We start from the raw sequence: 57,671 nt of genomic DNA on the forward strand, positions 1-57,671 counted from the left end.
CCTCAGGAAAAATGGGTTTCGAGATTGCTAAAGCAGCAGCAAATTTAGGAGCAGAAGTAATTTTAATTTCTGGTCCAACACATCAAACAGTAGCTAACAATTTAATAACTGTTATACCTGTTGTGAGTGCTCAAGACATGTACGACACTGCTCATAAGTATTTTAAATCTGTTGATATTGCTATTGCAGCAGCAGCAGTTGCAGACTATAAACCAAAACATGTAGCAACTCAAAAAATAAAAAAGGCAGAATCTACGTTATCCTTAGAATTAGAAAAAACAAAAGATGTCTTGGCGTCTTTAGGGCAAATTAAAGAACAACAATTTTTAGTTGGTTTTGCTTTAGAAACCAACAATGAACTGGAGAATGCAAAAAGCAAGCTTAAAAGAAAGAATTTAGATTTAATTGTTTTAAATTCGTTACAAGACAAAGGTGCAGGTTTTAAATCAGATACTAATAAAGTAACATTAATTGATAAAAACGAAACAATTAATACTTTTGAATTAAAATCTAAAACCGAAGTTGCTAAAGACATTTTAAACACTATAATATCAGCTTTAGATGCGTAATATTTTTATTCTTTTATTCTTAATTACTTGCAATGTTTCATTGTTTGCACAAGAGTTTAATGCCAATGTTGTTGTAAATGCACAACTAACAGGTAATGAAAATTTACAGCAATTTAAAACTCTAGAAAATCAGTTAAAAGAGTTTATCTCTAACACAAAGTGGACTAATAAAACATTTTTACCACAAGAGAGAATTAACTGTAATTTGGTTATAAATATTAACGAATATTCTGGTAATAATTACAGTGCAACATTACAAATACAATCGTCTAGACCAGTATTTGGATCTACGTATACAACACCTACATATAACATAAACGACAAAGATTTTTCTTTTGAGTATGTCGAGTTTCAAAATCTGATCTACAACCCAAATCAATACGTGTCTAATTTAATTTCTGTGCTATCATTTCATGTATACATGATTTTGGGGATGGATGCAGATTCTTTTCAGAAAAATGGAGGCGACATCTATTTTAAACAAGCACAAAATATTAGTAACTTTTCACAACAAACAGGTTATTCTGGTTGGAAGTTAGAAGATGGATTACAAAGTAGGTTTGCGTTAATAGATAATTTGATGTCTCCAACTTATAAAGAGTTTAGAGACGTAATGTACAATTACCATAGAAGAGGATTAGACCAAATGAGTACTAATTTAAAGGATGCAAAAAACGAAATAGTTTTAGCACTTTTAAATTTTAAAGAGATGAATAGAAGACGACCAAACTCTTATTTATCAAGAATATTTTTTGATGCAAAAGCAGAAGAAATTGAGCAAATATTTTCAAGTGGTCCAAGTGTAGATATTGTAGATTTGGTAGATACACTAAATAAAGTAGCGCCAATACATTCGTCTAAATGGCGAAACATTAAGTTTTAAAGCTTACGGCTTAGATTTAGTTTTCAACTTTATTATTTTCAAATTAAAATATGCTAACTGGATTATCCATAAAAAACTACGCATTAATAGATCAATTACAGGTCAATTTTAATGATGGATTTACTATTATTACTGGTGAAACTGGTGCAGGTAAATCTATTCTTTTAGGCGGTTTATCTCTAATTTTGGGAAAACGTGCCGATCTATCTAGTTTAAGAGATCCCGAAAAAAAATGCATTATAGAAGCAACTTTTGATATTTCAAACTATAATTTGAAATCTCTTTTTATAGCTGAAGATTTAGATTACGAAGCGCAAACTATTATACGAAGAGAAATTTTACCATCAGGAAAATCTAGAGCTTTTGTTAACGACTCTCCAGTAAAATTAAATAGTCTTCAATTGTTAGGAGAGAAATTGATAGATATACATTCTCAACACGAAACATTACAATTAACAGATGATAATTTTCAGTTTCAAGTAATTGATGCTTTAGCAGAAACGTCAGAAAACTTAGTGACTTATAAGGAGTATTTAAAAACTTATAAATCACTTCAAAAGGAGTTGAAACAACTACAACAATTTCAAGCAGAAGCTATAAAAGAACATGACTATAATTCATTTTTATTAAACGAATTGGTTTCGGCAAACCTAAAACCAGATGAGTTAGCAGAACTTGAAGAAGAATTTGAAGTGTTAAGTAACGTAGAGTCTATTCAAGAAAAATTAGAATCGGTAAACCAATTATTAAGTGAAGAGCAAATAGGCGTATTGACTAATTTAAGAGAAGTAAAAAACACGATGCAAAAATTGGCATTAATCTCTGCTAATTACAAAGATTTATCAGAACGTGTTAATAGTGCTTTAATAGAATTAGATGATGTAGCAACAGAAGTTGAAGGCTTTCAAACGGAATTAGACGTTAACCCAAAACGACTTGAAGAAGTCGAAGGTAAACTATCTGCTATTAACAATCTAATGCAAAAGCATATTGTGCAGACCATACCAGAGTTAATAGAAATTAGAGAACAATTAGCACAAAAGGTAGAAGCTACAGAAAATGTTGATAAAGACATTTCAAATAAAGAAAAAGAGATAAAAGCAGTGGTCAAGCAATTAGATAGTGAAGCTGCAATAATCACTAAAAAACGTAATGAAGCTATACCAAAATTAATTACTCAATTAGAAGATATTTTATCACAATTAGGTATGCCAAATGCCCAGTTTAAAATTACTTTAAACAAAAGCGAAATCTTTTTATTTAATGGTAAAGACGAATTAGATTTCTTATTTTCAGCAAATAAAGGCGGACAATTTAATACGCTTAAAAAAGCAGCTTCCGGTGGTGAATTGTCACGAATCATGTTGGCGATTAAATCAATACTTTCAAAATATATAAAACTACCAAGTATAATTTTTGATGAAATTGATACAGGTGTATCTGGAGAAATTTCAAATAAAATGGCAGAGATTATGTCACAAATGAGTCAAAAAATGCAGGTATTTAGTATAACCCATTTACCGCAAATCGCTGCAAAAGGTAACACTCATTTTAAAGTTTACAAGCAAGATATAGATAATGTAACTACATCTAATCTAGTTAAATTAGAGTATGATGAAAGAGTAGTAGAGTTAGCACAAATGCTTGGCGGAGCTGCTTTATCAGAATCTGCAATAGCTCATGCCAAACAATTATTAAATTAAAGTAACTTAAGTAATAGTTATTTTATAAATTTGAATTCTTAAAGACACAAGGTTAATAAAATTAAAAGAAACAACTAAAAATATGTCATTCAATTTATTAAAAGGAAAAAAAGGAATCATATTTGGAGCATTGGATCCAAATTCAATAGCTTGGAAAACAGCAGAAAGAGTACATGAAGAAGGCGGAGAGTTTGTTCTAACTAACGCACCAATAGCAATGCGTATGGGACAAATAGATGAGTTAGCAAGTAAAACAGGTTCTCATATTATACCTGCAGACGCAACATCTTTAGAAGACTTAGAAAACTTAGTAGAAAAATCTATGGAACTTTTAGGAGGAAAGATAGATTTTGTACTTCACTCTATAGGAATGTCTGTTAACGTACGTAAAGGTCGTGCTTACACAGATCAAAATTATGATTGGACACAAAAAGGAACAGATGTATCTGCAATGTCTTTTCATAAAACGATGCAAACATTATATAAGAAGGATGCAATGAACGAATGGGGAAGTATTGTAGCTTTAACTTACATGGCTGCACAACGCGTATTTCCAGATTATAATGATATGGCAGATAATAAAGCCTATTTAGAGAGTATAGCACGTAGCTTTGGTTATTTCTTTGGAAGAGATAAAAAAGTAAGAGTAAATACAATATCTCAATCCCCAACACCAACTACAGCAGGTCAAGGTGTAAAAGGATTTGATGGATTTATTTCTTATGCAGAAAAAATGTCGCCTTTAGGTAATGCAACAGCTATAGATTGTGCTAACTATACAATTACGTTGTTTAGTGACTTAACAAAAAGAGTAACCTTACAAAACTTATATAACGATGGAGGATTTAGTAATATGGGAGTAAGTGATGCGGTAATGGAAGCTTTTGTAGATAAAGAGCAATAAAAACCTTAAAAAAATATAAATACTTTAAACGTCTTACTTCGGTAAGACGTTTTTTTTGAATGAATATGCTGAAAATTTAAACAATTATCATTTCGTCCTTTTTATATGTTTTTTAACGATTTGTTTACCTAGTGTTAAAATCATTAACAATTAATTAATACTTTTAGAAAGTAAATTAAAATTTAACTAAACTTATAATTAATATGAAAAAAATTACTTTTTTATTATCTTTTTTTGCATTTGTCTTCAGCTCGCAGACTTTTGCTCAATATGGATGTAGTTCTGGAGTTGTTATAACCGATGGTTATACAGCTAACGGTATTACTACTCCTGGAACAGCAGGACCCGAAGATTGGAATACTAATCCTACTACTACTTGTGGAGGAACTAGTAATTCTTATTGGGATGATGATGTGTATTTATTTACTTATACTGCAGGAGCTACAGATGAAGAAATCTCAATGACTACTTTTTCAAGAAATTCTTGGAATGGTCTTGGGATATTTTCTACATGTACAGGTACAGCTCTTGATGGGTGTTTAGATACAGCAGGTGCAACTAGTTCAAATTCAACAAAAACAGTTACAGCAAATATTGCTGCTGGACAAACAGTTTATATAGCGGTTGGACAATGGGGAACACCTAATGATTTAGATTTTGATGTTACTGAATTTTCGGTAACACCTTTAGTAAACCCACCAAGTTGTACAACATTAAGTTCTCCTTTAAATGGAGCAACAGATGCTTCCACAAGTGGTGATATTTCATGGGATGCAGCAGCAGGTGCAGCAACTGATTATTTATTAGAAGTAGGTACAACTTCTGGTGGTTCAGAAGTGTTTTCAGGTCAAGTAGGTAATGTGACTACTTATAATGTAGGTGCTTTATCAGGTAATACTACATATTATGTTACAATTACACCAAGTAACTCAAATGGAGTTACAAGTGGGTGCACAGAAGAGTCTTTTACAACTTTTGAGCCTGTTGCTAATGATGAGTGTGCAAATGCTATAGCATTAACAGTTAATGAAGATTTATCTTGTACAGAAATAACTTCTGCAACTACACAATACTCAACAGCTTCGCCTCAACCTGATGATGCTACAGGAACACCAAATACTGATGTTTGGTTTACTTTTGTAGCAACTGCTACGAATAATAATATTGTTATATCAAATGTTGTAAATCAAGGAGGAGGAACATCTACTAGTACAGATATGGGTATGAGTGTTTTTGATGATGCTGCTGGTTGTAATATGACAGCTGCTAACGAAGTAGGAGAAAGCGATCCTAATACGTTACAATTATCAGGACTTACAATAGGTAATACTTATTATGTAAGAGTATATGGATGGCAATCTGGAATACAATACAACAATTTTGATATTTGTGTTGGTACTCCAGCAGCTCCACCAGCAAATGATGATTGTGCAGGAGCTATAGAAGTAACCACTTCAGAAGATGCTAACTGTTCAAACACAGTATCAGGTACAACAGAAAGTGCTACTACCAATAGTGCAAATGGATGTAGTACAACAGGTAGAGACGTATGGTATAGTTTTACAGCTGCAGAAGATGGATCATATACTATAACTGTAGATGAAACTTTTGATTCTGGATTTACTTCAACATACGTTTCAGCTTACGAAGGAGAATGTGGGTCATTAACCCAAGTAGGATCTTCAACTAGTTGTTTTAACACTGGTGATTTGGTAGTTTCTACAGTTGCAGGAGAAACTTATTATGTAAATGTAAGAAGTAGTTCTTCTTCAAATTATGTCGAATTTGATTTATGTATTTATTTAAATCCACCACCACCAGCTAATGATGATTGTGCAGGAGCAATTGCATTAACAATTCCAGTTGCGTCTACTTGTCCAGCAAATACAACAGCAACCACTACAAGTGCTACTGAAGGTATAAATGAATTAACATCTTGTGACGCATCAGGAAATTACGGTATTTGGTATACTTTTACTGCTCCAACAAGTGGTGCTATGGAATTTACTTCAGGGACAGGAAGTCCAGGTGTAACTATATATGAAGGAACAGATTGTGGTACATTAACAGAAGTATCAGGAACATGTTTAAATAATACTTCAGGATCAATAAGTGGTCTTACTCCGGGTAATGACTATTGGGCTATGGTTTGGACAGATACAGAACAAGCAACAGTTGAGTTTTGTTTATATTCATTACCATGTTCAGCTGCTGTAGCAACTACTTCTTTAGTAGAAAATTGTGCTAGTGATGAATTTTCTATAGATATAGATATTACAGATTTAGGAAGCTCATCTACATTAACTATAACTTATGATGATGGTTCTGGCGCTTTAACAACAACGACTTCAACAACTGGAGTTACTAATATTGGACCTTTCTCTAGTGGATCAACAGTATCTATTGTTTTAAATAATGAAAGTGATTCAGCTTGTGATGCTACTTTAACAGATGTTACATACACATGTCCTCCAGTTAATGATGATATTTCAAATGCAACACCTATAACTATAGGAGAAATGATTTGTGATGGTTCTACAAATAATGGAACTAATGTAGGAGCAACGAATTCTGGAGAAGGAGCAGGTACATGTTTTATAGGTGGAGCTGGCTCTGATGTGTGGTACACATTTACTTTATCTTCAGATTCAGATGTAACTGTCTCTACAGATTATTTAGGAGGTACTTTAGTAGATACGCAAATTGCTGTTTATTCAGGTATGTCTGGAGCTTTAGTAGAAGAAGGTTGTAGTCAAGATGATGGTGTTGAAACCTTATCTAATGGGTTCTCATGGAATTCTTTAATATCTGATTTAACACTTACAGCTGGTACTTATTATGTACAGGTTTCAGGTTATAGTGGAGCAGAAGGTACGTTCTGTTTATCAGTAGATGCAGTATCATTATCAACTCAAGATTTTGATAAAGAAGCAACATTTACATACTATCCAAACCCAGTAAACAATAACTTAACATTATCTGCTCAAAAAGAGATTAATAATGTGTCTGTTTACAATATGGTTGGTCAAGAGGTATTTAGAAATGTACCAAATGCTATGACAGAAGTTGTAGATATGTCTAGCTTACAAGCTGGTGCTTACTTTGTTAAAGTAACTATCGGTAATGCAACTAAGACAGTAAAAGTTATTAAAAACTAACTTTTAATATATATAATAAAAGAGCCACCTATTTAGGTGGCTTTTTTTATGGGTTTAACTTACTTTTGTTTTATGAAGTTAGATTTTTCATTTATAATTCCAGTTTATAATCGTCCAAATGAAATAGAAGAACTACTACAAAGTTTTTCTAAATTAAAAGGAGATATCCCTTTTGAAGTTGTTATTATTGAAGATGGTTCTACTTTAACCTCTAAAGAGGTAATTAGAAAGTATCAGTCAGTTTTAGATATTTCATATTTTTTTAAACCAAATTCTGGTCCTGGAGATTCAAGAAATTACGGGATGAAAAAAGCAAAAGGTAATTACTTTATTATATTAGATAGCGATTGCCTTTTACCATCAAATTACTTAATTGAAGTAAAAAAAAGTTTAGTAAAAGAATATGTAGATTGTTTTGGTGGTCCTGACGCTGCACATAAAAGTTTTACATCACTTCAAAAAGCAATAGATTTTAGTATGACTTCTGTAATTACTACAGGAGGAATTAGAGGAAATAAAAAATCTATAGACAAATTTCAGCCAAGAAGTTTTAATATGGGATTATCTAAAAAAGGGTTTTTGGATACTAACGGTTTTGGAAATATCCATCCTGGTGAAGATCCTGATTTATCCATTAGATTATGGAACTTGGGTTATAAAACCAAACTTATACCAGGAGCATTTGTCTATCATAAACGTCGTATATCTTGGTCTAAATTTTATAAACAAGTATATAAGTTTGGGTCGGTAAGACCAATTTTAAATTTATGGCATCCTTCAACAAAAAAAATTACCTATTGGTTTCCTAGTGTGTTTATTCTAGGTTTATTATTTTCAATAGTGTTAGCTATATTAAACGTTTATTTACCAATATTAGCTTATGTTTTATATTTTAGTGTTGCTTTTATTTTAGCTATTTTAAAAACAAAAAATTTAATGGTTGCTATTAAAAGTGTATTAGCAATTATAATTCAGTTTTTTGGTTATGGATATGGTTTTTTAAAGTCAACTATAATTTTATCTTTAAGTAGTAAAAAGCCAGAAAATTTATTTCCTAGTTTATTTTTTAAACCATAAATGAGTCCAATTAAAAATAAAATATCACAATTATTTAAAAGTAAAAAACTTAATGTTTTTGTGCTTTTTTTTATTATTTCTTTGACCATTTTAATATTATCTAAATTATCACAAAATTATCAAGGTACTTTGGTTTTTAAAGTAAAGCCTACAAATGCTAAAGAAACTCAGGTTATTTTAAACGATACATCTAATCAATTAAAAATTACTTTAGACACTTATGGTTTTAAATGGTTAAGGTATGCAATTAATAAACCAACAGTTGAAGTCGATTTAGAATCTGATGTAATTTTAAAAGATTCAACTTTAATTTGGACAGAAAAAAAAGGATTTTCAAATATTAGCAAGCAATTTGGTAAAAATGTCAAGGTTGTAAACGTAAATCCAGATAGTTTAATATTTAGATACGATGTTAACCAAATAAAAAAGATTCCTGTAAAAACAGATTTTAATATAACTTATGCGCAAGGTTTTAACACTTTAGATAACGTTAAAGTTTACCCAGATTCAATTAAAATAATTGGTCCAGCTAGTTTATTAAAAGATATAAATTATGTAAAAACTAAACATAAAGATTTTAAAGATTTAAAATCAAATGTCAATACACTAGTAGATTTGGTTGTAGATAGTATTAGTAATGATGTTAAAATAGAAGCTAATAAAGTTCAGTTTAAAATAGAAGTTTCAAAGTTTACCGAAGGTATTGTAACACTACCTATAACAATTGTTAATGTGCCAGATCATATAAAAATCAATTACTTTCCTAAACAATTAACAGTTAAATATGCTACAACAATCGATAATTTTAATTCAATTTCTGAAGAAGATTTTAAAATAGAATGTGATTACAAAAACTCAAAAAATAAATCATATTTAATACCCAAAATTGTTACTAAACCAAATAACATAAAAAATGTTAGGCAACAAGAGCAACAAATAGAATTTATCATAACTCAACAATGAAAACTTTAGTAGGATTAACTGGCGGAATAGGAAGTGGTAAAACCACAATAGCTAACTTTTTTAAAGAGTTAGGTGTGCCAATTTATATTGCAGATACAGAAGCAAAAGCGCTTATGAATCGGTCTAAAGTAATTAAAAGAAAATTAATAGCTCTGTTTGGTGATAATGCTTATCAAAACGGAAAATTAAATCGTGATTTTTTATCAAAACAAATCTTTAACAATAAAGATTTATTACAAAAAATGAATGCTATTGTCCATCCAAAAGTAGCTAGTCACTTTAAAAGATGGGTAAAAAAACAAGAAGCGCCTTATGTAATTAGTGAAGCAGCAATCCTTTTTGAAAACGGTAGCTATAAAAAATATGACTACATAATAACGGTTACAGCACCAGAAGAAGTTAGACTAAAAAGAGTCATGTCTAGAGATAGTGCATCAAAAGAAAAAGTAAAATCTGTGATGAATAACCAATGGAAAGATGAAGAAAAAATTAAGCTTTCAGATTATGTAATTCAAAATATAAATCTAGAAGAAGCTAAAGCCCAAGTACTACAAATACATCAAAATCTGTTACAAAAACTACAAAAAGACTAAATTTTAACATTTTTGTTAATGTAAGGTTAAAAGCAAGGAAGGGTAAATGTTAAAATCTTAATTTTGGGTGATGAACAAAAGAGTTTTTCTTGCTTTAGTTGTCTTAATGAGCCTGTCCTTGATAGGGATAATATTAGTGCAGGCTTACTATATCAACAATTCTCTTAGAAACACAGAAGAGCAATTTAATTTTAATGTAAAAAAAGCATTAAGTTATGTTTCTAAAACAATAGAAGATCAAGAGTATAATAAACATCTTTTTTGGGTTACAAAATCTATACAAGAAAGCGGAACAAAAGCAGATACAACTGCAATTTTAAACTTTTATGTAGAGCAAAAAAATAGAGATAATAACGAAACCCTAATTTACAGAAACGGTATTTTAGAAGAAAATTTTAAACTATCGTCTGCGCTCTTTGACATAGGTTTAGATAGTATAAACGTAAAAAGAATACTAAGCGAAAAAGAAACTAAAGTAGTAGATAATAATTTAGTTGAAGGTGGTACAAGCCTAACAGCACTTTTATCAGAAATTAGTACAAAAGAATATGCAGAAGTCTTCTCTAAAAACTCTTACGAAGAGTTTGCTTACAGAAGACCAATACACAAGCGCGTTACAGTAGACGAAATTAATAGACTTCTTAGTTTAAAACTATTAGAAGACGATATAGATATAGATTACGAATTTGCCATTTACAGTAACGAATTAGCAACAAAAGTAAAAACAGAAGATTTTGAAAAAAATGAAGGCGCTACCTTTAGTGTACCAATTTTTTTAAACAAAAATGATAAAAACAACTATAGACTACTAGTTAATTTCCCTGATCGTAAAGAGTTTATTCTTTCTTCAATTATGACTATGCTAATATTATCAATAGTATTTACATCGGTAATTATCTTAGCATACTCAAGTGCACTTTATCAATTAATTAAACAACGTCAAATCTCACAAATAAAAACAGACTTTATTAATAACATGACGCACGAATTTAAAACGCCAATAGCAACAATTAATTTGGCATTAGATTCTATAAAAAACCCTAAGATATTAGAAGATAAAGATAAAGTGTTACGTTATTTAGGAATGATACGTGAAGAAAACAAACGTATGCACGCACAAGTAGAAAACGTTTTAAGAATATCTAAACTTGAAAAAAATGAACTAAACATAAGTAAAGAACGAGTAGATCTGCATGAATTAGTCGAAGAAGCAATAATGCACGTAGAGCTAATAATTGAAGATAGAGGCGGAGAGATAACCGTTAATCTAAATGCAGACAAAACCTCTGTTTTAGCAAACGACTCTCACTTTACAAATGTATTAGTAAATATTCTGGATAATGCCATTAAGTATTCTCCAGAAGCACCAAAAATAATAGTAACAACAGAAGTTGTAGGTAATAATATTTTAGTGCACGTAAAAGACCACGGAAGTGGTATGAGCAAATCAGCACAAAAACGTGTGTTCGAAAAATTTTATAGAGAACATACAGGAGATATACATAATGTAAAAGGTCATGGGTTAGGATTAGCCTATGTAAAAAGAATAATAGAAGACCATCAAGGTCACATATCGGTAGAAAGTGAAAAAGACAAAGGAAGTACGTTTACAATCAAACTTCCGTTAATATCATAAAAACTATGGAAGAAGTACAAAAAAGAATACTATTAGTAGAAGACGATCCAAATTTTGGAACTGTCCTTAAAGATTATTTAACTATGAATGATTACGAAGTAACACATGCCAAAAACGGTATGGAAGGCTTCGAAAAATTTAAAAGAGGTGATTTTGATTTATGTATCTTAGACGTCATGATGCCTTATAAGGATGGTTTTACTTTAGCTAAAGAAATTAGAGAAAAAAACGAAGATATTCCTATTGTTTTCCTTACAGCAAAGGCTATGAAAGAAGACGTGCTTAAAGGATATAAAGTAGGAGCAGACGATTACTTAAATAAACCTTTTGATAGCGAAGTACTTTTAATGAAAATTAAAGCTATCATGCAACGTAAAGCAACAGACTCTTTAGCAGATAGTAAACAATTTGAATTTACTATTGGAGATTTTCATTTAAACTCTAAATTAAGATTTCTTACGTTTAAAGAAGACGAGCCAATTAAGCTATCGCCAAAAGAAAACGAATTACTACGTTTATTAGCATTACATGAGAATGATTTAATGCCTCGTGAACTTGCTTTAACAAAAATTTGGAGAGATGATAACTATTTTACATCTAGAAGTATGGATGTTTACATAGCTAAACTTAGAAAGTATTTAAAAGTAGATCCTAATGTTGAAATTTTAAATATTCACGGAGAAGGATTTAGATTAGTAGTTAATAAAGACTAGTTTTAGTTTAATTTACAATAAAAAAGGTCAGCTAATGATTAGCTGACTTTTTTTTTACTACATAGTATTTTTTATGGACTTTATAATTTTTTCTAAAGGAGCTAAATAGTCAAACCAAAGTGTGTCGTTGTTTCTTTTAAACCAGGTTAATTGTCGTTTAGCAAATCTTCGGCTATTTTTTTTAATTTCAGAAATAGCAAAGTCTAATGACCAAGTATTGTCTAAAGCGTTAAAGATTTCTTTGTAACCAACCGTATTTAATGCGTTTAAATGTTTATGTTCAATTAAAGATTTAACTTCATCAATTAAACCATTTTCAACCATAATATCAACACGTTTGTTAATACGATTGTAAATAACCTCTCTATCTGCTGTTAGACCAATTGTAATTGTTTTAAATGGTCTTTTATTTTTTTCTTTATTTAAAAACGAAGAATATGGTTTGTTTGTTCCTATACAAATTTCTAAAGCACGAATAACACGATGTGGATTATCAATAGCAATTGTATTATAAGCAACTATATCTAAATTTTTAAGCTGAAGCTGAAGCGCTTCCAAACCTTCCTTTTCAAGTGTATAATTAAGTTGTTTTCTAATTTTTGGATCTACATCAGGAAAATAATCTAATCCTTTTGTCACAGCATCTACATATAAACCTGAGCCGCCAACCATAATTACTATATCATGTTTTTGATGTAGCTCTTCAATTTTTTTTAGTGCTTCTTTTTCAAAAGTACCAACATTGTAATCTTCTGTAATGGATTTATGATGAATAAAATGATGTGGAGCAGCAGCTAATTCTTCTTCTGTTGGAGCAGCAGTACCAATACTCATTTCTTTAAAAAACTGTCTAGAATCTGCCGAAACTATTTCAGTCTTAAAATAATTTGCCAATTTTATGCTAAGCGCTGTTTTGCCAATTGCTGTAGGACCAACAACAGAAATTAAAAATTTTTTATTGTTCAAAATTAATGAAGGTTATTACCGCAGGTTTTACAAAAATTAGCATCGTTATCATGGTCTGTTTCAAGACAATTACTACAAGTTTGTGTGTTTGTTCTTATTTGTTTTACTGTTGGTTTTTTTACGGTTTGCGTGTCCTCTTTATAATTTTTAGAATATTCTACAGATACAATTCCTGTAGGAATAGCAATAACACCATAACCAATAATCATTATTATTGAAGAAATTAATTGTCCTAATGCAGTAGCAGGAGCAATATCGCCATAACCTACAGTTGTAAGTGTAACTATTGCCCAGTATACGCTTCTTGGTATGCTTGTAAAGCCGCTATCTTGACCACTTTCTACTATGTACATTACAGCGCCTAGAATAACACAAACTATAAGCACAAAAAATACAAATACAGCTATTTTTGCACGACTTGCTCTAAGCGCTTTAATTAGGTTATTAGACTCACCTACATATCGTGCTAGTTTTAAAATTCTAAATACACGCATTAATCGTAATGCTCTAAATGCTATTAACGAGTGTGACCCGAGTATAAAAAAGGATAAATATTTAGGAATTGTAGATAATAAATCTACGACTCCGTAAAAACTAAAAATATATTTTTTAGGCTGACTTACTACTGTTATACGTGCAATATATTCTATAGTAAAAAGTATGGTTATAACCCATTCTGCAGCATTTAAAAAATCGATATATTTTGCAGCAAACTCTTCTACACTTTCAAGCATAACCAAAATTATACTTGTAATTATTAGAAGTAGTAAAATAATGTCAAACAATTTTCCGGCAGGTGTATCTGCTTCATAAATAATTTCATGAAGTTTCTCTTTCCAGTTATTTTGTTTGTTAATATTTATCATTTAATTAACTCTTTTTTTCTAAAACTAATATTGAGTTAGATTGTAAATCTACTAAATTATCAAAAAATGACTTTAAGTCTTTATAAAATAAGTGATGATAACTTTTTTCATAAAAGTTAGCTTTAAAATAAAACTCAGCTAATCCATTATTTTCTTTTGATTTAAAAATTGAAAGAGCAGAACTTTGAGGTAACTGTTTTGTGTTTTCCTTAGAAATATCGTTGATTACAAAATCATCGCTAAAAAAGATTTTAATTCTATTTGTATACATATCTTCATAGCCAAAATCTACAGGATAAGATCTTTCTTGCAATTTTAATGGGTTTTCGGTGAAATTTTTAAAAATAAATGGGTCAAAATAAACTTTATTACCAATTACATTTACAGGTCCAGAAAAAGTTAAAGTTTCATTGACTTCTAAAGTAGCTTCATCAATTACTACATCAATATTTTCAAATGTAAAATCTGGAAATGCTTGTATATAGTAGTCTTTATACTTTTGATTGTTTTTATTAAATTCTCTTTTAATATCTAAAGCTTTATAGCCTAAACTTTGTATGCTTATTATTGCATTAAATGTATAGTCGTCGTTTATTGTTATATCAGACTTTTGATATATAGATGATTTTGTTTGAGGCTCTAAATCAATCCATTTACTACCATTATCAAAATCTATTTCTCGACCATAATCATTAAGACATTTAAACGGAATTTGACCAAAAACTAAATCTTTATCTGTAGCATCTAAAAAGTAATTTTTGCCTTCAATTTCTAATTTTATAATAAGGTAATTAAACTCTGAAATTACAGGAAAAAGTTTAGTTACTACACCATGATCTCTAGTACTTAATAATATAGGGTTTGCTTTTAAATCATGGGTGTTTAATAAATTATAAAGAAGAAGGTTAATTTCTGCTGTGTTGCCAGATTTTTCATCTATTACGTCTTTAACAGAGATATCTTTAAAAACACGATGTTTATGATTCCATGTGTAGTTGTTCTTAACATAATCATAAATCAATTTAGCTTTTTTTAATGATGAATTTTGTTTTGAAATTTCGTCTTCAGGAATTAACTTTTTAACTAAACTCGATTTTTTTAATTGTCTTCCAAAATCTTGATCAGTTTTTAATTCTCTATCAGCAGTCTCCCAGCTTTTAGTTATGTTATCTACTGTACCATCAAATTTGTTAATAGTTTTTAATTCGTATTCAATTCTAGAAAGGTAATTTGAAGCTGCACGCATATAACTTTCTTCCCTAAAAGCAGGAATATCAGTCATAATATATTTAGCTACAGTGCAATGAGCAGAACCGCCATTATTAACTTCAATACAATATTTGTCCAAACTCATATCATGAGTTTTTAGTTTTAAATCTCCCACTAATTTTATATTATAATCATAATTACCAGGAATACTAGTTATATATTCACTATACAATTTAGGGATGTCTTCTTGAAAATACCATGGTTGATATTTATAGATAAAAGGAGTTCTAAGCTCATATGTATATGTAATTACAGAACCTTCTTTAATATCTGGTAATGTAAATTTTACCAAAGTGTTGTTTTCATCAATTTTGTCTTCAAATATTTGAGAAGACTCTAGATTGATTCTTTTAATTTTTCCGTTAACAAGATTTGTTGTAGAGCCTTTAATTTTTTTTATTTTTTCTTTATTTCTATCAGAATTATATAGTCTTACACTTACATTTGAGTGTTTAAAACCTTCTCGATTCAAGATTTTTATTTTTTTCTTGTATTCAAAAACTAAATCAAATGTATCATCGTCTATGTAAGCGTTTCCAAACTCATATAAAACAATAGCATTTGCTGTGGTATCTTGCTCAAAAGTATTTTTTTTTAAATCTGATTTGGTAACATTAATGTTTTCTGAATTAAATTGAATTTGAGCAAATAGGAGGTTAGTAAATAAAAAGGTTAGAAAGGTTAGTAATGATAATTTCCTCATGGTAATTGAATGATTTTTAAACGCTTATTACGTCTTAAATAGCTTTGTATGATATGTTGTTGATCTCTATTATTTTCCATTGGTGTGATAATAGATTCTAAAATATCTAAATTATTAATTTGATAGTTTAAGCTGTAAAAGCCAAACCCTTTAAAAATGCCATTTTTAATTAAAATAGCGCTACGTTCGTCAACATCACGACCTCGATCTATAATCACCATATTTTGTTGGTCGTAACTATGTTTTTTTAATAATTGATTAACGCGATTATTGTAGTCTTCTGCAGATTCTTGTTGTATACAAGCACCTTCACATTTTTTTAATTCGTAGTTAAAACAGCTTGTGTTGGTTTTATAAATACCTGTAAGTTTTTGGCAAAGATTATAGTCTTCTATAGCTTTTTCTAAAAAGTGTTTACCACTTTGTCTATTACTAAACGTTGTAATATTAGCTTTGTCTTTATAGGCTTTATCAATGGTTAGATTTATATAACCTTTATGGTCTGTAAAGCTGTAAAGTGCATGCGTAAAAATATTACGTCTTAACGCTCTATTAAAAGCAGGTTTTGTTTTTTTAATTTCTTCACTTTCTTTTAAAAGCGCAACTAATTCACTACCTGTTTTTTCAAAAGTAACTGCAGCGACTAAACTTTGTATTTTTTTTGACTTTGGATTTGTGCCAGTAAAATGTTGATTAACGCGATTTTTTATGTTTTTACTTTTACCTATGTAAATAATTTCTCCGTCTGATTTATGAATGTAATACACGCCAGTTTCACTAGGTAAATCTTGAACTATATCTATTAACCTTGGTTCCATTTGAAATTTAGGCTCTTTTCTAACGGACTCTTGTATAATGTTTTTATTAGTGTCTTTATCTAATAACAACTGAAATAATTTAACCGTCGCTTTTGCATCTCCTGCTGCGCGATGCCTATCGCTTACTGGTATTCCTAAAGCGCGCACAAGTTTACCTAAACTATAGCTTTTTTGGTCTGGAATTAAATCTTTAGAAAGCTCTACAGTACATAAGGTTTCACGTTCGTAATCAAAACCTAATCGTTTAAATTCTGTACGAAGTATGCGATAATCAAATTTTGCATTGTGAGCTACTAATATGGTGTTTTCGGTAATTTCTACGATACGTTTAGCAACTTCATAAAACTTAGGTGCATTTTTAAGCATATTACTATTAATCCCAGTAAGATTAACCACGAAAGGTTGAATCTCTCTTTCGGGATTGACTAAACTTATAAATTGATCTACAACTTTATGCCCATCAAATTTATAAATAGCAATTTCGGTAATACCTTCTTCATTGTATTTACCGCCTGTAGTTTCTATGTCGACTATCGTATAAATAGAAATATATCTTTTAATTATTATAATTTCTTTCGCCAAAAATACTACTTCCAACTCTAACCATTGTACTACCGCATTCTATAGCTAATTTATAATCGCCACTCATGCCCATGCTAATAGTTTGCAAGTTGCAATTTGAAGTTTGTATTGTTTTTAAATCTTCAAAAGTAGATTTTAAGCGTAAAAACTCTTCTTTTATTTGGTCTTTATTATCTGTAAATGTTGCCATTCCCATAAGACCAACGATGTTTATGTTTTTTAATTCTGAAACGGTTTCAGAAAGCAATAATTCTTCAGCATCTTTAATGCGCATCCCAAACTTACTATCTTCTTCAGCAATTTTAATTTGAAGTAAACAATTAATTATTCTATCGTGTTTTAAGGCTTGTTTGTTTATTTCTTTTAGTAGTTTTAGACTGTCTACACCATGAATTAAATCTACAAACTCTGCCATATATTTTACCTTATTACGCTGTACATGACCAATCATATGCCACTTGATATCTTTTGGCATTTCTTGATACTTATCTGCCATTTCTTGGATTTTGTTTTCTCCAAAAATGCGTTGTCCAGCGTTGTAAGCTTCCATTAGATCACTTACAGGTTTTGTTTTAGATACAGCTACAAGCGTAACGTGATCTGGTAATGTTTGTTTTATAGTATCTAAGTTATGTTTTATGCTCATAGATTAAATTGAATTTAAAACTCATAAATAGTAACGCCACTTCTTAATTTAGGTTCTATATATGTGCTTTTTGGTGGCATGGTTAGATTTTGGTCTGCGATAAGTTTCATTTGCTCAATGGTTGCAGGAATCATACCAAAGCCGACTTCAAAAGCTTTACTATCTACCATACTTTTTAAATTTACAATGTCTTTTTTACCGCTTAAATATATAATGCGATTATCGTTTCTTAAATCTGTAATGCCTAAAATAGGTTGTAAGATGGTTTTGTATAGTATTTGCGCATCTAATTGATCTAATGCAGTATTAAAAATATAATTAGATTTTCTTAAATACAACGAATAAAACTCACCATCTAAATACATACTAAAATGATGTTGTTTAGAAGGTTGATAAGGCATAATACCTCTGTTTTCTATTCTAAACATCGTATCTAGTTGAATCAAAAACTCTTCTTTTGTTAATCCGTTTAGATCTTTTACCAAGCGGTTAAATTGATTAATTTTTAATTCTTCTTCACAGATTAAATAACTCATAAAATAATTATAAGTTTCGTTTCCTGTATGTTGTAGATTGTTAGATTTTAAATCTTCACAAAGTAATTTTGAAGACGAAGATCTATGATGTCCATCTGCAATATATAATGTTTTTATGTTGCTAAACGCATCGCTAATAGCGTTGATGTCTTCTGGATTATCAATTAACCAAAGGTAATGCGTATCGCGGTAAGTTGTAGTAAACTCAAACTCTGCACGTTCCTTTTGTTTTTCCTTAATAATCGCACTAATGGTATTATTTTTAGGATAGGTAAGTAGTACAGGCTCTGCATTAAACCCAACTGTTTTTAAGTAGTCTTTAAAAATAACTTCTCTAGACGCAATGGTATCTTCGTGTTTTTTTATAACGTTTTTGTTATAATCTTCAACACTTGCAGCAGCAACAATACCATTAAACTCTTGATTATCTCTATCTACAATTTTGTAAATGTAATAACAAGGCGATTGATCTTGAATAAAAATACCATCTTCTTTAAACTCTAAATACCTATTTTTTACAAGATTGTATCTAGCTTCTCCAGAAATTTCTTTATCATATTTATAACCTGGATTAACAATATGTAAAAAAGAAAACGGATTATAATCTAATCTTGCTTCACGTTCGGCTTGCGTATAGCTTTGGTACGATCTTGAAGCAACTAGACTTACTTTGTCTCTTGTTGGTCTTACAGCTTTAAATGGTAAAATTTTACTCATAAACAAAAACAAAATAAGGTAAATATCAACTTTAGTTGATTTTACCTTATTGTCTGATTATTATTTAATTAACTAAATTGTTTTGAAACGTTTTCGGCTTTTCTACTTTCTGAATAATCGTAAAAACCTTCACCAGATTTCACACCTAATTTACCAGCACGAACCATATTTACTAATAATGGGCAAGGTGCATATTTAGGGTTTTTAAATCCGTTGTACATCACTTCTAAGATGGATAAACATACATCAAGACCAATAAAATCTGCTAATTGTAATGGTCCCATTGGATGCGCCATACCTAACTTCATTACGGTATCAATTTCGGTAACACCAGCAACACCGTTGTATAACGTTTCAATAGACTCGTTAATCATTGGCATTAAAATACGATTGGCAACAAAACCTGGATAATCATTAACTTCTACAGGAACTTTACCTAAGGTTTTAGATAATTCCATAATCGTATTTGTAACCTCATCTGTCGTGTTGTAACCTCTAATAATTTCTACTAATTTCATGATTGGTACAGGATTCATAAAATGCATACCAATCACTTTGTCAGGTCTGTTGGTTACAGCAGCAATCTGTGTGATAGAAATAGAAGATGTGTTTGTAGCTAAGATGGTATCTTCTGGACAAACATCACTTAATTGCTTAAAGATTTTAAGTTTTAAGTCTACATTTTCGGTAGCTGCTTCTACAACTAAGCCTACATTTTTAACGCCATCTTCTGTTGTTGTAAACGTGGTAATGTTTGCTAAAGTTTCAGCTTTATCAGCTTCTGTAATTTTTTCTTTAGCGACCATGCGATCTAAATTTTTTGCAATGGTATCCATACCTCTTTTTAAAGAAGCATCGCTAATGTCTATTAAATTAACTTTAAATCCTGATTGGGCAAAGGTATGGGCAATACCGTTACCCATTGTTCCTGCGCCAATAACTGCTACATGTTTCATGTTTGTATGTTGAATTTTATTTCCGCGAAAGCGAAATTTTTAAATTATAAATTAGTTTAAAATTGATCGATAATCATTGTGGCTACACGCAAAGCTTCTGTACCATCGTGTAACGTTACAACTGGTGTTGTGTTAGTGTTTATGGCGTTGGCAAAACTTTCCAGCTCGTCTAAAATGGCGTTGTTAGCTGATATTTCTGGATTGTCAAAATAGATTTGCTTTTTAATACCTTCGGCATTTTGTAAAATCATATCAAAATCTCCAGGTTGTTCTGGTGCGTCTTTCATTTTTACGACTTCACATTTCTTTTCTAAAAAGTCTACCGAAATGTATGCATCACGCTGGAAAAAACGTGTTTTACGCATGTTTTTAAGTGAAATTCTGCTTGCTGTAATATTGGCTACGCAACCGTTAACAAACTCGATACGCGCGTTTGCAATATCTGGAGTGTCACTAATTACCGAAACGCCACTTGCAGACACGTTTTTAACTTTAGATTTTACAACGCTTAAAATAACGTCTATATCGTGAATCATTAAGTCTAAAACTACAGGTACGTCTGTACCACGCGGATTAAACTCGGCCAATCGATGTGCCTCAATAAACATTGGGCTATCTAATTGGTCTTTTACTGCTGTAAATGCAGGATTAAAACGCTCTACATGACCAACTTGACCTTTTACACCGTGTTCTGCAACCAAAGTTCTAATAGCTTCGGCTTCTTGCACAGTGTTAGTAATTGGTTTTTCAATAAAGATATGTTTGCCTTTTTTAATGGCTTGTCTAGCGCAGTCAAAGTGCGATAATGTTGGTGTAACAATATCTACAACATCTACAGCATCTATTAATTGTTCTATAGTTTCAAAATATTTGTAGCCAAATTCAGCTTCTACTTTTTTACCGTTTTCTTGGTCTGCATCGTAAAAACCTACTAATTCAAATTTTTCTGATTGTTTAAGTAGTCTTAAATGAATTTTTCCAAGGTGACCAGCACCTAATACACCAGCTTTAAGCATAGATTATTCTGTTTTTAACAAAAATAAGTTTTTTAAACAGTTTTTTAAATGAATTTGATAATTAAATCTTTGATTTAAGAAGAATTTATAAATTGAAAATTTTTATTTTGAGCTTTAAAATTTTAAAGTAATTTTAGCCTTCTAAACTAGCCCATATTTTGAAAGATACGTTTAAACATAAAGGATTAAGACAGAAACTAGTAGCAGTTTTAAAAGCAAAAGGTATTACTAATAACGATGTTTTAGATGCTATTGGTAAGATACCAAGACACTTATTTATGGATTCTAGTTTTTTGGATCATGCGTATCAAGATAAAGCGTTTCCTATTGCGGCAGATCAAACCATATCACAACCTTACACGGTAGCATTTCAAACCGAATTAATGCAAGTAAAACGTGGCGATAAAGTCTTAGAAATTGGTACAGGTAGCGGTTATCAAACTGCTGTGTTATGCGAGCTTGGCGCTAAAGTGTATAGTATAGAAAGACAACACGAATTATTTAAACTAACCAGTCGTTTTTTACCAAAAATAGGCTATCGTGCTAAAAAACTAATTTTTGGTGATGGCTATAAAGGATTAGTAGAAGAAGCACCTTTTGATAGTATTATTGTTACTGCTGGTGCGCCATTTGTACCAAAACCATTATTAGCGCAACTTAAAATTGATGGTCGTTTAGTAATACCTGTTGGAGATAACGTACAAACCATGACACTTTTTGTTAGAAAAGGGCAAACCGATTTTGAAAAAACTGAGTTTGGCGAGTTTAGATTTGTACCGCTTTTGGAGGATAAGAATTAGTGGTTTTTAATAGTTTTTTGGAATATTCGTAAGTAGGTTAGAACTAGCAATTAATTATACACGTTGTTGGCAAATCGTTTATCAGTTTTTAATTGTTCTTTCAGTTATGTTTTCGTCGAACTTGGTTTTGAGAGTTTCAATGTTAGAGTCGTTGAGTTTGCCATCAGTGTCAAATACTTTATTTTTAAATAGAAATTTTATGTAACTTTTCCATACTGAATATCCGGAAATTTCTACAATAACGTCTTGCTCTAAAAATTTATAAATAGTGTAATCATCATCTTGATAAGTGTATGTTCCGTTGTCAGCTTCTTTAATAAAAATTACTTCATCTCCACTTTCAATATTATAAATACTCAACCAGCCTTCAGACTTACTAGAATCGTAATTAAATACTTCTATATCATCCACTAGTATCTTTCCCTTTTTCAATTTTATTTTTTGAGCATAAGTAAAATTAGATGAGATTATTGCAATGAATAAAAATTTAATAAGATGTTTCATATTTGTTTTGTTTTAAATGTTTGCCAATGAAAAGAGAAAGCGAGTTTCCAATTCGCATTATTCAATATCAAACGAAGTTAGTTGATTTTTTGTTCAAAATCAAGTCTAGATTTACTAAGTATTAATCATTTAAAAACTAAACCCAAACAAAAAGGTATCATTAACCAATCCGCTTCCAGAATAAGCGCGCACGTAATCTACACGTAAAAACCTAACCTTTCCCCAACCTAGGTTACTTAAACCTATAGAAAACTCGTTGTAAGGCTTGTTTTCTTTAGTTAATGCAGCGTTATAACCTAAAACCAAATTGTAGTTTAGTTTATTTATTAAAGGGATTTTGTTTAAAATATAGCCTTTAAAGTTGTGCTCTGTGTGGATTTCGGCATAGTTGTTATTGGTGCTTAAATCGTAATACGGTAAGATTTTAAAACTGTTTATATAATTACCATCCATAACAATATTGGTTTGGTTACCGTTAAAGTGATGGTAATCTATAAACGCAATATTATCTGCATTATTAAATACGCCAGCTTTTAAATAGTAAGTTAAATCTCCTTTGTTGCTTAAGTTGACATTTTGATATAATTGTGCTTTAAACAAATCAAAATTGTAGTTGCTAATGCTGCTGCCAAATCCTTTTTCGTAACCTAAAAATAGCGTCGGAATTTTACTATTTGGTATGTTATATTTTCCGTTAGGATAACTTAAATAGTTTTGACCAAAATTAATACGCGTGTTTAAATTTAACTTATAAATATGATGGTTTGCAAAAGAAGGAATACCGTAAGCAGTAGGATCTACTGGATTATTGCTCGTGTATTCTCGGTCTGCTTTTGGGTACCAAGCTTGGTCTGTGGTATTAAAAAGCGATTTTCGGTTATTGTAACTTAAATTAGAGTAGAGGTGAAGCCCATTGACTAACTCTTGACTATAATTTGCTTGTACGTAACTACGGTCATAAAGCTTTAAATAATTTTTTTCAACCCATAAAGAATACGATGTATTTAATAACGGCAAACTAGTTAAACTAGGATTAAATTGCTCTACTTTACTACCACCAGAAAGCGATACAAATGCACGATTTTTATTGTTGAATCTATAGTTTATAGTTCCTGTACCACGTAATCTATCGTCTGCAAAACCATAATTAACATCAGATTTTATGTTGAAATATTTTTCGCTGTCTTTATAGCGTTTTGTATAATCTGCGGTTATTGTTCCGTTCCAACCTTGCACAGTATTAAATTGAATTGCTGAAATTGGAGATGAAATTGAAAAACGTTTCTTTTTAAACGAATTTTTATACGTGTAACCGCCTAAAATATCACCAAGTTTAAATTTGTTTTCTGCTTGATCTACCGAATCTAAGTAAGGTTGAGATTCTCTAACCAATTGTATGCTATCTTTTTTAATGTAGTCCTTAACTTCGGCATCTGTAAGTGGTACAGGTCGTTTTTCTTGCCAGTATAAGCTGTCTTTTTTGTTGGCGTTATCTTTAAATGAAAGAATCTCGCGCGAGAAATTGTTCTTGTCTAAATTAGGATTAAAATCATAGTCGCTGTACACTGCGGTAAAGCGTCCGCTACCATTAAAGCCCATAAAACCAAATGTAAAATCGAATATTTGAGAAATTTTTCCCCAAACGTTTTCGTCTTCAAAATATGAAAAGGACTGATTTATTGTGAACAAATCTACAGGTGCAATTTGCGCTTGTTGCCCAGTAATATTAAGTTCTAAACCAAATAAACTCCATTGGTCTTCTACAATATAAATGAAACCATCAAAGGTTTTGTCGTTTTTACGCTTTGGCAAAACTTCAATTTTATTAACTAAATGTCCTGAATCGTCATAAAATGTACCAACTAATTTGTAATTGTAATAATTAAAGGCAAAGTCTGCAATTGGAGAGACGATTTCGGTTTCAAGACTTATGGTGTTTTCGTAAAAATTAAAGTCGACATCTGTCGCGTTATTAAAACTAAATCCATTGCTGTTACCACTAACTTTAGAAGCAGTAATGGTTTCTTTTAAAGGTTTTGGCGATAATTTTTCTAGTTTAGAAATGGTTTCAGAAAGATAGATAATACCACTTCTGGTCGAGTCTAAGCTACCTTCAAGATCTCCAATTTCTTGTCCAAAAATCTTTTCTGGTGCATCTTTAAGTTGTAATAATCCTCTGGAATAAAAATCAGAAGTGTACGTATTGTATTTTTCTAGATTTTCTTTTCTTTTCGCAATAGTGTTTCTAATAATTTGAATAGCAGGATCTTCCTTTGCGTTTAAAACAACTTCATCTAAATTAATATCTTCTTCTTCTAAAACAGCGTCTAAGGTAAAAGGAAAACTATTGATGGTTACAGTCTTTTTTAGTGTTTTAAATCCTAAATATTGAAACACTACAGTGTGATTTCCTGTGTTTTTAATATCTAATTGGTAATAACCGTCGTTGTTTGTGGTTGTTCCTTTACGTGTGTTTTCAACAAAAATATTGACTACCGCAAGTGGTTTGTTTTCTTTGGATGTTACAGTTCCCACAACTTGTGCAGAAAGTTTAATACAAAACAATAAAAGTAATAGAAGTAAAGATTTTTTCATTATGTTGGTTTTATAGTATAGACGTCATTTTTACTTAAATGGTTGCCTATATAAAGCCAAACATAATTTTTTTTACTGAATTATATAATTATCAGAGACTTAAATTAATTATAAATTTTCTTGATACGATCTAGATTACGCTTGTTATCACGGTCTTTAATAGTTTCTCTTTTATCGTAAAGCTTTTTACCTTTAGCTAAGGCTATATCTAGCTTAGCAAGACCTCTTTCGTTAATAAATAAGCGTAGTGGTATGATAGTTAAACCAGACGTATTGACTTCTTTTTCTAACTTTTTAAGCTCACGTCTGTTAAGTAATAATTTACGTTCTGCTTTAGGTTTGTGGTTATAATAATTACCAAAAACATACTCTTGTATAGTCATATTGATTACAAATAATTCGCCACGATCATTAAACTCGCAAAAACTTTCGGCAATAGAAGCTTTACTGTCTCTAATGGATTTAATTTCGGTACCAGTTAGGACAATTCCAGCAGTGTATTTGTCTAAAATTTCATATTGAAATTTAGCCTTTTTATTAAGAATGTTTATTTTCTTTTGCATTAGGGCAAAGTTACTAATTATATTATTGAATGCTTAACAAATAATCTGTTTTAGATTGATTTTTTATGGTAACTATATAAAGGTTTCCATTAACAGAGTCGTTTATATTTTGATATTTTTCTTCATTTAAAACTTTATTGACAAACGAAGGAGTTGTATTGCTGTGTCCAACCACTAAAACGGTTTTTCCTTTAGTATTATTAATAAACTCTTTACTGTACAACTTATTAGGCTTATAAAATTGAATGGGAATTTTTTGTTTATTGGCAGTTGGCTGAGCTGTTTGTATAGTTCTGTTATAATTTGTTGAATATATTTTGTCAAATGTAATGTGCTTAAAAACGTCACTCCATTTTTTAGCTCTTTTGTGACCTTCAATAGTTAAATTAGGGTTTTTATTTGAAGGATTAGAACGATCTTTTTCTGCGTGTCTTATAAAGTAATAAGTAGTGGTTTTAACAACATCCTTTTCTTTTGATTCTGATGTTTGTTGACAAGAAAAAAAAGTTAATGTTATTAATAAGAATAAAAATTGTCTCATGTTTTATTTAGGCTAGTTCTAAAGCAATTTCAATCATTTCAGAAAAGGTAGTTTCGCGTTCTTCGCTAGTTGTTCTCTCACCTGTAACTAAAGAATCTGAAATGGTTAAGATTGTAAGCGCATTAACCTTGTGTTTTGCAGCAACAGTATATAAGCCTGCAGTTTCCATTTCAACACAAAGTAACCCGAATTTTGACCATTTTTTGTACGATTCAAAATCGTCTGCATAAAACTCGTCACTAGTAAAAATGTTTCCTGCTTTAATAGGAATATTTTTGGCTCTAGCTACATTAACAGCTTTTTCAAATAATTCAAAATTAGCTGTAGGGGCATAATCTGCGCCACCAAAACGCAATTCGTTTAAACCAGAATTAGAAGATGCCGCCATAGCAATAACAATGTCTCTAATTTTCACATGTTCTTGATAGGATCCAGCGCTACCAACTCTTATTAGGTTTTTAACGCCGTATTCTGTAATAAGCTCGTGTGCGTAAATAGAAATACTAGGTACGCCCATACCTGTTCCCATAACAGATATATTATTGCCTTTATAAGTGCCAGTGTAGCCAAACATGTTTCTTACACGGTTAAAGCAAACTGGGTTTTCAAGAAAAGTTTCTGCAATCCATTTAGCACGTAAAGGATCACCAGGAAGTAATATGGTTTCTGCTATTTCGCCTTTTTTGGCTTCTATATGTACGCTCATTTTTTAGTTAAAAGTATTTAAAGTGACTAAAGTGTCTAAAATATTTAGAGTTGTGATTAATAATTACCTTCTTCGGCTTTTTGACCAGTTACAATTGCAATTCCGTTAGAAGTGCCAATACGTTCTGCACCAGCTTCTATATAGGCTTTTGCGGTTTCGGTATCTCTAATTCCACCTGAAGCTTTAATTTTTACATTGCATTTTTGGGCAACACTTTTCATTATTTCGACGTCATGTATTGTTGCGCCACCAGTACCAAAACCGGTAGATGTTTTAATAAAATCTGCTCCAGAGTTAATGGCTAACTCACTAGCTTTTATAATTTCAATTTCTTCTAAATAACAAGTTTCTAAAATAACTTTTAGTATGTTATTGGGCATAACTTGTTTTACGGCTTCTATGTCTTGCCAAACGGCATCAAATTTTTTACTTTTTAAAAAACCAATGTTAAGTACCATATCAATTTCATCTGCGCCATCTTTTAGGGCTTGTTTGGTTTCTTCAACTTTTGCTTTTGTACTCATAGCGCCTAACGGAAAACCTATGACGCTACATACTTTAACATCTGAGTTGTTTAATTGGCTTTTAGCTAAACTAACATAGCAACTATTAACACAAACGGAGAAAAATTTGTGCTTTTTTGCTTCGTCGCATAGGTTAATAATATCTTGCTCTGTCGCTGTTGCTTTAAGAAGTGTGTGGTCTATATATGTGTTTAAAGAATTCATGTAAATAAATATTATGATATAAAGTTATAGAAATTTTACACAGAATAATAATCTAATGGATGTTGATTTTTAAGATGAAGTAAAAACTTTTGAAAAGCATGATAAAAGTCAGTTTTTAAGCTCTAAGACTGCTATAAATTTGTGTCAGTAACTAAAACAAATATTACGACATGAAAAAATTATTATTACCATTAGCATTAATTTTATTAATATCATTTAAAGTATCTGCTCAAGAAGATAACCAAGGATTAAAAGGTGCTTGGTGGGCATTAGGACAACTAGAGTTTAATGATGATGAAGCATCAGATACAAGTACTTTTGGAATTATGCCTGTAGTAGGAACATTTGTTTCTCCTTCTGTTACAGTTGGTTTAGGTGTAGGTTATAGTTCTGTAAAAGTAGCAGATGCAAATGCTGTAGATGCAGTAACAGTAATGCCTTTAGCAAGAAAATACTGGAATATTAATGAGAAATTTTACATTTTTGGTCAAGCAGATGTACCATTAACTTTTTATGATGGAGCAACTGGTTATGGTTTTAATTTAAGACCAGGTGTTGACTTTTTTGTATCTAACGTATTAACTTTAGAAGCAACTTTTGGACAGTTTGGTTATAATGCAATTTCTCCAGATGAAGGAGATGCAGTAGGAACAACGTCTTTAGGTTTCAATTCTATGGATGTAAATTTTGGTATCAAATTATTATTTTAAGAGTTAGTTAGTTTAACCAAAATTTTCGAAAAGCCACTTTGAAAAAAGTGGCTTTTTTAATTTTAAATAAAATAAAAAAAAAGCAACACTACACTTTTTCTGTAAGAAAAGTCTTGTGCTGCTTTTTCAACTAACCAACCAATTATGAAAACGGTCTAAACTTTATAATATTATATGTCTTTTTAGTATTAACAGAACTTTATGAAATTATAATTCGTCTTCAACTAAATCACCTTGATTTCTAAATACAAGTTCACCGTCAAACGCATCTAGTAAAATGATACTATCTGTATTTATTTTTCCAGCTAAAATCTCTTTACTTAATTGATTTAATACTTCTTTTTGTATTACTCGTTTTACTGGTCTTGCTCCATATTCTGGATTATAACCTTTTTCTGCTAAGTATTCTATCGCTTCTGGTGTAGCGTCAAAAGTTATTCCTTGCTTAGCAATCATTTTAGTTACACTTTTTAATTGTAATCCTACAATTTGTGTAATGTTGTCTTGTGTTAAAGGTGTAAACATTATTGTATCGTCAATACGGTTTAAAAACTCTGGACGTACCGTTTGTTTTAGTAATCCTAAAACATCTACTTTTGCAGCTTCCATAGCAGATTCTACATCTTTGGTAGCTTCAAAACGTTCTTGTATTATGTGACTTCCCATGTTAGAAGTCATGATTATAATGGTGTTTTTAAAGTCAGCCATCCTACCTTTATTATCTGTTAAATGACCTTCGTCTAAAACTTGTAATAGAATATTGAACGTATCCGGATGTGCTTTTTCAATTTCGTCTAACAATACAACTGAATAAGGTTTACGTCTTACTGCTTCGGTTAATTGTCCTCCTTCGTCATAGCCAACATATCCTGGAGGCGCACCAACTAATCTACTAACGGCATGACGTTCTTGATACTCGCTCATATCTATTCTAGTCATTGCGTTTTCGTCATCAAAAAGATACTCGGCTAATGCTTTAGCAAGTTCTGTTTTACCAACACCAGTTGTTCCTAAAAATAGGAATGTACCAATTGGTTTTTGTGGGTTTTGTAAACCTGCGCGACTACGTCTAACGGCATCACTTACTGCTTCTATAGCTTCTTCTTGACCAACAACACGTTTATGTAGCTCGTCTTCAAGTTTTAAAAGCTTTTCGCGTTCGCTTTGAAGCATTTTTGTAACAGGAATACCTGTCCATTTTGCAACAACTTCTGCGATATCATCATAGTTAACTTCTTCTTTAATTAAGCTATGTTCTGATTGCGATTGCAAGTCTTTTTGAAGGCTTTCCAGTTTTTCTTGCGCTTCTTTTATTTTACCATATCTAAGCTCGGCTACTTTACCATAGTTACCTTCTCGTTCTGCACGTTCGGCTTCAAGTTTAAAGTTTTCAATATCTTGTTTTGTGTTTTGGATATTGTCTACAACTTCTTTTTCGCTTTTCCATTTGGCGTTAATCTCGTTACGTTCTTCTTTAAGATTAGCAAGATCACTTCTTAAAGATTTCAGTTTTATTTCATCTTTTTCGCGCTTAATAGCTTCAATTTCAATTTCTAACTGCATTATTTTTCTATCCAAAACATCTAGTTCTTCTGGTTTAGAATTAATCTCCATACGCAGTTTTGAAGCCGCTTCATCCATTAAGTCGATAGCTTTATCTGGTAAAAATCTGTTGGTAATGTAGCGTTGAGATAACTCTACAGCGCCAATAATAGCTTCGTCTTTAATACGTACTTTGTGATGCGTTTCGTACTTTTCTTTAATACCTCTAAGTATAGAAATGGCGCTTTCTGTATCTGGCTCGTCTACCATTACTTTTTGAAAACGACGCTCTAAAGCTTTGTCTTTTTCGAAGTATTTTTGATACTCGTCAAGTGTTGTTGCACCAATAGATCTTAACTCACCACGCGCCAAAGCAGGTTTTAAGATGTTTGCTGCGTCCATTGCACCTTGCCCGCCACCAGCACCAACAAGCGTATGTATTTCGTCTATGAAAAGAACGATATCACCTTCGCTAGTCGTCACTTCTTTGATTACAGCTTTAAGACGCTCTTCAAATTCACCTTTAAATTTAGCACCTGCAATAAGAGCACCCATATCTAAAGCAAAAATTTGCTTTTCTTTTAAGTTTTCTGGTACATCGCCATCTACAATACGATGTGCTAAACCTTCGGCAATAGCGGTTTTACCAGTACCAGGTTCACCTACCAAAATAGGGTTGTTTTTGGTACGACGCGATAAGATTTGTAAAATACGTCTAATCTCTTCGTCACGACCAATTACTGGATCAAGCTTACCGTCTTTAGCTAATTGATTTAGGTTTTTTGCGTACTTGTTTAAAGAATTATAAGTATCTTCTTGACTTTGAGATGTTACACGATCTCCTTTTCTAAGTTCCTCAATTGCAGCTTTTAAACCTTTTTCGGTGACACTTTGGTCTTTAAGCATTTGTGCAATCTTGCTATTAGATTTTAAGATAGCTAAGATTAAATGCTCTATAGACACAAAATCGTCTTTCATGTTTTTTGCAATGATAGACGCTTCGTTTAGTGTTTTACCAGCTTCACGCGATAACATAAGATCTGCGCCAGAGACTTTTGCAAAACTTTCTAATTGCTTGTCTAAAGCTTGTTTTAATACTGTCGTGTTAACATTTAGTTTTTTTAATAAGAATGGTAACACGTTTTCATCAACTTCTAAGATACTTTTAAAAAGGTGCTCGTTTTCTATTTGTTGATGCCCATAACTTTGCGCAATTTGTTGCGATTGTTGTATGGCTTCTTGCGATTTTATTGTATAATTGTTTAAGTTCATTTTTTAAAATTTAGCAATGTTTGATTGCTTTATTTCAATTATCTTACCAATAGTATTTTAGCGACAAAATGTCTGTTAACTACTGGTTTTTAGTGACTTTTAGTCAGTTTGTAAGTTTTAAAATTGAAGTCGACTTACTATATAAATTAACTTTCGCTATTGCGGAAAATGAAGTATACATTATGTTTGGAAAACTTTTTGGAAATAATAAAACGCCTAAGGAAGAGAAAGTACTACCTTGGCAAAACTTAAGAAGTATAGAGCAATTAGATGAAATTGAATTATCATCTAAAGGAAAAACACAGCTGATATTTAAACATTCTACAAGATGTGGAATTAGTAGAATGGTTTTAAACCAATTTACTGAAGCTTATGATTTAGATCTAAATGCAGATTTATATTATTTAGATTTGTTAAATTATAGAGATGTATCTAATGAGGTTGGTTACAAATTTCAAGTGATGCATCAATCACCACAATTACTAATTATTAAAAATGGAGTAGTGGTTGCTCATGCTAGTCACGGTGCAATAAATGATTTAGATTTAAGTACCTTTATATAAAATTAATTTTATGAAAAAAGTAGCGCTTTTAATTACTGTTGTTAGTGTTTTGTTTAGTTGTGAAACTAAACAGAATAATGAGCCTAAACCTTCTAGTCATTTAGAATCTATGAAATGGACAGGAAAAGTTAACGACTCTTTAATAGAAGGTAGTTCTTATTTATCGGTATATTCTCAAATATACAGTACTACAGAGCATAAAACACATGATTTGACCGCTACCGTTAGCATAAGAAATACAAATAGAACTGATACAATTTATATTAATAGCGCAGACTATTTTAATACAAAAGGTGATTTAATAAGACATTATATAAAACAACCAATTTTTATAAAGCCAATGCAAACCATTGAAATTGTTATAGATGAAAATGATATTGAAGGTGGTACAGGAGCTAATTTTATTTTTGATTGGTCTGTAAAAAAGCTTACAAATGTACCATATTTTGAAGCTATTATGATATCTACTTCAGGACAACAAGGTTTATCGTTTACTACAAAAGGAGTTGATTTAAATTAATGAAAGAAATATTTACTACCATATTATTTTTGATTGCTGTAATAGATCCTTTAGGGTCTGTACCTGTATATTTAGAGGCTACTAAACATTTTGACAATAAATATAAAAAACGTGTTGCTATAAGAGCTAGTGTAATTGCTTTCTTTGTTTTATTGTTCTTTATAGTAATTGGACAATTAATATTAGAAGGTATGAATGTTACATTAAATGCTTTTCAGATTTCTGGAGGCGTCATTCTATTTTTATTTGCTTTGACTATGATTTTTGGTAGTGGCAAACCAGAAAGCGAAAAACATCTTATTAAAGATTATAAGCATGTAACTATTTTTCCTGTAGCAATACCTTCTATAGCATCTCCTGGAGCAATAATGGCTGTAGTTTTAATGACTGATAACCATATTTATTCTATAAACCAACAATTAATTACGACATTTTTAGTTCTTTTTGTGGTTGCTCTAACAGGAATATTGTTACTTGTAGCTGCAAACGTTCAAAAAAGAATAGGCGAATATGGTATAACTGTAATTAGTAAGATTATGGGATTAATATTAGCATCTTACGCAGTGCAAAGCGTATTAACAGGCTTAAAAGACTTTTTTGCATAAAAAAACTCCCAATTAAGGGAGTTTTTAGTTTATGAGAATGTCATTTGTTTTATAATACTTTTTAACTTCTGTTTTAAGTCTTCATTTGTATCATAAACCATTTGCTCATTTGTTGGAAATGGTACAGCTCTATTACCTAGCAACCTTTTATCATCATCACTTAAAGCACGTCTATCTCCTCTAAATCTTCCGTAGAAGTTTTCAAAAATAAATTCTGAATCTATTGGGAAACTTTCTAACACCTGATTTTGTTTTATGTCAGTAAATACAACTTGACCAATAACTTGAGTCGATTTTACTTGCTGTACTTCAGATAATCTAGCTAACACTCTAACTATTTTATCTTGTTTTATATCATTTCCAGAACTGTCTTTAGCAACATTTCCGTTTTCGTCTAAAACATATTCCCAACCATCTACAATTTCAGCTTCTCTAACATATTCTTTTTCATAAACATGTTCTGGAGAGATATTTATACGTTTAAGCTGCAATTGCATCGCATAATCATAATTAATATCTGCAGAAGCATTAGCATGATATAAAGTCCAAAAATTATCGTTTAAGCCATAAGTATCAAAGTCTAATAACTCTTCCTCTAATCTTGTAGGTACAATTTGGTTAGTTTCATTTTTAACAGAAACTATTACAAAGTCTGTTCCTTTAAAATGAGCTTGATCCATTAAAGATCTAACATCTTTAAAATTAGGATTGATGTACTCTACATCTTCTAATAAACCGTAAGCTTCTCTTGCATTGTATTTATCTGAAGTACTTAATAATTGTTTTGCTTGACTGTATTTATAGTCTGAAACTTTAGATTTATAATCTATAATGTCAGACGTATAATTATTAAATTTAAATTTAATTGTTTTACCATTAATTTGAAGAGGTAATACACTTTTTATAGAGTTTTGTCTACTATCTAAACGTGTGTAAAGATTGTAAATAGTCTCATAATACTCTGGATTACCATCTTGTTTTAGTTGGTTAATTCTGTAATGATTATCCTCTACAACTTTATAATAAGCGTCTCTTAACATAAGCACATAATCTTGTTTACGCTTAGCATTTTTATTAGTTTCAAGCTTTTTTAATGCATTATTAATTGCTTGATCGTAGTTACCAGTGTTTAGCTGTTTTTCGATTTGTTTTCTTCCCACACAAGACGATAGTGCCAGAAAAAGTACTGTAATAATTGTAAAGTTTTTCATCTTCTTTGGGTTTTAAGGGTTATTAGGATAAGTATTTTCAAGATGCGTGCCAAAACTAAAAATAAAACCCTTTAGACGGTCTAAAGGGTTTCATTTTTATAAAAAAAGATGTTGTTTATCTATTTATTTTTTTTAGGCTCAAAAACAGGTAATAGTTTTGTTTTTACTTCTCCAAAACCAATTCGTGTTCCGTCTTTTTCGCAATAACCACGCATAATTACAGTATCATTGTCATTTATAAACTTACGCTCGGTACCATCTGCCATTTTTAAAGGCTTTTCTCCGCGCCATGATAATTCTAGCATAGATCCGTAACTGTCTGGTGTAGAACCAGAAATTGTTCCGCTTCCCATCATATCTCCAGAGTTAACAGGACATCCGTTAACAGTATGGTGAGCTAATTGTTGGGACATGCTCCAATACATATATTTAAAGTTAGATTTACTAACTACTTTTTCTTTAGCTTTTTCTGGTTGGATAGCAACCTCTAAATTAATATCGTAGCTTTTTTGTCCTTTTTGTTGTAAGTAAGGAAGTTGCTTTTTTAAAGGTTTAGGTCCATCTGTTTTAAAAGGTTGTAATGCATCTAATGTAACTATCCAAGGAGAAATTGAAGAGTCAAAGTTTTTTGCTAAGAAAGGACCTAATGGTACATATTCCCATTTTTGAATATCACGTGCAGACCAATCATTAAATAAGACTAATCCAAAGATGTATTCTTCAGCTTCATCTACAGGAATTGGTTCTCCTAAATCGTTAGCATCTGTAGTGATAAACGCCATTTCTAATTCAAAATCTACTAATTTACTTGGACCAAAAACAGGCTCTTCAGCTCCAGCAGGTAAAGTTTGTCCTTGTGGTCTATGTACTGGTATTCCTGAAGGAATGATAGAGCTGCTTCTACCATGATAACCAACTGGTATGTGTAACCAATTTGGTAACAATGCGTTATCTGGATCTCTAAACATAGTACCAACATTTGTAGCATGTTCTATGCTAGAATAAAAGTCTGTATAATCACCAACTTGAACAGGTAATTGCATTTCAATTTCATCTAATCTAAATAATACAATTTCCTTGTGTTTTACATTGTTTTTTAATGTGTCGTTTTCAGCATCAAAAATTTCAGCAATTCTATTTCTTACAGCGCGCCATGTATTGCGTCCATCTGCAATAAAATCGTTTAAAGTGTCTTGTAAGAAAATATCGTCAGTTAATGGGATACCGTCAAAATAACCTAATTGGTGTAAAGCGCCTAAATCTATTGCAGTATCACCAATACGTGTTCCGATGGTAATTATATCATCTCTGGTTAAAAAAACGCCAAAAGGTATGTTCTGTATAGGGAAATCTGAATTTTTATCGACGTGTAACCACGATTTTCTATCCGGATTGTTAGCTGTTAAAGGCATAAATATTTGTTGATTTGTTGTTTATAAATTCTAAGTAAATATATGTTTTTTGAATTATTTACAAGACATATTTCTTATTTTTGATAAATTTTTAACGAGTAACAAAAATTATGCAACGCGACGAACAAATATTTGAATTAATTGAAGCAGAAAAAGACAGACAGTTACACGGTATAGAGCTTATTGCTTCTGAAAACTTTGTAAGCGACCAAGTTATGGAAGCTGCTGGATCTGTACTAACTAATAAATACGCCGAAGGTTATCCTGGTAAGCGTTATTATGGTGGATGTGAAGTTGTTGATGAGGTAGAACAAATTGCAATAGACCGTGCTAAAGCATTGTTTGGTGCAGACTATGCTAACGTACAACCACATTCTGGTAGCCAAGCTAATACAGCAGTTTACCATGCGTGTTTAAAACCAGGTGATAAAATTTTAGGTTTTGATTTATCACATGGTGGACATTTAACACACGGATCGCCAGTAAATTTTTCTGGTAAATTATACAACCCTGTATTTTATGGAGTAGAAGAGGAGACAGGTGTTTTAAATTACGATAATATACAAGAGATTGCTACTAAGGAAAAACCGCAATTAATTATTGCTGGTGCTTCTGCTTACTCTAGAGATATAGATTTTAAGCGTTTTCGTGAAATAGCAGATAGCGTAGGTGCTATTTTATTAGCAGATATTTCTCATCCATCTGGATTAATTGCTAAAGGTATTTTAAACGATCCTATGCCACATTGCCATATCGTAACTACAACGACACATAAAACATTACGTGGTCCAAGAGGCGGAATGATTTTAATGGGTAAAGATTTTGAAAATCCGTTTGGTATCACACTTAAAAACGGAAAACCACGTATGATGTCTTCTTTATTAGACTCTGGTGTGTTCCCTGGTAATCAAGGTGGACCATTAGAACATATTATTGCTGCAAAAGCAATTGCTTTTGGAGAAGCTTTAACAGATGACTTTTTACACTACATGTTACAAGTAAAGAAAAATGCAGCAGCTATGGCAAAAGCGTTTGTAGATCGTGGTTATAACATTATTTCTGGTGGTACGGATAACCACATGATGTTAATAGATTTACGTAACAAAAATATTACCGGTAAAGATGCAGAACAAGCATTGGTAAAAGCAGATATTACTGTAAACAAAAATATGGTGCCATTTGATGATAAAAGCCCATTTGTAACTTCTGGAATTAGAATTGGTACACCAGCTATAACTACAAGAGGTTTAAAAGAAGGCGATATGGAAGCAATAGTTAATCTTATAGACGAAGTGATTACAAACCACGAAGACGAAGATAAACTAGATACCATTGCTGTAAAAGTAAATGCAATGATGAGTGATTTACCATTATTTGCTTAAATAGATAATTTCGCTTTCGCGGAAAAAAAGCCAGCCAAATAGCTGGCTTTTTTTTATAAAATAAAATTTTATAAAGGTAAGTTATAGATAGTCTTCAGAGTCGTCATAAGTAGACATGTTAGTTGATTTGTAAAATGGACAAAAAGCTGTAACACTTGCAAATAAAAACATGGCTGAAACTACTATAATTATAAAAGCTATCGGACCATTAAATTCTCCTACATATAATATTGATATAAGTAATAAAACCACGATAAAACGAACTAATCTATCAAAATTGCTCATATTTCTTTTTAATTTTATCATCATTTAATAATTGAGGGTATTATTTAGTCCAAAACTAAAAGAAAAAACAAATACTATTTTATTCTTTCGTTCAATCTAGAAGATGATATGTTGAAATGCACCTAAGTCTGGATTATTGGTTCTATTAATCCCCAAAATGTCATTTGGGACTTGCGTAGCAAACGTAGCATTACCTTGACCATTTGCTGCAGAATTTTCACCAATAATTAAATCGTTTTCAAAAGGCGCTCTAAAATTAGGCGCTTCATTAAAAATGATATTTTCGTAATGGTTGATGTTGTTAAAATCGTAATTATCACCATCAAAATTTCCGCTAGAATTATCAAATCGTAATAAGCAGTTGGTTAATTTAAAATTAAAAACTACGCTTGCGTCTTCAATTTCATCTACAATTAATTCTGGATTATCATTACCGTAAATAATACAGTTGTTAAAATTGGCTTCGGTTAAATCTGCTATTGTTGCAGAGTTATCTGCGTTAATTACAAAGTTGTTAATTAGTAATGCAGGAAATTGTCTAAAACTGCTATCCCAATAATTAGCAATGGTACTATGTGTTACGTTGTATTTTCCTCCTAAAGTTGCGCCAAAACTAGCTTGACCAGAATTGTTGATAACTAAATTTTCGGCGTTTATCGATGTGTTTCTTCCTAAAATACCAAAGGTACTAGAGTTATAAATCTGCGAATTGGTAATGGTTAACTTATTAATTGGCGTACCTGCATTTGGATTAGCATCAGATAAAATTCCAACCGTACCATTTTTGATAGTTGCGTAATTTATGATGTTATTTTGGCTGTCTTCAAATAGCCAAATTGTTCCCCATTGTCCTGGTACATCAGTATAAATTGGCTCTAAACGGTCGCCTTCAAAAATAACTTCGTTTTCTAAAAGGTCTTGGTCATTACTTAACGCACCATTTACATTTAAAGAGGCATTTTCTTGAACAATTAAACCTGAATTTGCATGAAAATGCACACGTGCACCAGCTTCTACAGTTAAGGTTTCGCCAGCTGGTACAGCTGCGTAACCGTAAATAATGTAGGGTTTTTCATTAGTAAAGGTTAATTCTTCAGGTAATAACTCGCGACCTTGCAAATCAGTTTCAACCGGTTGTCCATCAATAGTTAGGGTTAATGTTTCTACAATTTGAGTAGTTTCATCTCTATCAGGGTAAATAAAAACAGCGTCTTTTATTAAGGTTACTAAATCTACGTCTTGCTGTAAATTGCCTGCGTCAAAAAGGATTTTGTCGGTGTATAAAAATTCAAAATCTGTTGCCATATGATTTTGAATATCTTCGGTAATTTCGATAAAAACAAACATGCTGTCTTTTGCTAAAATTTCGACATTGTCAAAGTTTTTTCCAGCCATTCCGTCTACGTTTAATCGGTAACCAGATGTTTCGCCATTTTCTAGTCTAATGTTTGGGACGTAGATGTCTTCATCTGAATTATTATACACTTTTAAAGTGTAAGTACTTGAGCCAATGTTAGTAAAAACAGTATCTAAATACACAGTGTCCTTAGAGAAACCTAAAGTACCATTGCTTGGTTGAAAGTCAAAATCTTTACGACAAGAACTCCACGTTAAAATGAAAATAAAAAGTGCAGTAAAATAGAGTAGGCGCTTCATATAATTGGCAGTTATCCTTTTAATAGTTGACTAAAATATAACTTTTTTAAAGGGTATTTAGTATGTGTGTTTAAAATTATTAAAATCTATTATAGAATTTCTTGAAAACCGTCAATTTGAGTGAATTTTACGATTGAAAATGGGAAAAGTTGAATAGAGAATAGAGTTTTTTAATTCAAACAAGTTCTCGATACAGTTTTTCGTACCTCAAAACCACTCGAACTGACGCTTAATTATTAATTTGAAATCAAAATGAACAACAGGTTTAAACTGACAAAAATTAATTCATGCTTTAAATTAAAATAGGTCGATAATTTCTTGCGGAATTCGGTTTGGTTTTAAAGTTTTACTATTCATAAAACACCATTTGGTTTCAGAATAGGCGCAAAGTTTTTTATCCACTAAAATTTCGACAATACGTATAGAAAATAAACCTTCACAAGATTTTACATAGGTTTTTAGTGTTACGGTTTCACCTAAAAGAATTTGATGTTTATAGTCAATGTTGTGAGATAACATAACCCAAAAATACTGGTCTAAAACAGTTGTTGACACTTCGGTTTCCCAATGCGAAATAGCAATATCATTAACCCATTTTACATATCTAATGTTATTAACGTGGTTATTTTGGTCTAAATCCTCTTTGGTAACTAGTATTTGTTTTTGATGAATTTTCATAACGCTAAAATTAGTCTTTCTCTTTATAAGCTTTAACTATAGCGTTAAATTCTTTTGCAGATTGCACTAAATATTCGATTAAATACACTTCTTTTTCTGGTTTTAATAGCTTACTATCTATATACGAAGCTTCTATGTATTGAATAAATAAATCCTGTTGATGATTTTGTATTTTTAATGTGTTTTTGAAGAAGAATTGATCTAGTGTTTTAGAGTTTTCAAAGGTTGAAATTAACTCTTCGTAAGTAGCATATTGTATAGGTTGTTGTTTGTTTTTATTTTTAAAAAGTTTACCAATCATATCAAAGACTTGAATAAAATCTATACCACCATCATTTAAATTTCCATATAAATGTGGATTTTTTTTTATGTCTTCTAATATTTGATTATGTAAATTAGTTTCTACTTCTTCTATACTTGCTAATTTAGGCAAGTGTTTTTCTTTTAAAACAACTTCTTCTAATTCGTTATTAATTTTTTTTAATTCGATTACAAATGTATCATTTGTATGCGAAGCATTAATAATTAAAGTTTGTTCATGATAAAAGATAGAACTAAAATGTAATGTGTCATTAACTTTTGCTGGAATAGTAAATTGTCCTTTTTTATTAGAAACCGTAAACTTTTTTGTATTGAGGTTTACAATCTTAATATTTTCTATTGCAGCAATAGAGTCGTAAACTATTCCATTTACTTTTTGAGCATTAGCAAAAAAACAAGTAAAGAGCGTTAGTATGAAAGCAAAATACCTCAATAGACTTTAGGTTAGTTAGTCCATCAAAAATAGAATTATTGCCTAGCTAATTTTAAAAATTATAAAACTTTAACGCTTTGTTTTTAAATGTTTAACAGTGTTTTACTGGATGATTTTTACCTCAAACAACTTATCCCAACGTTTACCAGTTAAGAAAAAAGTTTTGGTTTCTGGGTTGTAGGCTATACCGTTAAGCGTATTTTCGTCTAAAGAAAAATTGTCTATTTGATCTGTTAATATTTTGCAGTCTATTACAGCATCTACAGCACCGTTTTTAGGATTAATTACAGCAATACCTTTACGTTGCCAAATGTTTGCATAGATTTTATTATTAGCCCATTCAATTTCATTTAAACGACCAATTTTTCCTTTAGCTGTACATACTTGGATATGGTCAGTTTCTACTAAAGTTTCAGGGTTTATAGTCCAAATCAAACTTGTACCATCGCTTTTGTAAAGTTGTTTTCCGTCATTACAAAATCCCCAACCTTCTTTACTTTTACCGTAATTAAAGCTTCCTGTTTTTTCTAAAGTTTCAGCATTGTAGGTAAATCCTTTTTTTGCCATCCATGTTAAATGGTAAACCTTGTTGTTTAAAACAGTTAAACCTTCTCCAAAAAAAGCATCAGGAATACTTATTTCTTGTAAAACATCACCAGTTTTATAGTCAATTTTTCTAATTTTAGACTCACCACGTTGTCCAGTACTTTCATATAAAACACCATTATTAAACTCTAATCCTTGAGTAAAAGATGTTTTATCGTGTGGATAGGTGTTTAATATTTCAACCTTATAAAACTTAGGGTTTTTATCATTTAATATTGAAATAACTTCGGTTACTTCAACGGTTTCATCATCAAAATTTACAGTTGCTGTAATGGTATGTTCACCTAATTTAAAATCTGATAGTGGTTGATTTTTAGAAATTGGTTTACCATCTAAAGAAAAATCTACCGAAGAAATTTCAATATTTTTCGGATTAATAAGAGCGACTTCTAGCGTTTTATCAATGCTAATTGTGCTGTTTTCTGTATTAGTTTTTATAGATAAACTCTTTTTTAGGGTTTCTACGTCTTCACCACAAGCCGTTAATAAAACGGTTAAAATTATGATTGTAAGCTGTTTAAGTGTATTCATTTTAAAAAGAAATTATTCAGCAAGTTATTTATTAAAATTCATTATAAAAAATCATTGTGAAAAAATTAAAAGTGTGTATCTTTGCAGCCGGCAAGTCCTACACAACCAGCTCCTGCTGAATCCTCCAGGTCGGGAACGAAGCAAAGGTACGCGGTCGTAGCGGTGTGATGTAGGTAGCTTGCCTTTTTTTGTACCCAAAACTTAACGTTTTAGAGTTAAGATTTTTTAAATTCGCTTTACTTTTATTTCAAAATTCAAAACTTATTTTTCTACAATGTCTAAAGTTATATTAATTACAGGAGGATCTTCAGGAATTGGTAAATCTATAGGTGATTTTTTAACCCAAAAAGGGTACATTGTTTATGGTACCAGTCGTAACCCTAAAAACTACACCAATAGTAATTTTAATTTAGTCGCTTTAGATGTTAATAATACTGTAACTATTAACGAAGCTGTACAAACCGTTATTGACGCCGAAGGTAGGTTGGATGTTTTAGTTAATAATGCAGGAGTAGGTATTACTGGAGCTATTGAAGAAATACCTGCAGAACAAATACAGCATAACTTTAATACTAACTTTTTTGGACCAATTAATGTAATAAAAGCGGTATTGCCACAAATGCGAAAGCAACAATCTGGTTTGGTTATTAATATTACATCTATTGCTGGATATATGGGATTACCTTACAGAGGAATTTACAGTGCAAGTAAAGGTGCTTTAGAGATTTTAACCGAAGCATTTAGAATGGAAACTAAAGACTTTGGAGTCAAATTTACAAACATTGCTCCAGGAGATTTTGCAACTAATATTGCTGCAGGACGTTATCATGCACCAGTATTAAAAGACTCGCCATATACAAAATACCCAAATGTATTAAAAGACATAGATGAAGATGTAAGTAGTAGTGGATCACCAATTGCAGTTGCCAAAAAAGTACATGAAGTAATTAATACTAAAAATCCCAAAATACATTATAAAGTAGGTGCTTTTATGCAGAAGTTTTCTATTGTATTAAAGTTTTTACTTCCAGATAAAATGTACGAAAAATTGCTTTTAAACCATTACAAGCTTTAAGAAGATAAAATGTTAATATTATTTAATATTAAATTTTAATCAACATGTATTAAAGTTGTACTTTCGTAAGCACAAATTATACACAACTAATAAATACTATTTAAAATGAAATTTTTTATTGATACTGCCAATTTAGACCAAATTAGAGAAGCGCAAGATATGGGTATTCTTGATGGTGTTACTACAAACCCATCTTTAATGGCTAAAGAAGGTATTACAGGTCATGATAATATCTTAAAACACTATGTAGATATTTGTAATATTGTAGATGGAGATGTAAGTGCAGAAGTTATATCTACAGACTTTGAAGGTATGGTAAAAGAAGGTGAAGCTTTAGCCGAATTACATGACCAAATTGTTATCAAATTACCAATGATTAAAGATGGTGTAAAAGCTTGTAAATATTTTAGTGATAAAGGAATTAAAACTAATGTAACATTAGTATTCTCTCCAGGTCAAGCTTTATTAGCAGCAAAAGCAGGAGCGACTTATGTAAGTCCGTTTATTGGTCGTTTAGATGATATTTCTACAGATGGATTAAACCTAATTGCAGAAATTAGACACATCTTTGATAACTACAATTTTGATACTGAAATTTTAGCAGCTTCTGTACGTCACACAATGCACGTTATAGATTGTGCTAAGATTGGTGCAGATGTAATGACAGGACCATTAAGTTCTATTGAAGGTTTACTAAAACATCCTTTAACAGATAGTGGTTTAGCTAAGTTTTTAGAAGATTATAAAAAAGGAAACTAGTTGTATTACTAAAACAGAATAAAAAAGTCCTAAGCGTTTTACTTAGGACTTTTTTTATTGATCATTTTCTACTTTTTTCCACATGTGTTCAGAATTAAGATAAAAACTACCTACAAAATCAAAATTACATTCCGAAGGAGCAATTATTGATAAAAACGGTAAGTTGTTTTTATCTCTGTACAAGTGATAAACTTCACCTAAAATAGGCTCGAAATTAAATTTAGCATTATACACAAGGTTATTATACTCAAGCTCTTCCATCATTCTATCATATTCTGCTTTAAGCTCTAAATATTTAGCCTTTATTTGTTTATTGGCTTTATGTATGTTTTTATTTTTCCAAGTAATATTTTCTTTTACAACAATAGCTGGCGCGCCAACATTGGTTGCATAAGGTTTTAATGCAGCATCATAAGAATTTGTGTCAGTATTAAACACTACATTATCAGGTTTTTTCTCTGTAGACATTGCTAATTTCTTTTATGCAAAGATACTAATTTTAAGAGCTACAAGATAGCATAGAACAACCTACTTTATGTCTTGCCCATTCAGGTCGTTTTGCAAACCATTTTTCATGCTCTGGTTGCTCTGCATAAGGTTGTTTTAGAAGATTGAATAACTCGTGGATTAAGTTATAATCACCTTTATTAGCATCATCAATTGCTAGTTGTACCATATAATTTCTTAAAACGTATTTTGGGTTAATACTGTTCATGTATTCTTTTCTCGCTTTCGCAGAAATTGTCTCACGCTTTAATCGTTCAGCATAGGATAAAAACCATAAGTTCCATCGTGTTTTAATGTCTTCTGTAATTGTTTTTGGTGTATAAAATGCTTCAGTAATTAATTGAAATCCTTCCGAATGTTTTTCATTTTCAAAATCTGCCAATAACCTAAAGAATATGGTAAAATCAGTTTCAGTAAGTTGTAAGCAATCTTCTAACTCTTGAATTAAAATAGCGTCTTTTTCATCTTTCAATTGTAACCCTAATTTAGAACGCATCATAGCTTTGTAACGTTCTATTTTTTGTTCTCCAAAGTTGCCTAAAATAGCCTCAAAACCTTCAGCTTCATTTACTAGAGGATACAAAGCATTAGCAAGCTGAAATAAATTCCAATGTACAACATCTACTTGTGCGCCATAACGGTAACGTTTGTGTTGTGCATCTGTGGTATTTGGTGTCCAACCAGGCTCGTAACCTTCTAGCCAACCGTAAGGACCATAATCTATAGTTTGACCTAAAATGGACATGTTATCGGTGTTCATCACACCATGAACAAAACCAACGCGCTGCCAATGGATGACCATATCAAGACTTCGGTTAGCTACTTCATTAAAAAACTTTAAATAAACGTCTTTACTCGGTTTTCCTAAAAACGCATAATGTGTGTTAATGGTATAATCTACCAGCGTTTTTAAGGTTTTGAAGTCTTGTCTTGCTGAGAATATTTCAAAATTTCCAAAACGTAAAAAACTTTGCGACACACGACAAACAATTGCGCCTTTTTCATATTCTGGATTGCCGTCATATAATTTATCACGCAACACTTGTTCGCCAGTAAGTGCTAAACTTAAAGCACGAGTTGTAGGTATGCCTAAATGATACATTGCTTCACTACATAAATACTCACGGATAGAGCTTCTTAGAACAGCCAATCCGTCAGCACTTCTAGAATAAGGTGTTTCTCCAGCACCTTTTAATTGTAATTTCCAGTTAGTGTTATTATGTTCAACTTCAAATAAATTAATAGCTCTACCATCGCCTAATTGTCCTGCCCAATGACCAAATTGATGTCCGCCATAACACATAGCGTAAGGTTTGGTGTTTTCAAGAATTTTATTTCCTGTAAAAATGTTTAGAAACTCTTCAGTATTTGCGTCTTCAGCTGTTAAACCTAAGATTTCTAATACTTCTGGAGATACATGAATTAGCTTTGGATGAGATGTTTTTTTGGGTGAAACAAAGCTGTAACACGCTTCCTTTACTTGTCTACGACTGTTTTCTGTTTTAGAATCTGCAGGAAGCTGATTTATAAAGCTATTTTTTATGTTGAATTTCATTAAACCTTTTCTTTTTCAATACAAAGATAAGGATTGTTTGTTTGCTTCTTTAATTAACTAACCACATTAAATTGTTTTAAATTTTATGATAAACTAACATATTAAAGCCTTAATTTATTAATATTGTTTATTGATTTTTATTTAAAATAATTAGAGTTCATTACAAATAATGATAGATAATAAGTCTATAGCTGTTCTACCTTTTGTCAATATGAGTAATGATATTGATAACGATTACTTTTGTGACGGAATTACAGAAGAAATTATTAATGCTTTAACCAAAATTAAGGGACTAAAAGTAATTGCTAGAACTTCTTCTTTTGCTTTTAAAAACAAAAGCATTGATGTTAGGCATATTGGTAGTCAATTAAGTGTAGCAACCATCTTAGAAGGTAGTATTAGAATATTTAAAGATAGAATACGCATTAATACACAGTTAATACGAACAAATGATGGGTTTCAAATTTGGTCACAAAATTTTGATAGAAAATTAGACCATATTTTTGAACTTCAAGATGAAATAAGTTTAATTATAGCAGAACAGATTAGGGAAAACTTTGGACACTTATATATACATAATCATATCTCTATAATTGGAACTAAAAATATTTATGCTTATAAATTATATTTAAAAGGTAGAGCTTATCAACTTAATTGGGTTTTAGAAGATTATCTTAAAGCAATAGATTGTTATAAAAAAAGTATAGCAGTTGATACAAATTTTTATGATGCTTACTTTGCATTAAGTAGATCCTATGGTATTTTATCTAGTTGGGGATTTATAGATAAAACAGAAGGAGAAAGATTAGCTAAACATTATTTAAATAAAGGCTTAAAAATTAATTCATCATCTTATTTAGCATATTTTTCTCAATCTTCATTAAGTTTTTGGAACCAATGGAATTACACTAATGGCATAAATTTATTAAAAGAAACATTACATAAAAACCCAAACTATGCTATAGCTTATGAGGGTATTGCCGAAATATATATGGCTACTAATCAGTTAGAAAAAGCTTTACTAAATATTAATAAGGCTATAGAAATTAGTCCATTATCACCTAATCATCATTTTACTAAAGGAAATATTTATTTTCTAAAAAAAATGTATAACGAATCTATTTTACATTTAAATGAATGTTTAAGAATAGATCCAAATTTTAGTTTAGCAATTGAAACTAAATTAGCATGTTATATATTTTTAAACGACGTTTCAAAATTTGAAAATTTTATAGCTGTAAAGCCACAACTAAATTATCCTGAAATTTGCAAAGCGTTATTTAGTTTGATTAATAAAAAACAATTAAAAAGACCTATTGACATTGCCACTATTGATATAGATGAAAGTTTTAAAAATATATATCCTTGGCATTTTTATTTACTGATACATTATGGTAATACAGAAAAAGCACTAGATGTTTTTGAAGATAAAATGAAATTAAAAGTAGGTCAATTAGTTAATTTTCAATTAGATCCTTTTTTAGATTCTTTGAGAGAAAACAAGCGCTTTCAATTAATAACAAAACAAATTATTTCTTCAGAATCATTCTCAGAACACAAAGAAGTTATAAATAAAATTGAAAGAGAAATTTCAAAACCTTTTAATGATTCTGAGATTAAGGAATATAAGTTGATTTTAGAGAATTTTATTAAAAAAAGTAAGCCATTTTTAAATCCAAATCTTTCATTAAAAGAACTAGGTGAAAGTATTGATTTACATCCTAATAAATTGTCTTGGTTACTTAATACTGAATTCAATAAGAATTTTAATGATTTTATAAACTACTTTCGTCTCAATCATTTCAAAACTATAGCCTTAGATCCTAAAAATTCTCATCTTACTATTCTTGGGTTGGCTTTTGATAGTGGTTTTAATTCTAAAAGCGTATTTAATACATACTTCAAAAAAGCTGAAGGTATTACACCTAGAGTTTGGATGAAGCAAAACTTGTAGTAAATTATAATCAGTTCGTTTCAGATTATAATTTAGCACGACTCATAACTGTTTATACTTCAATTTTGCAGTATCAAACAATCAATTAAAAAACGAACAGTTATGACAACTTTACACAAACTTTTAATGGCATTTATAATAGCTATTTTAACGCTTTTTACATCATGTTCATCAGATGATGACAACAACACAGCTTCCATTGATTACACAACCGCTGAAAATTTATTAACCGACATTAACTTTCAAGGTTATGCCATTATCACAAAAAATGGAAATGATTTAGTCCGACAAGGATTTGGTTTAGCAAATGAAAATACTGCACTTCCTCAAGATTACCAATTAGCCTATCGTATTGGTTCAGTATCAAAAACCTTAACTGCAGCAGCAATTATTCAGCTAAAACGCGATGGTTACATTACGAGCTTTAATCAAACTTTGGATGAATTCGATTCTGAATTTCCAAACGGAAATCAAATTAGTATCGCACAACTTTTATCGCACCAATCAGGTATTCCAGATTACCAATTTGTGGTTGAAGATGCTGCAGCACAAGGAAGCTTTTTTGATGAAGAAGACATCTATGAGGTGATTATTGAACTAATTACAGAAAACGGACTCAACTTTACACCTGGTGCCGGAAAACAATACAGTAACTCTAACTACCTTATCGCGGCTTTATTAGTTGAAGAACTTACTGATATGTCTTACCACGAGTACATTCAGCAAAATATTCTTAATCCTTTGCAAATGACAAACACGTACAGAGGTACAGATGATATTGACCAAAACACACATGCAGAAGGCTATAACAATGGTAGTGTAAACAGTGTTTACCCGATGAATTTAGCGTTTGGTGCTGGTGATTTTAGCAGCACACCAAAAGATATGGAAACGTGGACGAATGCTGTAAAAACAAACTGGTTTACAGCTGCAGAAAAAGAAGACATATTCGCTCAAGATGTACCAAGTGGCTATGTAGATTTTGGTTTGGGTTGGTTTACCACACAAGAAGGTAACACCACACTGTACTGGCATGGTGGCGATATAGACGGTTATTGGAGTATGATTGGCTTTATACCAGAATACGATGCTAAAATTGTACTATTGAGCAATAAGCAAGATGATACTGGCATACAACGCAATACCATTATTGAAGAACTATTAACAAACGAGTTTAACCAATAAATTACAGATATGCAACATACCAACGTTTTATTGGCAGGTGCTACTGGTTATCTTGGTACACATTTATTAAAGGTTTTAATAGAAAAACAAAACCAGGTGGTTGCTATGGTCCGTAAGTCAAATCAGATTGATAATCCTAATGAAAACTATCTGGAAATTAAGCACGCTGAAGTCACCAAACCCGAAACTTTACGAGACATTTGTAAGGGCATAGATACGGTTATTTCTACCGTTGGTATTACGAGGCAAAAGGATGGTTTAACTTATATGGATGTCGATTATCAAGCAAATATGAATTTACTTGAAGAAGCTAAAAAGTCTAGTGTAAGCCACTTTGTTTATGTGTCTGCTATTAATGGCGATAAACATCGACATTTGAAAATTTTTGAAGCCAAAGAAAAGTTTGTTGATGCTTTAAAAACATCAGGATTGAACTATACCATTGTAAGACCTAACGGATTTTTTTCTGATATGAAAGATTTTCTGCAAATGGCAAAATCAGGTCGTGTGTATTTATTTGGATCAGGAAATCAAAGATTCAACCCAATTCATGGTGAAGATCTAGCCAATGCGATTGTCGATAACTTAGAAGATTACAATAACGAATTAACCGTTGGAGGTCCTGATATATTAAGCTTAAATGATATTAGTAAACTCGCGCTGACTTCATTAAACAAGCCTGTAAAAATAACACATTTACCAGATTGCTTAAGACGATTCACCATTTGGACGTTAAGAACATTTACTAGCGTTAAAACCTATGGTCCTATTGAGTTTTTCTTAACCTTAATGGCATACGATAATGTGGCACCTACCTATGGAAAATACCATTTAAAAGACTATTTTAGAGAAGAAGCTAAAACACTAAAGATATGAACATTCCGGATCCAAATACCGTTTTTCCTTTAGCAAATTACGATAAGTTATGTTTTTTAAAAAACTACATCAACAATCCTAATATTGAGGTTGGCGACTACACCTATTACGACGATTTTGAAGATGTTTCTAACTTTGAAAAAAACGTAAAATACCATTTTGATTTTATAGGCGATAAACTCTTCATTGGAAAGTTTTGTATGATTGCTTCTAGTGCAACTTTTATTATGAATGGAGGCAATCACTTAACTGAAGCCACATCAGCCTATCCTTTTGCCATATTTGGAGGTGCATGGAAACATGCTATGGATGGTAAAAGTTATCAAACCAAAGGTGATACCATCGTTGGTAATGACGTGTGGATTGGTCACAATGCTACCATAATGCCTGGTGTAACCATTGGTGATGGTGCAATAATAGCAACAAAAGCAGTGGTTACAAAAAACGTAGAACCCTATACTATTGTTGGTGGTAATCCTGCTAAACCTATAAAAAAGCGTTTTTCAGAAGAAATTATTTCTAAATTATTAGAACTTAAATGGTGGGATTGGGATATTGAAAAGATCACAAAAAATGTAGATAAACTTACATCGCATCCTGAAACTTTGTTTTAAAATAAAAATTTAAAAATAAATATAAGGTTTAGCACTAATTGTGTTAAGCCTTTTTTTTATTGAAACAACTCAAATCACTATTAAGTACTGAATTTCAAAAAGGTTTCAAATCATAATTCAGGACGATTAACATTCACTTCTGTCTCATCTTTGTCACATCAAATAATCAATCCAAAAACGAACAATTTAAACATCAATCACAATGAAAAAATTACTAATTATTTGTTTAGCACTATTCACAATTCACAGTTATGCTCAACAGATTTCAAAACAAGGAAAAAACCATGACACAGATTTAAAATACAGAGTTAGTTTTCCGGCAATTATTTTAGGAAATATTGGAAAAGGTGGCGAAAGAACCAACACACAACACATTGAATTACACGTTAAACGTGAGCTTGATGCTAAAAATATTGTAGGTGTAAAATTCGCCACTTGGCGCTTATTTCAACCTATGGGAATTCAATGGTGGAATGGACTTACAGACAAAATAGATTCTGAAACCGAATTTTATCCTGGTTATTTACGCGAAACAGGTATTGGTATCTCTTATCAACGTATGCTTTGGAAAGGACTATTTGCTTCGGTTGAAGTGTTGCCGTTATACAAAACCTATCTAGATCTTAATGACAAAAAAATAGCCAACGGTTTTAAACTCTACAACTCATATCATATTGGTTATCATTTTGCTTTTGGTAAAAAGAAACAGTTTTTTATAGAACCACAATTTCATTGTAATGTTTGGCATTTTGACACTAATACGCCAGAATCATTTAAGCAACTCGACAATAAATGGGATTCTTATTTTCTATTTGAACCTAATCTTTATATTGGTATAAAAATTTAATTTCTAAAACTATCTTAAATTTCTAAAACTAACATTATGAAATATCTATTTCTAGGTTTAATATTTTTAGTTGGATTATCAGCTATTGCTCAGAAAACAACAGAATCTATAATTAAACAATGCTTTAAAACCGAATTAGAAAAGGAAAATATTAAAAGTGGAATACTACACGTGTATTCTGAATCTCGTGGTGTCGATATTCAGTTAGCTGAAAGTAAAGAAGATTCTATTTCAATAAATCATCCATTTTATACAGCTAGTGTTACCAAGATGTTTACCGCAACAGCAATTGGTATGTTAAAGGATCAGAATAAATTAAATTTTGAAGATAAGATTGCTGGATATTTACCAGATTCATTGATTACTAATCTTCATGTTTTAGGAGGTAAAAACTATTCTGAAGAATTAACCATAGCAAATCTATTACAACATACCTCTGGTTTACCTGATTATTTCACCGATGAAACAAATGACGGAAGTCCGAATATCATCAATCAACTATTAATGAAACCCAATAAATTGTGGTCTACTGGAGAACTGATACAATTTTCTAAAGAAAAAATGACACCTCATTTTGTTCCTAGTAAAGGTTATCATTACACAGATACTGAATATGTGCTTTTAGCTTTGATAATTGAAAATGTAAGTGGTTTATCGTTAGATGAGTTTTTCAAGCAACATATTTTTCAACCTTTAAACATGCATAGTTCATATGTTAACTTAAAATCGTCTTCTATAAAAAACAAACTTCCAATCGTTAAGTTTTATGCGAGTCAATATGAATTATCGTCTCTTAAAAGCTTAAGTGCAGATTGGGGAGGTGGCGGTTTAGTCTCAACCACTCACGATTTAATTGCATTTTTAAAAGCCTTTAATACCGATAAAATTGTAAAGAAAGAAACACGTTTAGCCATGCAAAATTGGGTAACTGAAACAAAAGGTATGGAATACGGTTTTGGAATAAGACAAGTGTCTTTAGGTGAATTAACTAACACAGAATCGGACTTGCAGCTTATTGGTCATTCTGGATCTACAGCGTCGTTTTTATGGTACAGCCCACAATTAGATACTTATATTTCGGGGACTTTTAATCAATTAGAAGTTTCGAAAAGCGCTTTAATACTAGTATATAAAATATTAACAATGATAGAAAAACAATAGGCTTATTCTTTTTTAGCTAGAATACATAAATTTACACCCATATTTATACCTAAAAGTAAAAACCCTTGCAAAACAATGTTTTACAAGGGTTTTAGCGGAGAAAGAGGGATTCGAACCCCCGGAGGTGTGACCCTCAACAGTTTTCAAGACTGCCGCATTCGACCACTCTGCCATTTCTCCAGTGTGTCTCATTGGGTATTTCCCAAATGCGAGTGCAAATATAGATAGCTTTTTGATTTATTTCAAATAAAAATGAACTTTTTTTATAAAAAAAATATTTTCAAACTCTGCTAGAGTTTAAGTATGTTAAATTTATCTTTTTAGGACTCTATATATCAGTAAGCTATATTATTTTTGCTCAAAAAATTAAGATGGATATTACACAAGATTTAAAATGGAGATATGCTACAAAAAAATTTGATAATAATAAAAAAGTATCTAAAGATGATATCGATAAAATTTTAGAAGCTTTTAACCTTACAGCTTCTTCTTACGGTTTACAACCAACAAAACTTGTTGTTTTGCAAGATGAATTAAAACAAGAAGAGTTAGTAAAATTTTCAATGATGCAACAACAAGTAAAGGATGCATCACATGTTTTAGTTTTTTGTATAGACTCTAAAGTTAATGAAGATAAAATTTCAGACTATTTTAATTTAGTAAAGCAAACTAGAAATACTCCAGACGATATTTTAAATCCTTTTAAAAAGTTTTTGATTGAAGATTTTAAAGTAAAAACTCAAGAAGAAATTGAAGCATGGGCAAAAAACCAAGCATATTTAGCTATGGGAAACTTATTAACTGTTTGTGCTATGTTAAAAATAGATTCATGCCCTATGGAAGGTTTTAACCCAGATAAATTTGATGAAATTTTAGGTTTAAATAAACTAAATTTAAAAAGCGTTTTGGTTATGCCTATAGGTTATCGTTCTGAAGACGATTTTATGGCTAGTCTAAAAAAAGTAAGAAAGCCTATTGAAGATATGATCATCTTTAAATAATGTAATATTTTGGCTTAATTGTTGTTATTTAGATATAAATAATACATTTGTACATATAATTTTTAAGTAATGAAACATATAATTTTCATATTTAGTTTATTTTTTTCTTCACTTTTATTTTCTCAAGAGGAAGAACATTCAAGTTTAAATTGGTTAACAGACTTGAACAAAGCAAAAGTAGAAGCAACATCTTCTAAAAAACCAATTTTAGTGTTATTTACAGGAAGTGATTGGTGTGCACCATGCAAAATGTTAAAAGAAGATTTTTTTGATTCTGATGAATTTGAAACTAAATCTAAGCAATTCGTTTTATTAATGATTGATATACCAAGACGTACAGATATAATTACAGAAGAACAAAGAAAAAAGAATTTTGAAGTTGTAAGAAAATACAATAAAGAAGGTAGTTACCCTAACCTTGTTGCTTTAGATGATAATTTGAAAGTAATAGGAGAGTTGTCAGGCTATACTTTTTTAAGAGAAACAGATAGACATTTTGCATTTATAGATTCAATATTAGAAAATTATTAAATATTAATAACCAATAGAAAAAAGCGTTGTGACTTTATGTTGTGACGCTTTTTTTTTCTTCTTATTAATAGTAAATTTGAAATTAATAAAATAAAAATTATGCCAGGATTTGAAAGCTTTGGTGAAGCAGAGCGAAAAGAAGTACAAGATGTATTAGATAGCGGTATATTAATGCGTTACGGATTTGATGCTATGCGAAACGGACATTATAAAGCTAAATCTTTAGAAGAAGAATTACAATCTACTTTACAAGTAAAGCACGCACAATTAGTTACAAATGGAACAGCTGCAGTCACTGCGTCTTTAGCAATAGCAGGAGTAGGAGCAGGAGATGAGGTTATTGTACCTTGTTTTACATTTGTGGCGTCTTTTGAAGCTATTATGATGCTAGGAGCTATACCTGTTTTAGTAGATATAGACGACACATTAACTTTAAGTCCTGAAGCAGTAAAAAAAGCAATCACACCAAAAACTAAAGCTATAATGCCTGTACATATGTGTGGTAGTATGGCAGATTTAGATGCTTTAAAAGAAATTTGTGATGACAATAATTTAATTCTTGCAGAAGATGCATGTCAAGCTGTTGGAGGTACTTATAAAGGAAAATATTTAGGAACTTACGGTGATGTAGGTTCTTTATCCTTCGATTTTGTAAAAACTATAACTTGCGGTGAAGGTGGAGCAGTGCTAACAAATAATCCAGAATTTGCCAAACATGCAGATCAGTTTAGTGATCATGGTCATGACCATGTTGGTAATGATAGAGGAGCAGAATCTCATCCAGTTTTAGGTTATAACTTTAGGATTTCAGAACTTAATGCTGCAGTTGGATTAGCTCAAGTAAGACGTTTGAAAGACTTTATAGCTATTCAAAAGAAAAATTACACAACTCTAAGAGATGCGCTATCCGAAATTGAAGAAGTTACTTTTAGAACTGTTCCCGAAGGAGGAGAAGAAAGCTATGCTTTTTTAAATTTCTTTTTACCTAATTTGGATACAGCAAGGAAAGTTATCGCTTCATTTAAAGAGAAAGGTGTAGATGCTTGTTTTCATTATTACGATAATAATTGGCATTATGTACGTAAATGGGAACATTTAAAAGACATAAAAACACTATATCCTGTATCTAAAGAGGTAAAAGAAGGTTTGTCTTATCTAAAGGATAAAACATTTGATCAATCAGACCTCTTTATTGGTAGAAATATCTCATGCTTAATCAAATTATCTTGGACTGAAGCAGAAGTGAAAGAAAGAGCTAAATTAATGGTTCAAGCTATAAAAGAATCACTTTAATAATTTACATATTCTACAATTTCTAACCCATAACCAATCATTCCTACACGTTTGGTTTGTTGTGAGTTAGAAATTAATTTTAATTTATGAATATTTAAATCATGAAGTATTTGGGCTCCAATCCCAAAGTCTTTATTGTCCATTGCTATAGCAGGAGCTTTTGTAATTTTATTAGGTACCTGTTTTTCTTTTAAAACCGAAAGACGTTGTAATAAATTCATACTTTCAGCTTGTTGATTAATAAATAAAATGGCTCCTTTACCTTCTTTATTTATTACTTTAAACATATTATCTAACTTTTGGTCTGCATTATTAGTTAAAGTTCCTAAAATATCATTATTGACTAAAGTAGAGTTTACTCTAGTTAGTACTTCATCCTTACTAGTCCAATCGCCTTTAGTTAAAGCAATATGAATTTGGTTATTAGTGGTTTGTTGGTAAGCTCTTAACCTGTAATTACCAAAACGTGTTTCTATATTAAAATCTTCCTTTTTAATTATTAAGGAATCGTGTTCCATACGATAAGCCACTAAATCTTCAATAGAAACTATTTTTAAATCGAACTTTTCAGCAACTTTTATTAATTGAGGTAAGCGCGCCATAGTACCGTCTTCATTCATGATTTCAACGATAACACCAGCTGGTTGAAGTCCAGCTAATCTGGCAAAATCTATAGCTGCTTCAGTATGACCAGTACGTCTTAAAACACCACCTTCTTTTGCTACTAAAGGAAATATATGACCTGGTCTTGCTAAATCATAAGGTTTTGTGTTTGGATTTATTAATGCTTGAACGGTTTTAGATCTATCTGCAGCAGAAATACCTGTTGTTACACCTTGACCTTTTAAATCTACAGATACTGTAAATGCTGTTTCCATGTGGTCTGTATTATTAGTAACCATCATGTGTAGGTCTAATTCTTTACATCTTTTTTCGGTAAGAGGTGTACAAATTAATCCTCGACCATGTGTTGCCATAAAGTTGATCATCTCTGGAGTAACTAATTCGGCAGCAGCTAGGAAGTCGCCTTCATTTTCTCTGTCTTCATCATCAACAACTATAATTACTTTTCCTGCTTTAATATCTTGAATAGCTTCTTCTATAGTGTTTAATTTTACGTCTACTGCGCTAACTGTTTTTGTGCTCATTACCTTAAAATTTGTGCAAAGATAAGCTATTTTTAAGCTTTTATAGGTTTAAGAATTGATTTTTAGATTTCTATTAACATGAATAATAGGATAGAGGATAAAACCTAATATTTTAAATAAAAGTGTCTCTTTAGTTTTATTTAAAGTTTTAAGTATTTTACTGTAGTGCCTAAATGTTTTTATATAGTTAAAAATAAAAACTATATAAGATATTGCACTAATCTGTATTCCTGCTTCTGCTAATTGTGGTAACTTATTGTTTTTGAAAACAAAAAATAATATAAATAAAGCTAGAGCCAATATATAGGTTATAAAGCTAATTTTTGAAAGCAGTTTAAATTCTTTTAAAGTAGTCTTATCTATTGGGTTAACTTTTGGTTTAATGATAGTTTCAGTAGTTTCACCTAAAGCCTCTGCTACAATAGCTCTTTTTTTGTCTTGATTGGTTGTTTGCGTTTTTGATTTTTTACTTCCAAATTTAGAGTTGTACCATTTTTTAATTGGTACTGTTATGTGGTCAAATTCAAACAAGCCTCTATCTTCTGTAGCACGTTTTGTTAAAAATATACTTAGAGGAAACATTATTAATGTGGAAAACCAAGCCGAAAGAACTGGATTTAATTTACCATTTTTAGCACTATTTTCTGCAAATAAACCAATAAAATGATAGGTTAAAAATAATACAATAGCAATAACCATTGGTAACCCTAATCCACCTTTTCTAATTAAAGCACCTAAAGGAGCTCCTACAAAAAATAGAATAATACAAGCTACAGCTAAAGCAAACTTTTTATGCAGTTCTATACCATGTTTGTTAATCCAAATACTCTTGTTTTTTAGAGTTTTTTCTTTAGAAGTCATTATTTGTTTTGTACTTGATACATTATTTACAGCATAATCTAATAACTGCACTTTAAATCTAGTATCAAAGAGGTCTAATAATGGTCCTTCGTATATAGTATCTTTTTTTGACTTTAAAGAGATGTTTAGGGTAGCAATGTTTGTTCTATTGTACATGGATTTAGAAAACTCCATGACATTATCTTGTCTTTCTAATTTAAGAGAATCTAAAGTGTGATTTAGCTCTGCTATATTTAGCATCGTGTATTTATTATCAACATTTTTTTCGTCTAAATCTACATTATTTAGCTCTGTTAAATCAATGTTCATAATGTGCTTCTTAAACTCACTTTTTACAAATGGTTTTTTCTGGCGGTCTTTTAGTTTTTTGGGAGGTGTATCATCATAATAATACCCATCATAAAGAATTAGCTTTAGTATGTTAGAATCTTCTTGACTTGCTAACTCACCAGTTTTAGCTACTATAACTGTATGATTGCCAGCAATTGTCTTAGATCCTTTTTTATGAATTGTAACACCTTTTAAAAACTTACCGTTTTCGCCACTTTTTTCTTCAACTTTAATATTAAAATTATCACCAATGTCGTTAAACTGTCCTTCTGCTATTGCCATAGCTGGTTTAACTTTGGCTATATTTTTTCTTAAGTTATGGCTTTCGTAATGTGCCCAAGGAATAACGTTATTACTAAAGAAAAAAGTTGTTATAGATAGAATAAATATGAAAACGCCTAAACCAGACATTGCTCTTTGAAGAGAAATACCTGTACTTTTCATTGCAGCAAACTCATAGTTTTCTGCAAAATTACCAAACACCATTATAGAAGATAACAAAATAGTAAGTGGTAAAATTAAAGGAATAAGTGTAG

The 57,671-nt window shown here is 30.9% G+C and carries 53 protein-coding genes, 1 tRNA gene and 1 other RNA gene (2 of these 55 cut by a window edge); 28 read left to right on the forward strand and 27 right to left on the reverse strand.

The features are described 5' to 3' along the window. The 10 genes from coaBC to ACEQT4_RS04090 all read left to right on the forward strand — a co-directional run. Nucleotides 1-569, forward strand: the end of a protein-coding gene (gene coaBC / locus ACEQT4_RS04045; protein WP_106678218.1) for a bifunctional phosphopantothenoylcysteine decarboxylase/phosphopantothenate--cysteine ligase CoaBC. It extends 643 nt beyond the left edge of the window; the window shows 569 of its 1,212 coding nt (coding positions 644-1,212); the start codon falls outside the window, past its left edge; it ends in the stop codon at nucleotides 567-569. Then, a complete protein-coding gene (locus ACEQT4_RS04050; RefSeq protein WP_106678216.1) occupies nucleotides 562-1,452 on the forward strand; it encodes a DUF4835 family protein in 891 nt (296 codons plus the stop codon). Before coaBC ends, ACEQT4_RS04050 begins: the two co-directional genes overlap by 8 nt. Nucleotides 1,453-1,502: 50 nt before the next feature. After that, nucleotides 1,503-3,155, forward strand: coding sequence for a DNA repair protein RecN (gene recN / locus ACEQT4_RS04055; protein ID WP_370226133.1), 1,653 nt, complete (start codon nucleotides 1,503-1,505; stop codon nucleotides 3,153-3,155). 82 nt (nucleotides 3,156-3,237) lie between these two features. Next, on the forward strand, nucleotides 3,238-4,059 hold the full coding sequence (locus ACEQT4_RS04060; protein WP_027878756.1) for an enoyl-ACP reductase: 822 nt from the start codon (nucleotides 3,238-3,240) through the stop codon (nucleotides 4,057-4,059). 203 nt (nucleotides 4,060-4,262) lie between these two features. Continuing rightward, on the forward strand, nucleotides 4,263-7,217 hold the full coding sequence (locus ACEQT4_RS04065; RefSeq protein ID WP_370226135.1) for a T9SS type A sorting domain-containing protein: 2,955 nt from the start codon (nucleotides 4,263-4,265) through the stop codon (nucleotides 7,215-7,217). Nucleotides 7,218-7,289: 72 nt separating this feature from the next. Continuing rightward, nucleotides 7,290-8,294: a glycosyltransferase family 2 protein gene (locus ACEQT4_RS04070; protein ID WP_370226137.1), complete on the forward strand. Its 1,005-nt coding sequence runs from the start codon at nucleotides 7,290-7,292 to the stop codon at nucleotides 8,292-8,294. Continuing rightward, nucleotides 8,295-9,257: a CdaR family protein gene (locus ACEQT4_RS04075; RefSeq protein ID WP_370226139.1), complete on the forward strand. Its 963-nt coding sequence runs from the start codon at nucleotides 8,295-8,297 to the stop codon at nucleotides 9,255-9,257. It abuts the gene before it with no gap. Further along, nucleotides 9,254-9,850: a dephospho-CoA kinase gene (gene coaE, locus ACEQT4_RS04080; RefSeq protein WP_223076936.1), complete on the forward strand. Its 597-nt coding sequence runs from the start codon at nucleotides 9,254-9,256 to the stop codon at nucleotides 9,848-9,850. The genes ACEQT4_RS04075 and coaE overlap by 4 nt, the downstream gene beginning before the upstream one ends. Nucleotides 9,851-9,920: 70 nt before the next feature. After that, nucleotides 9,921-11,486: a sensor histidine kinase KdpD gene (locus ACEQT4_RS04085; RefSeq protein ID WP_027878761.1), complete on the forward strand. Its 1,566-nt coding sequence runs from the start codon at nucleotides 9,921-9,923 to the stop codon at nucleotides 11,484-11,486. Nucleotides 11,487-11,491: 5 nt separating this feature from the next. Further along, nucleotides 11,492-12,199, forward strand: coding sequence for a response regulator transcription factor (locus ACEQT4_RS04090; RefSeq protein ID WP_027878762.1), 708 nt, complete (start codon nucleotides 11,492-11,494; stop codon nucleotides 12,197-12,199). A 57-nt stretch (nucleotides 12,200-12,256) separates the two neighbouring features. Here the strand turns inward: ACEQT4_RS04090 and miaA are convergent, their stop codons facing one another. The 8 genes from miaA to ACEQT4_RS04130 all read right to left on the reverse strand — a co-directional run bounded on the left by miaA (nucleotide 12,257) and on the right by ACEQT4_RS04130 (nucleotide 21,274). Then, complete coding sequence (gene miaA / locus ACEQT4_RS04095) at nucleotides 12,257-13,165, reverse strand: tRNA (adenosine(37)-N6)-dimethylallyltransferase MiaA (RefSeq protein WP_370226142.1); 909 nt, start codon at nucleotides 13,163-13,165, stop codon at nucleotides 12,257-12,259. A 2-nt stretch (nucleotides 13,166-13,167) separates the two neighbouring features. Further along, nucleotides 13,168-14,031, reverse strand: a complete 864-nt coding sequence (locus ACEQT4_RS04100) for an ion transporter (protein ID WP_370226144.1) — start codon at nucleotides 14,029-14,031, stop codon at nucleotides 13,168-13,170. Nucleotides 14,032-14,035: 4 nt separating this feature from the next. Further along, nucleotides 14,036-16,003 carry a DUF3857 domain-containing protein gene (locus ACEQT4_RS04105; protein ID WP_370226146.1) on the reverse strand — a complete coding sequence of 656 codons (1,968 nt, stop codon included), beginning with the start codon at nucleotides 16,001-16,003 and terminating at the stop codon, nucleotides 14,036-14,038. Continuing rightward, nucleotides 16,000-17,364 (reverse strand): exonuclease domain-containing protein, encoded by a 1,365-nt coding sequence (locus tag ACEQT4_RS04110; RefSeq protein ID WP_027878766.1) that lies wholly within the window; start codon nucleotides 17,362-17,364, stop codon nucleotides 16,000-16,002. Before ACEQT4_RS04110 ends, ACEQT4_RS04105 begins: the two co-directional genes overlap by 4 nt. 13 nt (nucleotides 17,365-17,377) lie before the next feature. Then, on the reverse strand, nucleotides 17,378-18,049 hold the full coding sequence (locus tag ACEQT4_RS04115) for a YggS family pyridoxal phosphate-dependent enzyme (RefSeq protein WP_370226147.1): 672 nt from the start codon (nucleotides 18,047-18,049) through the stop codon (nucleotides 17,378-17,380). 14 nt (nucleotides 18,050-18,063) lie between these two features. After that, complete coding sequence (locus tag ACEQT4_RS04120) at nucleotides 18,064-19,302, reverse strand: DUF1015 domain-containing protein (protein WP_370226149.1); 1,239 nt, start codon at nucleotides 19,300-19,302, stop codon at nucleotides 18,064-18,066. 68 nt (nucleotides 19,303-19,370) lie between these two features. Continuing rightward, nucleotides 19,371-20,258: a 3-hydroxybutyryl-CoA dehydrogenase gene (locus tag ACEQT4_RS04125; RefSeq protein WP_106688939.1), complete on the reverse strand. Its 888-nt coding sequence runs from the start codon at nucleotides 20,256-20,258 to the stop codon at nucleotides 19,371-19,373. Nucleotides 20,259-20,314: 56 nt separating this feature from the next. Next, nucleotides 20,315-21,274, reverse strand: coding sequence for a Gfo/Idh/MocA family protein (locus ACEQT4_RS04130; protein WP_027878770.1), 960 nt, complete (start codon nucleotides 21,272-21,274; stop codon nucleotides 20,315-20,317). Between the two features lie 158 nt (nucleotides 21,275-21,432). Here ACEQT4_RS04130 and ACEQT4_RS04135 point away from each other — a divergent pair, with 158 nt between their 5' ends. Further along, nucleotides 21,433-22,074, forward strand: coding sequence for a protein-L-isoaspartate(D-aspartate) O-methyltransferase (locus ACEQT4_RS04135; protein WP_106678189.1), 642 nt, complete (start codon nucleotides 21,433-21,435; stop codon nucleotides 22,072-22,074). Between the two features lie 81 nt (nucleotides 22,075-22,155). On the opposite strand, the gene ACEQT4_RS04140 is transcribed toward ACEQT4_RS04135, so the two are convergent. From ACEQT4_RS04140 to deoC, 6 genes are all read right to left on the reverse strand, one after another. Beyond that, nucleotides 22,156-22,506: a hypothetical protein gene (locus ACEQT4_RS04140; protein WP_370226152.1), complete on the reverse strand. Its 351-nt coding sequence runs from the start codon at nucleotides 22,504-22,506 to the stop codon at nucleotides 22,156-22,158. Between the two features lie 201 nt (nucleotides 22,507-22,707). Next, nucleotides 22,708-25,173 (reverse strand): DUF5686 and carboxypeptidase regulatory-like domain-containing protein, encoded by a 2,466-nt coding sequence (locus tag ACEQT4_RS04145; RefSeq protein ID WP_370226154.1) that lies wholly within the window; start codon nucleotides 25,171-25,173, stop codon nucleotides 22,708-22,710. Nucleotides 25,174-25,277: 104 nt separating this feature from the next. Next, nucleotides 25,278-25,736 carry an SsrA-binding protein SmpB gene (gene smpB / locus ACEQT4_RS04150; RefSeq protein WP_027878774.1) on the reverse strand — a complete coding sequence of 153 codons (459 nt, stop codon included), beginning with the start codon at nucleotides 25,734-25,736 and terminating at the stop codon, nucleotides 25,278-25,280. 22 nt (nucleotides 25,737-25,758) lie between these two features. After that, nucleotides 25,759-26,277: a histidine phosphatase family protein gene (locus ACEQT4_RS04155; RefSeq protein ID WP_370226155.1), complete on the reverse strand. Its 519-nt coding sequence runs from the start codon at nucleotides 26,275-26,277 to the stop codon at nucleotides 25,759-25,761. Between the two features lie 7 nt (nucleotides 26,278-26,284). Further along, nucleotides 26,285-26,983, reverse strand: coding sequence for a purine-nucleoside phosphorylase (gene deoD, locus ACEQT4_RS04160; RefSeq protein WP_370226156.1), 699 nt, complete (start codon nucleotides 26,981-26,983; stop codon nucleotides 26,285-26,287). 56 nt (nucleotides 26,984-27,039) lie between these two features. Then, nucleotides 27,040-27,711, reverse strand: a complete 672-nt coding sequence (deoC, locus tag ACEQT4_RS04165; protein WP_370226157.1) for a deoxyribose-phosphate aldolase — start codon at nucleotides 27,709-27,711, stop codon at nucleotides 27,040-27,042. Nucleotides 27,712-27,881: 170 nt separating this feature from the next. Here deoC and ACEQT4_RS04170 point away from each other — a divergent pair, with 170 nt between their 5' ends. Next, the gene (locus ACEQT4_RS04170; protein ID WP_370226159.1) at nucleotides 27,882-28,421 is read left to right on the forward strand and encodes a hypothetical protein; all 540 of its coding nucleotides are present in this window, start codon (nucleotides 27,882-27,884) and stop codon (nucleotides 28,419-28,421) included. 207 nt (nucleotides 28,422-28,628) lie between these two features. Here ACEQT4_RS04170 and clpB read toward each other — a convergent pair whose 3' ends face one another. Next, a complete protein-coding gene (gene clpB / locus ACEQT4_RS04175; RefSeq protein ID WP_370226160.1) occupies nucleotides 28,629-31,235 on the reverse strand; it encodes an ATP-dependent chaperone ClpB in 2,607 nt (868 codons plus the stop codon). A gap of 182 nt (nucleotides 31,236-31,417) precedes the next feature. Between clpB and ytxJ the strand changes: the two genes are divergently transcribed. Genes ytxJ through ACEQT4_RS04190 form a run of 3 tightly spaced genes read left to right on the forward strand, consistent with a single transcriptional unit; the run spans nucleotide 31,418 to nucleotide 32,923 of the window. Next, entirely contained in the window at nucleotides 31,418-31,798 is a 381-nt protein-coding gene (gene ytxJ, locus ACEQT4_RS04180; RefSeq protein WP_370226386.1) for a bacillithiol system redox-active protein YtxJ, read from the forward strand. A gap of 10 nt (nucleotides 31,799-31,808) precedes the next feature. Beyond that, a complete protein-coding gene (locus ACEQT4_RS04185) occupies nucleotides 31,809-32,318 on the forward strand; it encodes a DUF3124 domain-containing protein (RefSeq protein ID WP_370226161.1) in 510 nt (169 codons plus the stop codon). Next, nucleotides 32,318-32,923: a MarC family protein gene (locus ACEQT4_RS04190; protein ID WP_027878781.1), complete on the forward strand. Its 606-nt coding sequence runs from the start codon at nucleotides 32,318-32,320 to the stop codon at nucleotides 32,921-32,923. The genes ACEQT4_RS04185 and ACEQT4_RS04190 overlap by 1 nt, the downstream gene beginning before the upstream one ends. 29 nt (nucleotides 32,924-32,952) lie before the next feature. Here ACEQT4_RS04190 and ACEQT4_RS04195 read toward each other — a convergent pair whose 3' ends face one another. Beyond that, on the reverse strand, nucleotides 32,953-34,134 hold the full coding sequence (locus ACEQT4_RS04195) for a hypothetical protein (protein ID WP_370226163.1): 1,182 nt from the start codon (nucleotides 34,132-34,134) through the stop codon (nucleotides 32,953-32,955). Between the two features lie 119 nt (nucleotides 34,135-34,253). Continuing rightward, nucleotides 34,254-35,546: a fumarylacetoacetase gene (fahA, locus tag ACEQT4_RS04200; RefSeq protein WP_370226165.1), complete on the reverse strand. Its 1,293-nt coding sequence runs from the start codon at nucleotides 35,544-35,546 to the stop codon at nucleotides 34,254-34,256. A 110-nt stretch (nucleotides 35,547-35,656) separates the two neighbouring features. Here fahA and glyA point away from each other — a divergent pair, with 110 nt between their 5' ends. After that, nucleotides 35,657-36,928, forward strand: a complete 1,272-nt coding sequence (glyA, locus tag ACEQT4_RS04205) for a serine hydroxymethyltransferase (protein WP_370226167.1) — start codon at nucleotides 35,657-35,659, stop codon at nucleotides 36,926-36,928. A gap of 81 nt (nucleotides 36,929-37,009) precedes the next feature. On the opposite strand, the gene ACEQT4_RS04210 is transcribed toward glyA, so the two are convergent. From ACEQT4_RS04210 to ACEQT4_RS04230, 5 genes are all read right to left on the reverse strand, one after another. After that, complete coding sequence (locus ACEQT4_RS04210) at nucleotides 37,010-37,213, reverse strand: DUF2892 domain-containing protein (RefSeq protein ID WP_162138983.1); 204 nt, start codon at nucleotides 37,211-37,213, stop codon at nucleotides 37,010-37,012. A 96-nt stretch (nucleotides 37,214-37,309) separates the two neighbouring features. After that, entirely contained in the window at nucleotides 37,310-38,869 is a 1,560-nt protein-coding gene (locus ACEQT4_RS04215) for a hypothetical protein (RefSeq protein ID WP_370226169.1), read from the reverse strand. Between the two features lie 297 nt (nucleotides 38,870-39,166). Then, nucleotides 39,167-39,547, reverse strand: coding sequence for an acyl-CoA thioesterase (locus ACEQT4_RS04220; protein WP_370226171.1), 381 nt, complete (start codon nucleotides 39,545-39,547; stop codon nucleotides 39,167-39,169). A 10-nt stretch (nucleotides 39,548-39,557) separates the two neighbouring features. Further along, nucleotides 39,558-40,301: a carboxypeptidase-like regulatory domain-containing protein gene (locus ACEQT4_RS04225; RefSeq protein WP_370226172.1), complete on the reverse strand. Its 744-nt coding sequence runs from the start codon at nucleotides 40,299-40,301 to the stop codon at nucleotides 39,558-39,560. 102 nt (nucleotides 40,302-40,403) lie between these two features. Next, nucleotides 40,404-41,438 carry a glutaminyl-peptide cyclotransferase gene (locus ACEQT4_RS04230; protein WP_370226173.1) on the reverse strand — a complete coding sequence of 345 codons (1,035 nt, stop codon included), beginning with the start codon at nucleotides 41,436-41,438 and terminating at the stop codon, nucleotides 40,404-40,406. 88 nt (nucleotides 41,439-41,526) lie between these two features. On the opposite strand from ACEQT4_RS04230, the gene ffs reads away from it, so the two are divergent. From ffs to fsa, 3 genes are all read left to right on the forward strand, one after another. Next, an RNA gene (gene ffs / locus ACEQT4_RS04235) (signal recognition particle sRNA small type) lies at nucleotides 41,527-41,625 on the forward strand. Between the two features lie 87 nt (nucleotides 41,626-41,712). Beyond that, nucleotides 41,713-42,513: an SDR family oxidoreductase gene (locus ACEQT4_RS04240; protein ID WP_370226175.1), complete on the forward strand. Its 801-nt coding sequence runs from the start codon at nucleotides 41,713-41,715 to the stop codon at nucleotides 42,511-42,513. Between the two features lie 105 nt (nucleotides 42,514-42,618). Next, nucleotides 42,619-43,272 (forward strand): fructose-6-phosphate aldolase, encoded by a 654-nt coding sequence (fsa, locus tag ACEQT4_RS04245; protein WP_027878791.1) that lies wholly within the window; start codon nucleotides 42,619-42,621, stop codon nucleotides 43,270-43,272. Between the two features lie 54 nt (nucleotides 43,273-43,326). Here fsa and ACEQT4_RS04250 read toward each other — a convergent pair whose 3' ends face one another. Further along, nucleotides 43,327-43,740, reverse strand: coding sequence for a DUF2452 domain-containing protein (locus ACEQT4_RS04250; protein WP_106678153.1), 414 nt, complete (start codon nucleotides 43,738-43,740; stop codon nucleotides 43,327-43,329). Between the two features lie 31 nt (nucleotides 43,741-43,771). Beyond that, nucleotides 43,772-45,334: a YdiU family protein gene (locus ACEQT4_RS04255; protein WP_370226177.1), complete on the reverse strand. Its 1,563-nt coding sequence runs from the start codon at nucleotides 45,332-45,334 to the stop codon at nucleotides 43,772-43,774. A gap of 169 nt (nucleotides 45,335-45,503) precedes the next feature. Between ACEQT4_RS04255 and ACEQT4_RS04260 the strand changes: the two genes are divergently transcribed. From ACEQT4_RS04260 to ACEQT4_RS04285, 6 genes are all read left to right on the forward strand, one after another. Further along, nucleotides 45,504-47,288, forward strand: coding sequence for a helix-turn-helix domain-containing protein (locus tag ACEQT4_RS04260; protein ID WP_370226179.1), 1,785 nt, complete (start codon nucleotides 45,504-45,506; stop codon nucleotides 47,286-47,288). 102 nt (nucleotides 47,289-47,390) lie between these two features. Beyond that, nucleotides 47,391-48,473 carry a serine hydrolase domain-containing protein gene (locus ACEQT4_RS04265; protein ID WP_370226181.1) on the forward strand — a complete coding sequence of 361 codons (1,083 nt, stop codon included), beginning with the start codon at nucleotides 47,391-47,393 and terminating at the stop codon, nucleotides 48,471-48,473. 9 nt (nucleotides 48,474-48,482) lie between these two features. Further along, a complete protein-coding gene (locus ACEQT4_RS04270) occupies nucleotides 48,483-49,349 on the forward strand; it encodes an SDR family oxidoreductase (protein ID WP_370226182.1) in 867 nt (288 codons plus the stop codon). Continuing rightward, nucleotides 49,346-49,963: a CatB-related O-acetyltransferase gene (locus ACEQT4_RS04275; protein ID WP_370226183.1), complete on the forward strand. Its 618-nt coding sequence runs from the start codon at nucleotides 49,346-49,348 to the stop codon at nucleotides 49,961-49,963. The genes ACEQT4_RS04270 and ACEQT4_RS04275 overlap by 4 nt, the downstream gene beginning before the upstream one ends. 202 nt (nucleotides 49,964-50,165) lie before the next feature. Further along, nucleotides 50,166-50,810, forward strand: coding sequence for a hypothetical protein (locus ACEQT4_RS04280; RefSeq protein WP_370226184.1), 645 nt, complete (start codon nucleotides 50,166-50,168; stop codon nucleotides 50,808-50,810). 36 nt (nucleotides 50,811-50,846) lie between these two features. Beyond that, nucleotides 50,847-51,971, forward strand: coding sequence for a serine hydrolase domain-containing protein (locus ACEQT4_RS04285; RefSeq protein ID WP_370226185.1), 1,125 nt, complete (start codon nucleotides 50,847-50,849; stop codon nucleotides 51,969-51,971). A gap of 95 nt (nucleotides 51,972-52,066) precedes the next feature. Here the strand turns inward: ACEQT4_RS04285 and ACEQT4_RS04290 are convergent. Next, a tRNA-Ser gene (locus tag ACEQT4_RS04290) sits at nucleotides 52,067-52,151 on the reverse strand. A gap of 191 nt (nucleotides 52,152-52,342) precedes the next feature. Between ACEQT4_RS04290 and ACEQT4_RS04295 the strand changes: the two genes are divergently transcribed. From ACEQT4_RS04295 to ACEQT4_RS04305, 3 genes are all read left to right on the forward strand, one after another. After that, a complete protein-coding gene (locus tag ACEQT4_RS04295; RefSeq protein WP_370226187.1) occupies nucleotides 52,343-52,972 on the forward strand; it encodes an NAD(P)H-dependent oxidoreductase in 630 nt (209 codons plus the stop codon). A 69-nt stretch (nucleotides 52,973-53,041) separates the two neighbouring features. Beyond that, entirely contained in the window at nucleotides 53,042-53,503 is a 462-nt protein-coding gene (locus ACEQT4_RS04300) for a thioredoxin family protein (RefSeq protein WP_370226188.1), read from the forward strand. A gap of 99 nt (nucleotides 53,504-53,602) precedes the next feature. Then, complete coding sequence (locus ACEQT4_RS04305) at nucleotides 53,603-54,796, forward strand: DegT/DnrJ/EryC1/StrS family aminotransferase (protein WP_370226189.1); 1,194 nt, start codon at nucleotides 53,603-53,605, stop codon at nucleotides 54,794-54,796. Here ACEQT4_RS04305 and ribB read toward each other — a convergent pair. Together ribB and ACEQT4_RS04315 are read right to left on the reverse strand one after the other, a co-directional pair. Then, nucleotides 54,793-55,944 (reverse strand): 3,4-dihydroxy-2-butanone-4-phosphate synthase, encoded by a 1,152-nt coding sequence (ribB, locus tag ACEQT4_RS04310; protein ID WP_027878804.1) that lies wholly within the window; start codon nucleotides 55,942-55,944, stop codon nucleotides 54,793-54,795. The genes ACEQT4_RS04305 and ribB overlap by 4 nt on opposite strands. Nucleotides 55,945-55,992: 48 nt before the next feature. Beyond that, nucleotides 55,993-57,671 carry the 3' portion of an LptF/LptG family permease gene (locus ACEQT4_RS04315; RefSeq protein WP_370226190.1) on the reverse strand. It continues 172 nt past the right edge of the window, so 1,679 of the gene's 1,851 nt are visible here — the last part of the coding sequence; the start codon falls outside the window, past its right edge; its stop codon occupies nucleotides 55,993-55,995.

Source organism: Mesoflavibacter sp., assembly GCF_964226795.1.
GTDB classification, from domain to species: domain Bacteria; phylum Bacteroidota; class Bacteroidia; order Flavobacteriales; family Flavobacteriaceae; genus Mesoflavibacter; species Mesoflavibacter zeaxanthinifaciens.

What these genes read in the sequence shown, in the direction of transcription:
- ACEQT4_RS04050 (WP_106678216.1), top strand. Translation starts at nt 562, where the DNA reads ATGCGTAATATTTTTATTCTTTTATTCTTAATTACTTGCAATGTTTCA.
- recN (WP_370226133.1), top strand. Translation starts at nt 1,503, where the DNA reads ATGCTAACTGGATTATCCATAAAAAACTACGCATTAATAGATCAATTA.
- ACEQT4_RS04060 (WP_027878756.1), top strand. Translation starts at nt 3,238, where the DNA reads ATGTCATTCAATTTATTAAAAGGAAAAAAAGGAATCATATTTGGAGCA.
- ACEQT4_RS04065 (WP_370226135.1), top strand. Translation starts at nt 4,263, where the DNA reads ATGAAAAAAATTACTTTTTTATTATCTTTTTTTGCATTTGTCTTCAGC.
- ACEQT4_RS04070 (WP_370226137.1), top strand. Translation starts at nt 7,290, where the DNA reads ATGAAGTTAGATTTTTCATTTATAATTCCAGTTTATAATCGTCCAAAT.
- ACEQT4_RS04075 (WP_370226139.1), top strand. Translation starts at nt 8,295, where the DNA reads ATGAGTCCAATTAAAAATAAAATATCACAATTATTTAAAAGTAAAAAA.
- coaE (WP_223076936.1), top strand. Translation starts at nt 9,254, where the DNA reads ATGAAAACTTTAGTAGGATTAACTGGCGGAATAGGAAGTGGTAAAACC.
- ACEQT4_RS04085 (WP_027878761.1), top strand. Translation starts at nt 9,921, where the DNA reads ATGAACAAAAGAGTTTTTCTTGCTTTAGTTGTCTTAATGAGCCTGTCC.
- ACEQT4_RS04090 (WP_027878762.1), top strand. Translation starts at nt 11,492, where the DNA reads ATGGAAGAAGTACAAAAAAGAATACTATTAGTAGAAGACGATCCAAAT.
- ACEQT4_RS04100 (WP_370226144.1), bottom strand. Translation starts at nt 14,031, where the DNA reads ATGATAAATATTAACAAACAAAATAACTGGAAAGAGAAACTTCATGAA.
- ACEQT4_RS04105 (WP_370226146.1), bottom strand. Translation starts at nt 16,003, where the DNA reads ATGAGGAAATTATCATTACTAACCTTTCTAACCTTTTTATTTACTAAC.
- ACEQT4_RS04115 (WP_370226147.1), bottom strand. Translation starts at nt 18,049, where the DNA reads ATGAGCATAAAACATAACTTAGATACTATAAAACAAACATTACCAGAT.
- ACEQT4_RS04120 (WP_370226149.1), bottom strand. Translation starts at nt 19,302, where the DNA reads ATGAGTAAAATTTTACCATTTAAAGCTGTAAGACCAACAAGAGACAAA.
- ACEQT4_RS04125 (WP_106688939.1), bottom strand. Translation starts at nt 20,258, where the DNA reads ATGAAACATGTAGCAGTTATTGGCGCAGGAACAATGGGTAACGGTATT.
- ACEQT4_RS04130 (WP_027878770.1), bottom strand. Translation starts at nt 21,274, where the DNA reads ATGCTTAAAGCTGGTGTATTAGGTGCTGGTCACCTTGGAAAAATTCAT.
- ACEQT4_RS04145 (WP_370226154.1), bottom strand. Translation starts at nt 25,173, where the DNA reads ATGAAAAAATCTTTACTTCTATTACTTTTATTGTTTTGTATTAAACTT.
- smpB (WP_027878774.1), bottom strand. Translation starts at nt 25,736, where the DNA reads ATGCAAAAGAAAATAAACATTCTTAATAAAAAGGCTAAATTTCAATAT.
- ACEQT4_RS04155 (WP_370226155.1), bottom strand. Translation starts at nt 26,277, where the DNA reads ATGAGACAATTTTTATTCTTATTAATAACATTAACTTTTTTTTCTTGT.
- deoD (WP_370226156.1), bottom strand. Translation starts at nt 26,983, where the DNA reads ATGAGCGTACATATAGAAGCCAAAAAAGGCGAAATAGCAGAAACCATA.
- deoC (WP_370226157.1), bottom strand. Translation starts at nt 27,711, where the DNA reads ATGAATTCTTTAAACACATATATAGACCACACACTTCTTAAAGCAACA.
- ACEQT4_RS04170 (WP_370226159.1), top strand. Translation starts at nt 27,882, where the DNA reads ATGAAAAAATTATTATTACCATTAGCATTAATTTTATTAATATCATTT.
- clpB (WP_370226160.1), bottom strand. Translation starts at nt 31,235, where the DNA reads ATGAACTTAAACAATTATACAATAAAATCGCAAGAAGCCATACAACAA.
- ytxJ (WP_370226386.1), top strand. Translation starts at nt 31,418, where the DNA reads ATGTTTGGAAAACTTTTTGGAAATAATAAAACGCCTAAGGAAGAGAAA.
- ACEQT4_RS04185 (WP_370226161.1), top strand. Translation starts at nt 31,809, where the DNA reads ATGAAAAAAGTAGCGCTTTTAATTACTGTTGTTAGTGTTTTGTTTAGT.
- ACEQT4_RS04190 (WP_027878781.1), top strand. Translation starts at nt 32,318, where the DNA reads ATGAAAGAAATATTTACTACCATATTATTTTTGATTGCTGTAATAGAT.
- ACEQT4_RS04195 (WP_370226163.1), bottom strand. Translation starts at nt 34,134, where the DNA reads ATGAAAAACTTTACAATTATTACAGTACTTTTTCTGGCACTATCGTCT.
- fahA (WP_370226165.1), bottom strand. Translation starts at nt 35,546, where the DNA reads ATGCCTTTAACAGCTAACAATCCGGATAGAAAATCGTGGTTACACGTC.
- glyA (WP_370226167.1), top strand. Translation starts at nt 35,657, where the DNA reads ATGCAACGCGACGAACAAATATTTGAATTAATTGAAGCAGAAAAAGAC.
- ACEQT4_RS04210 (WP_162138983.1), bottom strand. Translation starts at nt 37,213, where the DNA reads ATGAGCAATTTTGATAGATTAGTTCGTTTTATCGTGGTTTTATTACTT.
- ACEQT4_RS04215 (WP_370226169.1), bottom strand. Translation starts at nt 38,869, where the DNA reads ATGAAGCGCCTACTCTATTTTACTGCACTTTTTATTTTCATTTTAACG.
- ACEQT4_RS04220 (WP_370226171.1), bottom strand. Translation starts at nt 39,547, where the DNA reads ATGAAAATTCATCAAAAACAAATACTAGTTACCAAAGAGGATTTAGAC.
- ACEQT4_RS04230 (WP_370226173.1), bottom strand. Translation starts at nt 41,438, where the DNA reads ATGAATACACTTAAACAGCTTACAATCATAATTTTAACCGTTTTATTA.
- ACEQT4_RS04240 (WP_370226175.1), top strand. Translation starts at nt 41,713, where the DNA reads ATGTCTAAAGTTATATTAATTACAGGAGGATCTTCAGGAATTGGTAAA.
- fsa (WP_027878791.1), top strand. Translation starts at nt 42,619, where the DNA reads ATGAAATTTTTTATTGATACTGCCAATTTAGACCAAATTAGAGAAGCG.
- ACEQT4_RS04250 (WP_106678153.1), bottom strand. Translation starts at nt 43,740, where the DNA reads ATGTCTACAGAGAAAAAACCTGATAATGTAGTGTTTAATACTGACACA.
- ACEQT4_RS04255 (WP_370226177.1), bottom strand. Translation starts at nt 45,334, where the DNA reads ATGAAATTCAACATAAAAAATAGCTTTATAAATCAGCTTCCTGCAGAT.
- ACEQT4_RS04260 (WP_370226179.1), top strand. Translation starts at nt 45,504, where the DNA reads ATGATAGATAATAAGTCTATAGCTGTTCTACCTTTTGTCAATATGAGT.
- ACEQT4_RS04265 (WP_370226181.1), top strand. Translation starts at nt 47,391, where the DNA reads ATGACAACTTTACACAAACTTTTAATGGCATTTATAATAGCTATTTTA.
- ACEQT4_RS04270 (WP_370226182.1), top strand. Translation starts at nt 48,483, where the DNA reads ATGCAACATACCAACGTTTTATTGGCAGGTGCTACTGGTTATCTTGGT.
- ACEQT4_RS04275 (WP_370226183.1), top strand. Translation starts at nt 49,346, where the DNA reads ATGAACATTCCGGATCCAAATACCGTTTTTCCTTTAGCAAATTACGAT.
- ACEQT4_RS04280 (WP_370226184.1), top strand. Translation starts at nt 50,166, where the DNA reads ATGAAAAAATTACTAATTATTTGTTTAGCACTATTCACAATTCACAGT.
- ACEQT4_RS04285 (WP_370226185.1), top strand. Translation starts at nt 50,847, where the DNA reads ATGAAATATCTATTTCTAGGTTTAATATTTTTAGTTGGATTATCAGCT.
- ACEQT4_RS04295 (WP_370226187.1), top strand. Translation starts at nt 52,343, where the DNA reads ATGGATATTACACAAGATTTAAAATGGAGATATGCTACAAAAAAATTT.
- ACEQT4_RS04300 (WP_370226188.1), top strand. Translation starts at nt 53,042, where the DNA reads ATGAAACATATAATTTTCATATTTAGTTTATTTTTTTCTTCACTTTTA.
- ACEQT4_RS04305 (WP_370226189.1), top strand. Translation starts at nt 53,603, where the DNA reads ATGCCAGGATTTGAAAGCTTTGGTGAAGCAGAGCGAAAAGAAGTACAA.
- ribB (WP_027878804.1), bottom strand. Translation starts at nt 55,944, where the DNA reads ATGAGCACAAAAACAGTTAGCGCAGTAGACGTAAAATTAAACACTATA.